At 51.4% G+C, this 57,671-nt stretch carries 44 protein-coding genes (2 of these 44 only partly in view); 16 read left to right on the top strand and 28 right to left on the bottom strand.

Annotated elements, in window-relative coordinates; all coding sequences use genetic code 11:
* From ACFQRK_RS09895 to ACFQRK_RS09840, 12 genes are all read right to left on the bottom strand, one after another.
* On the bottom strand, positions 1 to 1,991 hold the 5' portion of the coding sequence (locus ACFQRK_RS09895; protein WP_379006064.1) for a glycoside hydrolase family 88 protein. Its footprint begins 469 nt before the window's first position; the window shows 1,991 of its 2,460 coding nt (coding positions 1-1,991); its start codon is at positions 1,989 to 1,991; its stop codon lies beyond the left edge, outside the window.
* A 64-nt stretch (positions 1,992 to 2,055) separates the two neighbouring features.
* On the bottom strand, positions 2,056 to 3,189 hold the full coding sequence (locus ACFQRK_RS09890) for a glycoside hydrolase family 105 protein (RefSeq protein WP_379006062.1): 1,134 nt from the start codon (positions 3,187 to 3,189) through the stop codon (positions 2,056 to 2,058).
* 11 nt (positions 3,190 to 3,200) lie between these two features.
* A complete protein-coding gene (locus tag ACFQRK_RS09885) occupies positions 3,201 to 4,454 on the bottom strand; it encodes a DUF4998 domain-containing protein (protein WP_379006060.1) in 1,254 nt (417 codons plus the stop codon).
* 16 nt (positions 4,455 to 4,470) lie between these two features.
* Complete coding sequence (locus ACFQRK_RS09880) at positions 4,471 to 5,658, bottom strand: DUF5000 domain-containing lipoprotein (protein WP_379006058.1); 1,188 nt, start codon at positions 5,656 to 5,658, stop codon at positions 4,471 to 4,473.
* A 44-nt stretch (positions 5,659 to 5,702) separates the two neighbouring features.
* Positions 5,703 to 7,598 carry a RagB/SusD family nutrient uptake outer membrane protein gene (locus tag ACFQRK_RS09875; protein ID WP_379006056.1) on the bottom strand — a complete coding sequence of 632 codons (1,896 nt, stop codon included), beginning with the start codon at positions 7,596 to 7,598 and terminating at the stop codon, positions 5,703 to 5,705.
* Positions 7,599 to 7,611: 13 nt separating this feature from the next.
* Positions 7,612 to 11,010: a TonB-dependent receptor gene (locus ACFQRK_RS09870; RefSeq protein WP_379006055.1), complete on the bottom strand. Its 3,399-nt coding sequence runs from the start codon at positions 11,008 to 11,010 to the stop codon at positions 7,612 to 7,614.
* A 238-nt stretch (positions 11,011 to 11,248) separates the two neighbouring features.
* Positions 11,249 to 12,388, bottom strand: coding sequence for a FecR family protein (locus ACFQRK_RS09865; protein WP_379006052.1), 1,140 nt, complete (start codon positions 12,386 to 12,388; stop codon positions 11,249 to 11,251).
* A 66-nt stretch (positions 12,389 to 12,454) separates the two neighbouring features.
* Complete coding sequence (locus ACFQRK_RS09860) at positions 12,455 to 13,048, bottom strand: RNA polymerase sigma factor (RefSeq protein ID WP_379006051.1); 594 nt, start codon at positions 13,046 to 13,048, stop codon at positions 12,455 to 12,457.
* Positions 13,049 to 13,205: 157 nt separating this feature from the next.
* Positions 13,206 to 15,131 (bottom strand): ATP-binding protein, encoded by a 1,926-nt coding sequence (locus ACFQRK_RS09855; protein ID WP_379006049.1) that lies wholly within the window; start codon positions 15,129 to 15,131, stop codon positions 13,206 to 13,208.
* A 59-nt stretch (positions 15,132 to 15,190) separates the two neighbouring features.
* Complete coding sequence (locus tag ACFQRK_RS09850; protein ID WP_379006047.1) at positions 15,191 to 17,362, bottom strand: DUF4954 family protein; 2,172 nt, start codon at positions 17,360 to 17,362, stop codon at positions 15,191 to 15,193.
* A 7-nt stretch (positions 17,363 to 17,369) separates the two neighbouring features.
* The gene (glmS, locus tag ACFQRK_RS09845; protein WP_379006045.1) at positions 17,370 to 19,211 is read right to left on the bottom strand and encodes a glutamine--fructose-6-phosphate transaminase (isomerizing); all 1,842 of its coding nucleotides are present in this window, start codon (positions 19,209 to 19,211) and stop codon (positions 17,370 to 17,372) included.
* A 135-nt stretch (positions 19,212 to 19,346) separates the two neighbouring features.
* Positions 19,347 to 19,568 carry an AAA family ATPase gene (locus ACFQRK_RS09840; protein WP_379006976.1) on the bottom strand — a complete coding sequence of 74 codons (222 nt, stop codon included), beginning with the start codon at positions 19,566 to 19,568 and terminating at the stop codon, positions 19,347 to 19,349.
* Between the two features lie 110 nt (positions 19,569 to 19,678).
* Between ACFQRK_RS09840 and ACFQRK_RS09835 the strand changes: the two genes are divergently transcribed.
* The 3 genes from ACFQRK_RS09835 (at position 19,679) to ACFQRK_RS09825 (ending at position 21,120) form a co-directional block, all read left to right on the top strand.
* Positions 19,679 to 19,966 carry a hypothetical protein gene (locus tag ACFQRK_RS09835; RefSeq protein WP_379006044.1) on the top strand — a complete coding sequence of 96 codons (288 nt, stop codon included), beginning with the start codon at positions 19,679 to 19,681 and terminating at the stop codon, positions 19,964 to 19,966.
* Between the two features lie 125 nt (positions 19,967 to 20,091).
* Positions 20,092 to 20,277, top strand: a complete 186-nt coding sequence (locus tag ACFQRK_RS09830; RefSeq protein ID WP_379006043.1) for a hypothetical protein — start codon at positions 20,092 to 20,094, stop codon at positions 20,275 to 20,277.
* 66 nt (positions 20,278 to 20,343) lie between these two features.
* Positions 20,344 to 21,120: an OBAP family protein gene (locus ACFQRK_RS09825; protein WP_379006041.1), complete on the top strand. Its 777-nt coding sequence runs from the start codon at positions 20,344 to 20,346 to the stop codon at positions 21,118 to 21,120.
* An 11-nt stretch (positions 21,121 to 21,131) separates the two neighbouring features.
* Here the strand turns inward: ACFQRK_RS09825 and ACFQRK_RS09820 are convergent, their stop codons facing one another.
* From ACFQRK_RS09820 to ACFQRK_RS09800, 5 genes are all read right to left on the bottom strand, one after another.
* A complete protein-coding gene (locus tag ACFQRK_RS09820; protein WP_379006039.1) occupies positions 21,132 to 21,629 on the bottom strand; it encodes a hypothetical protein in 498 nt (165 codons plus the stop codon).
* An 18-nt stretch (positions 21,630 to 21,647) separates the two neighbouring features.
* Entirely contained in the window at positions 21,648 to 22,802 is a 1,155-nt protein-coding gene (locus tag ACFQRK_RS09815; RefSeq protein WP_379006037.1) for a zinc-dependent alcohol dehydrogenase, read from the bottom strand.
* Positions 22,803 to 22,933: 131 nt separating this feature from the next.
* Complete coding sequence (locus tag ACFQRK_RS09810) at positions 22,934 to 23,329, bottom strand: PleD family two-component system response regulator (protein ID WP_379006035.1); 396 nt, start codon at positions 23,327 to 23,329, stop codon at positions 22,934 to 22,936.
* Positions 23,330 to 23,338: 9 nt separating this feature from the next.
* Positions 23,339 to 28,171, bottom strand: coding sequence for a chemotaxis protein CheB (locus tag ACFQRK_RS09805; RefSeq protein WP_379006033.1), 4,833 nt, complete (start codon positions 28,169 to 28,171; stop codon positions 23,339 to 23,341).
* A 21-nt stretch (positions 28,172 to 28,192) separates the two neighbouring features.
* Positions 28,193 to 29,719, bottom strand: a complete 1,527-nt coding sequence (locus tag ACFQRK_RS09800) for a GAF domain-containing protein (protein WP_379006031.1) — start codon at positions 29,717 to 29,719, stop codon at positions 28,193 to 28,195.
* Positions 29,720 to 29,945: 226 nt separating this feature from the next.
* Here ACFQRK_RS09800 and ACFQRK_RS09795 point away from each other — a divergent pair, with 226 nt between their 5' ends.
* Positions 29,946 to 30,440, top strand: a complete 495-nt coding sequence (locus ACFQRK_RS09795; RefSeq protein ID WP_379006028.1) for a hypothetical protein — start codon at positions 29,946 to 29,948, stop codon at positions 30,438 to 30,440.
* Between the two features lie 28 nt (positions 30,441 to 30,468).
* Here the strand turns inward: ACFQRK_RS09795 and ACFQRK_RS09790 are convergent, their stop codons facing one another.
* From ACFQRK_RS09790 to ACFQRK_RS09760, 7 genes are all read right to left on the bottom strand, one after another.
* Entirely contained in the window at positions 30,469 to 31,320 is an 852-nt protein-coding gene (locus ACFQRK_RS09790) for a sterol desaturase family protein (protein WP_379006025.1), read from the bottom strand.
* Positions 31,313 to 32,386, bottom strand: coding sequence for an NAD(P)H-dependent oxidoreductase (locus ACFQRK_RS09785; RefSeq protein WP_379006023.1), 1,074 nt, complete (start codon positions 32,384 to 32,386; stop codon positions 31,313 to 31,315). Before ACFQRK_RS09785 ends, ACFQRK_RS09790 begins: the two co-directional genes overlap by 8 nt.
* 10 nt (positions 32,387 to 32,396) lie before the next feature.
* Positions 32,397 to 33,110: a TIGR04283 family arsenosugar biosynthesis glycosyltransferase gene (locus ACFQRK_RS09780; RefSeq protein ID WP_379006020.1), complete on the bottom strand. Its 714-nt coding sequence runs from the start codon at positions 33,108 to 33,110 to the stop codon at positions 32,397 to 32,399.
* Positions 33,103 to 33,708, bottom strand: coding sequence for a TIGR04282 family arsenosugar biosynthesis glycosyltransferase (locus ACFQRK_RS09775; RefSeq protein WP_379006017.1), 606 nt, complete (start codon positions 33,706 to 33,708; stop codon positions 33,103 to 33,105). The genes ACFQRK_RS09780 and ACFQRK_RS09775 overlap by 8 nt, the downstream gene beginning before the upstream one ends.
* A 15-nt stretch (positions 33,709 to 33,723) precedes the next feature.
* Complete coding sequence (gene arsS, locus ACFQRK_RS09770) at positions 33,724 to 34,773, bottom strand: arsenosugar biosynthesis radical SAM (seleno)protein ArsS (RefSeq protein ID WP_379006015.1); 1,050 nt, start codon at positions 34,771 to 34,773, stop codon at positions 33,724 to 33,726.
* Between the two features lie 3 nt (positions 34,774 to 34,776).
* Positions 34,777 to 35,112: an arsenosugar biosynthesis-associated peroxidase-like protein gene (locus ACFQRK_RS09765; RefSeq protein WP_379006012.1), complete on the bottom strand. Its 336-nt coding sequence runs from the start codon at positions 35,110 to 35,112 to the stop codon at positions 34,777 to 34,779.
* A 76-nt stretch (positions 35,113 to 35,188) separates the two neighbouring features.
* On the bottom strand, positions 35,189 to 36,379 hold the full coding sequence (locus ACFQRK_RS09760; RefSeq protein WP_379006011.1) for a PQQ-dependent sugar dehydrogenase: 1,191 nt from the start codon (positions 36,377 to 36,379) through the stop codon (positions 35,189 to 35,191).
* Positions 36,380 to 36,714: 335 nt separating this feature from the next.
* On the opposite strand from ACFQRK_RS09760, the gene ACFQRK_RS09755 reads away from it, so the two are divergent.
* Together ACFQRK_RS09755 and ACFQRK_RS09750 are read left to right on the top strand one after the other, a co-directional pair.
* Entirely contained in the window at positions 36,715 to 38,487 is a 1,773-nt protein-coding gene (locus tag ACFQRK_RS09755; RefSeq protein ID WP_379006008.1) for a thiamine pyrophosphate-requiring protein, read from the top strand.
* A 26-nt stretch (positions 38,488 to 38,513) separates the two neighbouring features.
* Positions 38,514 to 38,822, top strand: coding sequence for a hypothetical protein (locus ACFQRK_RS09750; protein WP_379006006.1), 309 nt, complete (start codon positions 38,514 to 38,516; stop codon positions 38,820 to 38,822).
* 26 nt (positions 38,823 to 38,848) lie between these two features.
* On the opposite strand, the gene ACFQRK_RS09745 is transcribed toward ACFQRK_RS09750, so the two are convergent.
* A complete protein-coding gene (locus tag ACFQRK_RS09745) occupies positions 38,849 to 42,226 on the bottom strand; it encodes a PAS domain S-box protein (RefSeq protein WP_379006005.1) in 3,378 nt (1,125 codons plus the stop codon).
* A 154-nt stretch (positions 42,227 to 42,380) separates the two neighbouring features.
* On the bottom strand, positions 42,381 to 42,569 hold the full coding sequence (locus tag ACFQRK_RS09740; protein ID WP_379006003.1) for a DUF3606 domain-containing protein: 189 nt from the start codon (positions 42,567 to 42,569) through the stop codon (positions 42,381 to 42,383).
* 337 nt (positions 42,570 to 42,906) lie between these two features.
* Between ACFQRK_RS09740 and ACFQRK_RS09735 the strand changes: the two genes are divergently transcribed.
* Positions 42,907 to 43,260: a response regulator transcription factor gene (locus ACFQRK_RS09735; RefSeq protein WP_379006001.1), complete on the top strand. Its 354-nt coding sequence runs from the start codon at positions 42,907 to 42,909 to the stop codon at positions 43,258 to 43,260.
* A 119-nt stretch (positions 43,261 to 43,379) separates the two neighbouring features.
* Entirely contained in the window at positions 43,380 to 44,186 is an 807-nt protein-coding gene (locus ACFQRK_RS09730; RefSeq protein ID WP_379006975.1) for a Na+/H+ antiporter NhaA, read from the top strand.
* 111 nt (positions 44,187 to 44,297) lie between these two features.
* Here ACFQRK_RS09730 and ACFQRK_RS09725 read toward each other — a convergent pair whose 3' ends face one another.
* A complete protein-coding gene (locus tag ACFQRK_RS09725) occupies positions 44,298 to 45,356 on the bottom strand; it encodes a Gfo/Idh/MocA family protein (protein WP_379006000.1) in 1,059 nt (352 codons plus the stop codon).
* A gap of 224 nt (positions 45,357 to 45,580) precedes the next feature.
* Here ACFQRK_RS09725 and ACFQRK_RS09720 point away from each other — a divergent pair, with 224 nt between their 5' ends.
* The 8 genes from ACFQRK_RS09720 (at position 45,581) to ACFQRK_RS09685 (ending at position 56,171) form a co-directional block, all read left to right on the top strand.
* Complete coding sequence (locus ACFQRK_RS09720) at positions 45,581 to 45,703, top strand: hypothetical protein (protein ID WP_379005999.1); 123 nt, start codon at positions 45,581 to 45,583, stop codon at positions 45,701 to 45,703.
* A gap of 228 nt (positions 45,704 to 45,931) precedes the next feature.
* Positions 45,932 to 46,477 carry a sigma-70 family RNA polymerase sigma factor gene (locus ACFQRK_RS09715; RefSeq protein ID WP_379005997.1) on the top strand — a complete coding sequence of 182 codons (546 nt, stop codon included), beginning with the start codon at positions 45,932 to 45,934 and terminating at the stop codon, positions 46,475 to 46,477.
* An 88-nt stretch (positions 46,478 to 46,565) separates the two neighbouring features.
* On the top strand, positions 46,566 to 47,537 hold the full coding sequence (locus ACFQRK_RS09710; RefSeq protein WP_379005995.1) for a FecR family protein: 972 nt from the start codon (positions 46,566 to 46,568) through the stop codon (positions 47,535 to 47,537).
* Positions 47,538 to 47,683: 146 nt separating this feature from the next.
* Positions 47,684 to 51,139, top strand: coding sequence for a SusC/RagA family TonB-linked outer membrane protein (locus ACFQRK_RS09705; RefSeq protein ID WP_379005994.1), 3,456 nt, complete (start codon positions 47,684 to 47,686; stop codon positions 51,137 to 51,139).
* A gap of 41 nt (positions 51,140 to 51,180) precedes the next feature.
* The gene (locus ACFQRK_RS09700) at positions 51,181 to 52,983 is read left to right on the top strand and encodes a RagB/SusD family nutrient uptake outer membrane protein (RefSeq protein WP_379005993.1); all 1,803 of its coding nucleotides are present in this window, start codon (positions 51,181 to 51,183) and stop codon (positions 52,981 to 52,983) included.
* Between the two features lie 19 nt (positions 52,984 to 53,002).
* Positions 53,003 to 53,971, top strand: a complete 969-nt coding sequence (locus tag ACFQRK_RS09695) for a metallophosphoesterase (protein WP_379005991.1) — start codon at positions 53,003 to 53,005, stop codon at positions 53,969 to 53,971.
* A gap of 165 nt (positions 53,972 to 54,136) precedes the next feature.
* The gene (locus ACFQRK_RS09690; protein WP_379005989.1) at positions 54,137 to 55,390 is read left to right on the top strand and encodes a putative DNA modification/repair radical SAM protein; all 1,254 of its coding nucleotides are present in this window, start codon (positions 54,137 to 54,139) and stop codon (positions 55,388 to 55,390) included.
* 1 nt (position 55,391) lies between these two features.
* Complete coding sequence (locus ACFQRK_RS09685; RefSeq protein WP_379005987.1) at positions 55,392 to 56,171, top strand: TIGR03915 family putative DNA repair protein; 780 nt, start codon at positions 55,392 to 55,394, stop codon at positions 56,169 to 56,171.
* On the opposite strand, the gene ACFQRK_RS09680 is transcribed toward ACFQRK_RS09685, so the two are convergent.
* Positions 56,137 to 57,671: the 3' portion of a PepSY-associated TM helix domain-containing protein gene (locus ACFQRK_RS09680; protein ID WP_379005986.1), read on the bottom strand. 106 nt of this gene lie beyond the right edge of the window; only the last 1,535 of its 1,641 coding nucleotides appear in the window; the start codon falls outside the window, past its right edge; the stop codon is at positions 56,137 to 56,139. The genes ACFQRK_RS09685 and ACFQRK_RS09680 overlap by 35 nt on opposite strands.

Here is a 57,671-nt window from a genome sequence, read left to right as displayed (position 1 = left end):
TTACGCTCCCGCGTTTCAAGAAATGACCCGTCCCGGAAATACAGGTGCTCATTCGGATCGTACAGGTAATCGGTGGTCTTCCACCACAATTTGTCGACCAGATCGAGATATGCTTGGTTTCCGGTTACCCGAGCCAGCATGGCCAAAGGCGGTGGCCCCATAAACAACGCGTCACACCAAGCCCATTCGCGGAGACCGATATGGTTTTTCCATTCGAGCGACTCGGTGTGCGGGCGCGCCAATAGCGTATCCGCTAGCACGCGTAAATCAGCAATCATACGAGGATCTCCGTACTTTTCGTATAGACGGGTATACAGCTGACCCACGCAGTAAAAATCGGCATGGAAACGGCGACGACCTTCTTCCAATTTCCAGTCGAACCGATCGCCCACTTCTTCTTTCATGAACGTATAATATGCTTGGTTACCCGTTGCTTCCGCCGCGGCCAGCAATCCGGCGTATAACGCGCCATTGGTCCAATCGCGCTGTGGATGTCGCCATCCGTTTGTACGGATACTATCCAGCTGCCAATCGGCCACCCGTTTTATCATGGCTGCTATCGAATCGCCGGCCGACCGATCTGAGCGTTCCCGTAACGGAACTTTCACCGGAGCTTTCTGTTCCGCTTGCATGTCATAAGGCAGTTTCCAGACGTTCCCTTTGCGGTCGCCAAAATACAGCTCGGACTGGCTGAATGCATCCGGATTGCCATCCGCCCAAAAATACAGGAATGGGTCACGCCCGTTTGCCACACGGCGGACATAATTGTGATTCCGGGCGCTGTGCCGCGTAATCTGCCGGGCGCGCCAAGTCTTACCCTGGTCGTTGCTTTCGTACGCCACAATTTCGCCACCTCCTCCCCAGGGCTGAGGCATATTCTCAAGTGGCGCAATGACCGTCCACTTCCGGCCCTTGATAAACAGGCTTCCCATGTCGTAATTGTGATCGGACGACGCAACCCGATGGTTTTCCCACGCCTTTCCATTCCAATGCATGACATACCATTCCCGCGGACTGTTTGCCGGCCCGGGCGCATGGCCCCCGCTTACCAAATAAAGAGCAATGGGGTTACCCTTGGTATCAAAACCGACATCCTTCACGTATACGTTTTTACCTTCGCTGAAATATTCCTTCACCAGTGCTGGCGAATTTACGTTGGCCACGGGCAATTCCAAAGGTGCTCCATCCACGGTCGTCCAAGTTTTACCGAAATCCGTAGTCTGGAGGTAATACAAATTGGTTCGCTGATCGACGTTCCCATTGGGGTGCCAATTGCAAAAAAAACCCACTTTATCTCCATATTGTCCGCTGATCTGGTAATGCCCGCCATGCTTATCACCGTCGCGACGCATCCCCACCAGTTTCTGATCTTCCGACCAATTGACCCCGTCAACGCTCGTCTCGAAATAAAGTTCCCGTACACCCGTGTATTTGGTGAATAAATGCAGGAATCCTTTGCCCGGTAAGTATTTGGGTTGCGGATAGGTCATCTCTTCCTGAGAAACCTGGTCGAAGGCTTCGACACTATAAGGCTGCTTGCTCCGGTATTTAAATCCGGGACGCCCGCGTCCCCTACCGCTCACAAACACCCAGACGTACCCGTCGTCGTCTAAGGCGATGCTGGGATTGTCGTGCGGATCGTTTACGCCCAGCTTATCATAAACCACAGTGGGTTTGGAAACCGTCCCCTTTCGATGGTCATATTCACCAATCATACAGAGCAGGTATCGTTGATCTTTACGAGTAGTTCCACCGTATACAAAAAACGTCTTTTTTGCTTTGGGTGCGTAAATCGCCAAGGGAATGTGTTTGGCGGTATACGTGCCCAGTCCACCCGAGTATTTATCGCCATATGCTGACTTTTGCCCGAGCTCGAACCAAATGCCACGGTAGCCGTCTATCTTTGTGTTATTGAGCAACTGTGCCTGCGCAGACACCGTGGAAAAAAGCAACAATAGTCCTACTCGAATAAAAGTGCGTATTCGTTTCATATGTTTGTAAATTAGCTATTTTTTTGTGTGTACTGTTTTTCTTTTGTTCCGGACGATCTTCCGGCTATCGTTTCAACTTAATAACCTCGCTTGCGGCCAGCAGAAATGCGCCTGTTCCATATACCTCCCAGCTATCCGGCCCGAAGTTTTTCTGCGGACTTCCGCCAATGGGTTGCACCCAACCCACCCGGCCTTCTTCACTGACACAGGCCGTGAGTGCCTTCCAGGTTTTTTCCACAACGGGTAAATAGGTTTGCTTATCCAACAGGTCGTTGTTAATGCCCCAGGCAAGTGCATAACAGAAAAAGCCCGATCCGCTTACTTCGCCCCCCGGATACGCTTCGGGATCCAGCAGGCTTGCACGCCACAACCCATCTTGGGGCTGTAAACGAGCGACCCGATCGGCCATTTCTTTGAAAAGAGTCTCATAGAACGGGCGCTCCGGATAATCCATCGGTAATTCTTGGAGGATACGCACCAAGCCTCCCATCACCCAACCATTTCCACGTGACCAGAATATCCGCTGTCCATTCGCTTCCTTCCGTCCCGATCCATCGGCCTTGATGACAAAGTTCAAATCACGGGCAAACAATCGCTCGTCCCGATTATATAGTAAATCGTAGGTTTCCCGAAAATACGTGTCACTTGCATCGAGGTATTGTCTATCCTTGGTGGCCATACCCAGTTTCACCAATGCCGGAGGCCCCATGAACAACGCATCGCACCACCACCATTTGATAACCTCAACCCCACCCCGGTCGGGATACGGCCGGGAAACGAATAGATTCAACGTATCACGGGTAGGTTGAATCATTTCCGGCCGCTTTTCCTTCCGGTATACATCAATGTAGGTTTGGGAGATAGCCACGTCGTCGGCATGATACCAACGTTTATGAGGTTGCCATTGTTGGGCATTTCCTGTATCCAGCAATGCCTGATAAATTGCCTTGGATTTTGTGGTCTCCCAAGCCGCAAAAACGCCAGCGTAGAAGGCACCATTCGTCCAGTCCTTTGGATCGTGCCTAGGGTTATTCAATTGCCAATCAACCACTTTGGGAATCAGCTTTTTGATATACTTCTTACCAAATACATCGCCGTTACCCGGCTGCGCAAAAGCCAGCTGCGCGCCGATTGAAAAGAACAACAGTACAACCATACCCCTTTTCGGTGTCCTAAGCAATTTTTCTATGATATACATGTTCATTTTAATTATCGATTACTGGTTATACCCCAAAAAGTAAGTTGTGCAATGTTTGTAAAACCCCGGCCTTGTTTATCCCAGTTTTCCAACGTTTTGAACCGGATATAACGAACGGCGGGGGCGTCGTCCGGGAAAGGGACTTTTTCGCCGGCCAATGCATAGGCGATATCTTCCGCCGTGGTGGCATCGGATCCAGATGGCTTCACGGATTCAAACGTGGCCAGCAACACCCAACTATCGTCCCAGCTGCCATCCGGATTGGGTTCGACCGAGCCCCAGATTTCGGCTTTCTTTACGTTCCCCCCGTCATACAGGCGGGTCGCATTGAGCCCCCGCTGGTTGATCTGCATTTCGGTAAGTCTGCTCACGGCACCGAGATCAAACGTAAACCATTGCGGCATCGGGGTTCCTACCTTGGATATAAAGGTGCCATTCTCTTTGTTATACACGCCATCCCAGATATTCGCCACACCCGAATTTGCCGCGTTCGGCTCGTACGTATCCGTTGGCAACATGACGAGTGCGAACTTCGATTTATCCAAGATCTCTGCCTCGGGTATAAAAATACCTGGATCTATCTCCACTTCCAACCGGGCGGTAGCAAAGGTATCAATGGCCAGCGAATCCGGCAGAAAGTAACTTCGGTAGCCAAATGTGCTGTGGGGTGCATAGTCGGCCAACCGCGTCATGTCCTCATCCACAGGAACCGCCTGAACCCGTATGTCCCCATTCGTAAGCGTATAAGTAATCGAATCCCGTACTGCCGTTTCTTCGGCTGGTGTCCAGGTGATGATTAAACTTCCGTCTTCACGGGCGAAAGAAATCTCCTGGATGGCCCGGTGCAACAACGACTCCCGGTATACATCCCCATACACTTCACCCAGCACTTCTGACCGGACCGATGTGTTGCCTTCTCCGTCCTTGGTATAGACTTCAAAGGTATATGACTTTTCTTCCAGGTTATCAATGATCACGCGTACGGTATCTGAACCGGCTTCATTGCCCAAGGACATCGCCGCTGAGTCCTGGCGGTTATTCCAATAGATGACGGCTGTGGTAACATTGGGATCGGCAGCGCGGAGCCATGAAAGCTGGATTCTCCCATCACCTGGGTGTGCGCGAAGCGAATCCGCCTTGCCGGGATAGAAGTACTCGCCGTCTTTCAGGAATTCACGGTAGGTTTCGTCCATTTTGCCACAGGATAACGCCATCGCTGCGACCAGAGCCAGCCCGGTCCAGACAAACTGTATTGTTCGTTTCATGTTCATCGTCATCTTTTTATTGAATCTGTCCATACACATCGATTTCCGTGATGTTGACGTGGCTCACATTTCCCCAATTTTCCAGCGTTTTCCACCGCAGGTAGCGCACCGGAGGTACATCCTCCGGAAAGAGAAACTCTTCTCCAGCCGCTGCATACGCCCTATCTTCCTCGGTATTCTCGCCCGCTGGCAGCCCGGAAGGCTTGATGGATTCGCATTCGCCAAGCAATACCCAACTGTCGTCAAAACTGCCATCCGGATTGGGATTATTTGACCCATAGATTTCCCATCGCTTTACGGCACCCGAGTTATAGAGGAAATTTGCAGACAGCCGCTTGAACAAGACGAGCCGAGACAGCTGGACGGTCGCTTTTAGGTCAAAGGTAAACCACTGCGGCAACCCATGCCCCGGCACCGTGACGAAATCATTTTCACTTTGGCTGTCATCCCATATCCGCTCCAGCACTGCGGTTCCATTATTGTGGGCCGCGGAGTAGTCGGTAGGCAGGTCAACTTTGGCAAAGGGCTTGGGAATGAACTCTTCAAACCACGGCGTAACCTCCTTAAACACCGTATCCGACCGGTTGCCCCAGTGGTCTTTCAGAACCACACCAAATGTCCGTGGTTCCGGGTCGAAACCGCGTACGGGCATCCGGGCATTTTTCATCTTTGTGTAAAAGGTCTCCGCAATGGCAAGGTTCCCAAAACTATCAGGCGTAACGACTTCCACTGTCAATTCCGCCTCGTATTGGTTCTCCATATATACGGTAGCGCCCCCCCAGTTTTCCTGAATATCCAAGGTGGTAAATGCTTGTTCCACCGGTGGGGTGGTCGGTTCCACCTCCACTTCGAAGGGTTGTGACTCTTCACCGTTCCGGCCAACGGCTATAAGTGTCACGGGATAGGTCCCCGCACGGCCAAAACCGTTCACTTCGACGCTGTTGGTATAAAAAGAAGATTTTGCCTCTTGTCCAACACCGGGCCGAATCTCGTATAAGGCCTTCACGTACAGCAAACTTTGGTCGTTCGGAACGTCATAACGAATACGCGCTCCCCCGGGCAGATTCTCAACCGTCGCGTGGGTAATGCCACGCGGCTTGCTCTTATCGCTGCCAATGGGCTGGTGGGTTTCTTCCTCACAGGTCTGTAGGCAAACCAGCAAAGCCAGCAATATTGTTCGATACTTTATGAATAGTTTCTTCATACTCATTCTTACTTATATTCAGATTGGTTAATCTATCTCAATCCTCACCAACCAGGGCTTTGCACCAGTTCTCTGTTTCGGATCAGACTGGATTCACTGATCGGCCAGAAATAATCGCGCATCTGAAAACTTTGGTTGAATAGCGTTCGCACGCGGTAATAATTTTCAGGAGCATCCTGATCGATGTCCCAACCCGTTATGGGGTTATTCAATTCAATATGTGCTCGCTTCCACCGCCTTAAGTCCCAGAACCGGTGTCCTTCAAAAGCCAGTTCATTCAACCGCTCCTGCTGGATGATGCTCCGCAGTCCGTCCTGGCTGGTGGGTTTATCCGGTTCACGGGCATACTGGTGCCACGCTTCCAAAACAGGTGGCAACCCCGCCCGTTCCCGCACTCGATCGAGGTATTCGTAAACGTCATCCCCCGGTCCGCTGAGCTCGTTCAGGCACTCCGCATAGAGCAAATAAAGATCGGCCAGTCGCATTACGGGAAACGGGTAGTACCGGATGGTATACGTGCTTCCCGTACCAATGGTATTCTGGTAATTGACCAATTTTTTTGGCCAATACCCCGTAATGGAATACCGATTACTCGATATTTTTTGTTGCGGTTGCCCCAATTTGGAGCGCACCGTCCACTGATCGTCGTCATCGCGCTTCCCCTGTCCGTACCATAGCGCTCCATCGAATGCCAGTGATGCGTAGAATCGAGGTTCCCGGTCGAAGTGGAGTCCCGCCGTTGTATACCCTTCCTGCAACCGGTATTTGTCCGCTCCGGTAGCTTCCCGAAGCTCATAGCGGCCCGCATAGTCATACGTTTTATCCTCATTGATCGGCACGCCATGGATGGAATAGAACTGTTCGGCAATTTTGATCGGTGGCGCCAGGTTACCCTTGGTATTCTGGTTTGATAAGTTAGCCGGATCCAACGGTGGTGTTGCCTCCCGTTGCAGCGCCACAGCAGTACTGTTGGTATTTCCCCAGATGATCTCGGAATTCCACCGTTCCGTGACCGCCTCCCGGATACTCATTTGGGTAACGGTTTCAGGCGACAGCTCAAATTGGCCGATTCCTTCCGAAAACCTGTGCAGGGAAAGGCCCACCTCATGGCACAGCTCGATCGCTTCACGGCAGGCCTCAGCCGCCATTCGCCACTTTTCCGCCGAATATTCGGTGTTGAACAGCAACTGACCATCTACATTTTTATAGCCTCCATACTCCCCATTCCCGTTAAACAGCGGACTTGCACCAGTCGCCAACACCAACGCCTTGGTAGACAGCGCAATGGTGCGCGTAATCCTTCCAAGTTCATTCTGTTCGTCTTCAATCGAGTTGGGCAGATCCGCAGCGGCTTCATCCAGTAGCTGAACGATGTAGGTCACGCAATCGTCTACCGGTTCGCGCCGCACCTTTACCTCTTCCACGCCTGCCGAAACGGGGAGATTCTCCCGGACCAGCGGGATAGGTCCGTACATTCGGAGCAACCAGAAATGGTAATAGGCTTTTAAGAATTTGGCTTCGGCCACCCAACGCCGCTTCTCGACTTCTTCCATGTCTGGCACCCGATGCATATTTTCCATCAGAATGTTGCAATCGCGTATTCCGTTAAAGGGTTGCGTTACCCCGTCCCAGTAATTCAGAATGGGTGTTACCACTCCCTGGTTGCCCCGGGCAATCTGCCACCCCGGTGCAGTAAACCCAATGAAGGGTGTATAAAACCAAAACTCATCGCCAGCCGTGAATGCCGGGTTGTTCGTTGCGTTTCCATGGGGTGGGAGATACCGATAACAGGTAAAAAGGTACTTTTCGGCCGTACTCCGCATGGAAAATGCATTGTCAATGGTCGCCACATTGTCGGGCACCACATCCAAATAGTTATCGCATGCAGCGAGCCCAAAAGAGGCCATTAGTATGAAATAAAAACGTCTCAATTTCATCATCACTTTGCTAAGTTTATAACTGAAGAAACAACCCAAGGTTAAACACGCGCTGCACAGGATAGCCCAATCCATTGGCGGCCATTTCAACGTCCCATAATTTGAATTTGCTCCACGATAGCAGGTTGGTCCCATTAGCGTAAATGCGCAGGCTTTTCACCCGTATCCGTTCGGCAAGAGCCATCGGCAGCGTATACCCCACCTCGGCCTGCTTCAACCGCAAGAAACTCCCGTTTCGCTGAAACCACGTACTCCGCTGGATGTTGTTTTCCACGCGGGTTGCGCTCAACCTAGGCCAGAGTGCATACAAGTTACGGTTTGCTTCCGACCAATGGTCGTCGGCATACACCTGCAACAGCGCGTTATTGGAAAGTACGCTTCCGTCGCCGTCGTTATCAATGAAGGGCGCCGTCTCGGCCACCCCGATCCGAAAGGATTCCCGGGCCAACCCCTGGAAGAATATGCTGAAATCAAAATTCTTGACTCCCGCCGACAGGCCGAATCCATACACAATTTCCGGTACCGTTGGGTAACCGATCGGCACCATATCCAACTCCGAAATCTGCCCATCGCGGTTCACGTCGCGGTATTTGATATCTCCCGCCATGTATTCCCCAAAATTCTGCCGGGGCGAGTTGGCTACTTCGTAGTCGTCCACAAACAGACGTTCGGCAAGGTATCCCCACTCCTGGTTGATGGAATACCCCAGACGGGATTTCCACCACTCGTTGTACTCCGGTTCCTCATACACCTCGAAGGCACTGGTAGCGTACGTAAAATTGGCGCGGCTCTGGAGCCAGAAGCCATTGCCCAAACTCTCGGAATAATCGGCCGATACATCGATACCTTTCGCACTTGCCTCCCCCACGTTGGCCCGAACGGGAGCCGACAGCCCCATTGTGGTTGGGATGAAATCCCGCGCCATGAGAATGTTATACCGATGTTCGGTAAAGTAATCGGCTTGTATCTGCAATTTATCGAAAAGACCCAGCTCCAAGGCGACATTCATCTTTTTGGCGTTCTCCCAGGTAATGTCTGGATTCGCATAACGGGTAACCATCACCCCGGTACGGCCATACCCATTGTCCCGTCCAAACACGGCCCCTTCGGCTTCCATATTGACATTGGAGAGGTAAAAGAAACGATCTTCCGGTCTTCCAATGGCATCGTTACCAACCAGCCCATAGGTAGCCCGTAGCCGCATATTGGATACCACGGATTTGAGCGGCCCGAAAAATTGCTCATTGGATAAACTCCACGCCAGCCCAGCAGACGGGAAAAAGCCGAACCGATGGTTCCTGTCAAACCGCTCCGAGCCGTTGTATCCGAAGTTAAATTCGGCAAAATACCGGTTATCGTAAGAATAGGTAGCCCGACCCGATAAGCCCATGTTCCGATACGGTAGTGACAGTTGTAAGCTTCCCGCATTTGCAGAAAGCCGCTGTTGCATGATGTATACCAGCATGCCGCTGATGCCATGCTTTTCCTGAAAGGTACGGTTGTAGCTCAGTGCAGACTCCAAGTAGAATACCGAGCTCACTTCTTTGGGGCCCTCTGAATAGTCAAGGTATTCCGTTCCCTCGTTTTCGTTAAGGATCTCTGTTTCGAACTCACCGGTTCGGCGGTTATAATTAAAGCCTCCGTAATAAAAGGGATTGTATGCCCGGGACACGTCAAAATACGACGTCCGGTTGGTATTCATCAACGCCCTGAAGGCCAACCCTTCGGTCAGGAAGGAAAAATCCTGCTTCAGTTCCAACTGTGCCAATACATAAGAACGGGAGTAGTCTTTATATCCCTTCACCATCTCCGCATACGGATTCCGGTAGGGCCCTTCTGCATCGTTCCCGAACATGATGTGATTCAGGTAGCTTCGATCGGGCGGAGTAGGGTAATACGCCGGAAACTTGACCGGGTTGGACTGCATAACCATGTTGTACATCTGCCTTCCACCCGAAATCGGCCCGGTATAGTCATCAAAATTACCGTTCATCCGGATGATCATTTCTGTCGACTTCGTGATGTTGACGTTGACATTGGATCGTAAGTTGTAGCTGGTTAACTTAATGTTATTGTTGAAGTTATTCCGTTGGTCCACCTTCAACACCCCATGATCCTGGGTCATCGCTCCGGCGACATAGTACCGTGCTACGCTCCCGCCTCCTGAAATATTGAGGTTATACCGCTGGTTCATCGTATACTTTTTAAAAAGCGTTTCGCGCCAGTTATTGGCGGGGTAGTAATACGCATCCACACCTGCCTGCGTACGGTCTATTTTCTCCTGTGAGTACGGTCGATTGCCCAGAGGATCGCGGGTACTTACGGCCTCGTTATGCAAAACCATGTAGGTAATAGGGTCTGCCAGCTCCACATTCGTTGTCGGCATGGAAAAACTATTTTCCACCCGGAAATTGATCTTGGCCGGACCCTCAACCCCTTGTTTTGTCGTGATCAGGATTACGCCGTTTGCGCCCCTCGCCCCGTATAGTGCAGTTGCCGTGGCATCTTTCATGATGGAAAAGTTGGCGATATCGTCCACCTGTATGCGGGCCAGCTCGGTGGCGGTAACCTCGATGTTGTCAATCAGGATTAGAGGATCTACCTTATATCCGAATGTAGTGACGCCGCGGATAAAGAAATCGGCATTGTCCATACCGGGCTCACCGCTCCGCTGATAAGCAATCATTCCAGCCACGCGGCCAGCTAATGCCGTTGTCAGGTTGCTCGAAGGGACCTTCAAGTCCTTTGGTGACACGGAGGTGATCGAGCCGATCATGTCCGTACGCTTCACCGCATTCCCAAAAGCAGTCACCACGACTTCGTCCACAGCGGCGGCCGATTCGGTCAACTTCACATTGATAACCTGCTCTTTGTCGATTTTGAATTCCTGGGGTTGGAAGCCCACCATGGAAAAAACCACGGTCGCGCCGTTCGGAACCGTCAGAATATACCGTCCATTGTTATCGGTAGCGGTACCGATGCTGCTTTTGTCCTTCACGGTAATGGACACACCGCTTAATGCTCTTCCGGTGGAATCGGTTACTAGTCCCCTGACCTCGATATCCTGCAACATCACCTGAACAGGTTTGATCTTATCCATTCGAGCGAGAATAGGTGATGCTTTGAGCATCACCACCTTATCCTCAATCTGAAAGGTAATTCCGCGGTCGGCTGTAAATATTTTTTTCAGCGCATCTTCTATGGTTGCATTTTCCACAGCAATATCGACAGAGCGAAGGCGTCTGAGGTCTTTCTTCTTATAGAAAAAAGTATACGCACTTTGCTTTTCGATCAGGTTGATCACGGCTTCGATGTCCGTGTTTTGCACATCAATTGTAATCTGTTGACCCTTAACGGTACCAGCCCAAGCAAGCTGTAGGCAGCCAATTATCAAAAAGAAGGTCGTCAAATTCATAATGACGAAGGTTTTTATCGGTACAGTGTCAAGTACACCATTGCATTGTCCTGCATTATGCATAATTTTGTTTTGGTTTTCGTTTATCTTGGTTATCTGGTTATTCAGGTATAGCATCCAATGTCAGATATACCAGGTTACTTACCCTAACAACCGATGGTGTTCCCAGCACTGTCGGTTTGTTGGTTTGTTCCCTTATGTTGTGCGTTGAAATTAGTTATCCATATTCCCTCCTTCGTTATTTCGATAAAACCAATTTGTTATCCATTAGCTGAAAGGACATACCTGATGTTCGTCCCACAATTCTGAGTGCACTTTTAAGCGAGGCATTCCGCGGAATTTTCCCCGTGAATAAATCTTCTGTCGGCTTTATGTTATCATCGATTTCAATGTCATACCACCGGGCGAGTTTCTTCAAAATGGAGTAGATGTCCGCATCATTAAACACGAAATACCCTTCTTTCCACGCGGTAAATTCTTCGATATCCACCTCGTGCACATGCAGGCCCGTCTGAGTCAGCCTTGCTTGCTGACCGGGACGAAGCTTGCTTACCTTTTCATTTGCCAGACTGACGATCTTCACTGAGCCCTCAACCAACGTCGTTGCGGTCTCGTTTTCATCCGGATAAGCGGAAATGTTAAAAGCCGTACCCAACACAACGACCTCCTGCCCGGCAGCAAGCACCTTGAAAGGTCGCTTTTTATCTTTCGCCACCGCAAAATATCCTTCGCCTTCAATCTTCACAATACGTTCATCCGTCCCGAATTGCGACGGGTATTTGAGTACCGAGCTTGCGTTTAGCCAGACGTGCGTTCCGTCCGGTAGCGTGACCTGGTAAGTACCTCCTTTGGGCGTTGTGAGGGTGAGTGAACGGGGCCTACCATGCCGTTGTTCCCTCGTCTTCCTATTCCCCAGCTCGCGGAACACTGGACTTCCGTCGACATATGTTATCCCATCGCCTACAATAATACCCTGTTGCGCTTCATTCAGGTTTACCGTTTGGCCATCAGCCAGCGTTAGCATCGCTTTATTTCCCCCCGGCTTTACGTCCATCGCCGCCAGATTGCCTTGCTCACGATCATTCCCTCCCCCCAGTTGCCAAATGATGAAGCCAATGGAAATCGAAACAAGCAAGACAGCCGCCGTCAGGTAAACGCGTCTTGTACGCAGCCGTTTCCGAAGCAGATCGTGTCGGATATGGTCAGCCAGCCGGCCCCGGACTCTTTCACCGGCGGTCTTGATTTGTTGCTCATCCGGCACCGTATCCTGAGCTCGCAGGTACAAAAGGAAGGTCTTTTCCAAAAGGGCTATCTCCTCCGGTGTACAGGTTCCATTTTTGTACTTTTGAAAAAGTTCTTTGATCAATTCAGGATTCATCTCCTTGGTCTTCTACCCATACAGTACGATGACTCCAACAATTGTCCCGAAAAAAAGAAACTTTTTTTATAATCCTTGGTGAAAGACCTCCAGGATAGCGAGCATATAGACGCTCCCTCTCAATTTTGCCCGGATGTGTTGATTTGCCAGGCTTAATTGGTTACGAACCGTTTTTTCATTCAGTCCCAACTCTTCGGCAATTTCTTGATTGGAAAACTGGTGGATGCGACTTTTGATGAAAATTTCTCCCATATTCCCCGGAAGCTGCCCGGCAAGCGTTTCGATTACGGACTGGAGGTCCTGATAGCACACGGCGGTATCCGCACCGGCTGTTAACGTATTAACCGCCTGTGCCAATTGATTGAAAAGGTCTCTTTTTAATTTATTGCTAGCAACCAATTTGAAGAATTGGTACCGTACTGCTTTAAATAGATAACCCGATATGGACTGCGTGATCTGGAGCCGATCCTTCCCATCCCAAAGCGAAGCAAAGATGTCCTGCAAGATATCTTCAACTTGCATTTCGTCAGCGGTTAACTTGAAAGCAACGGCGTAAAGTATGGAATAGTACCGGTCGTACAGCTCATTAAATGCACGCACGTCACCCTGTGCCAAGGCCACAGCTAATTGTTCATCGGTATACTCACTATAGTTTTTCACACCTGTGCAAACGTTAACACAAATTAGGACACGAAGAAAACGAAGAAACAAGAAGTTCGAACGCCTTACTCAGATTTATAATCCCGGTAAAAGTAGAAGTAAAAAATCACAAATGCAACCTGTACCGACCTGTTGGGTACTGCACACCGTAGAGGCCCTACCGTGCCGATAACACAGCGGTTTCGGTTCCTGTGTTCTCGATGGGGGGTGGCGAAATCGGCAGACTGTAGTAAAAACTCGCCCCACCCTCCGGATTGTTGGCAGCCCATATGCGGCCGTTCATTTTCTCGATCATCTCGTGGCAGATAATCAAGGCCAAGCCGGAGCCAGCGCTAGCCGTCTCCGACCGCTCTTTGTCAAAAAGGCGAAGAAGCACGTTCTCGGGAATGCCCCCACCGGAATCCATGATCCGTACAATCGCCTGCCCCCCCGCCTGGTCTACCCTTGCCGTGACAACAATCTGTCCTCCCTCCGGTGTATGGCGGACGGCGTTATTGATAATGTTGCGGTTTACGAAAAGCAGCATTTCACTCTGTGCCAATACTTCAATCGATTCGGAGACGAAATCTATGGTCGCGATGCTTTTTTTATCGGCAATCGTACGGTTGTAATCGAGGGCTCCCAACATGTTATCTCTGAGGTTCACCACCGAAGGCGTATAGGCCAACCCGATCGTATTCAATTTCATCCAATGCACCAGGCCGTCCATTGCCTGTAAGCTTGTCTTTGCACTCAGGCCGATCTGGTCCAACACATAGTGACGTTGGGCTTCACTCATGTGCTCCACCATCCCCTCCTCATTCAGCATCAGAATGGATGATAGCGGTTGCCGTATATCGTGAGACATAATTGAAATCAGCTTCTGATGGAAGGCATCGTTATCCTCAAGCTGTTTATTTTTTGCTTCAAGCTGGTCGTTGCTGTCTTTCAGATAGCGGCCCAAGCGGCGTTGTTTGCGGTACTGCTGCAATACCAGTACGGTACTGACGACCGCCAGCAAGCAAATCACCACCAAGGACCCTGCCAACAGTCGGCGTGATCGCAACTTACTCTGTTCAGCCGCTAGTTCTTGTTCCTTAAGGGCCAGTTGCAGGTAATCCATACCTGCTTTTTGGTTTTCCAATTCTTTTGCTCTCGAAAGTTCCAACAACCGGCGACTGTATTCGGCGGCTTGGGGAGGCACGGGCTGAATACGAGCCAGGGTTTCGTAGGCTTGTCCCATGGTCTGGAAATGCAGCCCTTCATAACCCGTGGCTTCGGCCAGATTGATGGCCAGATCGAAGTAGTGTAATGCGCTGTCGACAGAAACGGGTAGGTACATGTTAGCCAGCTCCATAGAGGCCAACGCAGTAAAATACTCGTATCCGTACTTTTTCGTCTCCTCGATAATAACGTACTGATCTGGAATAACCTGATCCGGAGGTGTGCCGCTGCGAAACCGCGTAACGTTTCGTGTCATCCGGGCAGCCATCAAAAAACGTCCATTGCCCTGTTTTTGGGCCAACTGTTCGGCTTCATTCAATAACGGTATTACATCGGGTGGGTCCGGAGTGAACGATTGGGCCATGGCCAGGTTGATAAGCACCAATGGCTTGATCGAGTCTTGCACCAGATTGGTACTGAGCTCGTATGCTTTTCGATATTGTGCCAGCGCCTGATCCAATTTGCCCTCGTAACTAAGCAGCACACCGATGTTCATCGTCACCTCGCAGATCTTTGGTCGGTTTTTCAATCGCTGAAAGAGCATCAGCGATTCATTTATATACTTATAGGCAAGGTAGGGGTTGGCCTTCTCTATGTAATAAAACGCCAGCACATTCAACGCTTCCGCTTGCCCGGCTTTGTCATTGATCCGCTTCGCAAGATCCAGAGCACGCGCGCCGAAATAGTAGCACGAATCGAGCGACCGATTGGTATATAGCATTCCGAGACGTGCATAAACCGCTACCCGCTCGGTGCTGTCACGAACCGCGGGAATGCGTGCTTTCAAATCCGTAATGTCTTTGATCTGCGCCGCTAAGGGCGCGATTCCGACTACGATCATAGGCACAATGTACACCAGCTTGCGTACGAGTTGGATCATTTCAACAACAAAAGTACACAATGCAAACGTCTAACCGAAACATCTGTTTTTCAGCAGCATCAACGCATGCATTCCGCGTACTGTTTGTGCGCTTCCTCTTGTTGCCGTATGAAGGAATTGTCTTCCAGCCGTCCAACCACCGCGTCCCGCTCTTCCTCATTTTCATACACCATCAGGCGAAACGGATTTTGATAATCCTTGGCACGTGTCTTATAGATTTCCCGGCAGATCCATTGCCTGGTGACCACACTTTCGGACACACAGCCGTCGAGGTAAGCCGGTGTGAGCGCCGATTTTTCCAGGTTGTTGATCTCCAAAAGGGTTGCAAGCGCATGTTCAAACTTATGCCTCGGATATTGGCTACTCAGCAGATGGTACTGTTGGTGGATGGCCTCCCATTCGGTAAGCTCTCCCAAACGGATGCGGTTCAGCAGGTCGTCCAAATCCGGCTTGCGGATAAGCTGGCCGCCTACATTTTCAAACGCTGCCCGCGCCAACGGACGGTCCGCGTTCAGGTAATCCGTTTGTAGCTCAGCAAACGAATGCGTATCGAAATATTCCTTAAGTTGGGTGGCAGCGTAATAAGCGATGATACGTCGGTAGGTTTCGTAGCCTTCCCGTACCTTGATAAGCACCACTTTCCGCTTGGAATTCTCCACATTATCCAAGAGGATTTCCTTATGGCGAAGGTCAATCGATGCATCCGCGAGGATGGCTTTGCCCTTGGCCGCCCATTCGGCCGTACCACCCATCTCCGGGTGATAGGCTTTCCCTACGGCGATCTCGATTTCGCGTAACGCCACAAAGGCCTCATTCACCGTGTCGGGCGCCAGCACATCATACTCAAAATGCTGGTTTTTCAACGAACGCCGGTCGCGGCTGATGAATTTGGCGTTGTTGCGCATGAGCGCATACATATTGTATAGAAACCAATAAGCAGGGAGAATCACGATGCGATCATTGGCCACATCGTGGCTCACCATGGTAAAAGGCATGCGGATGTCCAGTTCATGAAGGAAATCGCCTTTTACGATGAGCGTATATGATGCAAAGCGCGAGTTATGCTTGAGGCTCACGCAGAGCCCGGGCCAGAAGCCCCGGCCGGCAATGATTTCTCCGTCCGCACCACGCGAATTGTGGTTGGATCCTACCGTGGCCCCCGCGGCCATGTTGCTCTGTCCCATCACCAGCGATGCGCAGAGGAAGGAGTTGTTGTGGTGCTGTTCGTGTGCGGGAAAGATGAGTGAGTTGAGTACCTCACAGCAGGAGATCGTGCTGTTATCCGCCAGGAACGAGTTGATCAGCCGCGCGCCATATTTAAGCTGCGAAAACGCGCACAGGATAAAGCGCACTGCCTTTACGCCATAGAAAATGCGGCAGCCATGGCCAATAATTCCATTTACCAGTTCGCATCCCTCCCCGATCTGGGTATAAGCCTCTGCGATGGAATTGACCGTTACGTTCTTGAGCTTATTCACCCCCTTGATGTACGCATCGGTACCGATTTTGACATCTTTGATGGTATGTGAATTCTTGATAACCGTACGGTGGGATACCACGCTGTAATAGCCCCTGCGGGAATCGAACCGCCGGAACGTAATCTCGCGGAAGCGCGACTGCAGCAGTCGGTCGTGCCGTTGGCGTGTCCAGAGGTACACGTCGGAGGCCTGCATGCCTTCAAACGGCAGTACCGCACGGCCGCCGTTTTCGTTACAGAGTTCCAGCTGGATAAGGCTGCTTTCCGCATCGCCGTCTTTCAGGATACCATTGCCAAACTTGGCGTTGCTGCTCGTCTCCATCTCGTTGATATTGAACAGCATTACCTCATCCCCCAGAATGAAGTGCGCCATATAGCGTACATTGTGGATGGCGTTGTACCCGCCGACGTCGCTGCTTACGATGACACTGTTGTAGATCCCGATCGGCAGATGCAGATCGCGGAAATCGAGAAAACTTTCCTCCATATCGCCGATGCGTACCCGCCCATAGAATGTGGATTGCTGTACCTGGTCGGGCAGGAACCGGTCCGTTACCCATACTTCTCCCCAGTTGGGCGCATAGTTGCCGTTGCGGTTCAATATCACAATTTCATCTTCGCGGAGCTGCCGATACGCATACGCTGTCAATTGCTGTTGGTCTCTGAAATGATACTCATCGGCCCCTTTTGGGAGGTATTCCTCGGGAATGAAACCGTACCCCAGCGTATTCAGTGGTTTCCGTTTTGGCGTCATGGGCTCGCTACTCTACGGTTACCGATTTAGCCAGATTGCGGGGCTTATCTACATCGAGCCCGCGCTCCACGCCGATGTAATACGCCAGCAGTTGCAGCGGGACAACCGATAGTAGCGGAGCCACGATTTCGTGTGCCTGCGGCACCACCATCACCGCCTTTGCCAGATCGTTTACCGTTTCGTCACCTTCAGAAACGACCGCCACCACGTTGCCTTTCCGCGCGTTAATTTCCTGGATATTGCTCACGATCTTTTCGTGGTATACGTCTTTCGTGGCCACGAATACCACCGGAAGCTCTTCATCGACCAGTGCAATGGGCCCGTGTTTCATTTCAGCCGCCGGATAACCCTCAGCATGGATATAGGTAATTTCCTTGAGTTTCAGGGCACCTTCCAATGCGATGGGAAAGTTGTATCCGCGACCCAGATATAGGAAGTTATCTGCATCCCGGTACGCATGGGCAATGGCCTGGATGGCCTCCACCTGATTGTTAAGAATCCACTCCACCTTAGCGGGAATCGCCTCCAGTTCGTGCAGCAGGTGCTGAAAAAGCGTATCGTCGATGGTTCCCCGCATTTGAGCCAGCTTCAACGCAAATAGCTGCAACACGGCCACCTGTGCAGTGAACGCCTTGGTACTGGCTACGCCGATTTCCGGCCCAGCGTGGGTATAGGCCCCCGCATCCGTGATCCGCGCGATGGATGAACCTACCACGTTCACGATGCCAAAAATAGTTGCTCCCTGTTTCTTGGCATTTTCCAGGGCTACGAGCGTATCCGCCGTTTCGCCACTTTGGGATATCGCAATAATCACGTCCTGGGACGATATGATGGGGTTTCGATAGCGAAATTCAGACGCGTATTCCACCTCCACATTGAGACGGCACAGTTCTTCTATGAGGTATTCACCGATGAGTCCGGCATGCCAGCTGGTGCCGCATGCAACGATGACGATGCGGTGAGCGTTGCGGAGTTTGTCTTCGATTCTATCCAGTCCACTCAGCGTAATATAGCCCCGTTCAGCATTGAGCCGGCCGCGCAACGAATCAAGGATGGTCTTCGGCTGCTCGTAGATTTCCTTGAGCATGAAGTGTTCAAAGTTACCTTTCTCGATGGCCGCCAGTTCAAGGTCAAGCTTCTGCACGAAGGGCGTAATGCGCTCGTTGCCGAGATTTTTGAGGATAAGCTCGTCCGGCCTGACGATAGCCAGTTCGTAATCGTTGATATAAACCACTTCTTTCGTGTAGGCCAGCATGGGTGAAGCATCGGATCCCAGGAAATGTTCACCCTTGCCCACACCGATCACCAGCGGACTTCCTTTCCGCGCCGCAATGATCGTATCGGGGTACTCGGTATCGATCAGCAGGATCACGTAGGCGCCGGTGACCCGCTTGAGCGCCACGCGAACCGCTTCTTCCAACGAGCATTCGTTGTTCCGCTTGATGTCTTCGATGAAGTTAAGCAACACCTCCGAGTCGGTGTCGCTGTTGAATACATAGCCTTTGCCGGTCAGTTCGTCTTTGAGCTGGGCATAGTTTTCGATGATGCCGTTATGGATCATCGCAATCTCGCCCGATGCCGAGTAATGGGGGTGGGCATTGCGATCCGACGGCTCTCCATGGGTTGCCCATCGGGTATGGCCGATGCCCGTCGTCGCGGCAACCGGATGATCTCCCGCATAGGCCTCGAGCGCAGCCACCTTGCCCTGCTTTTTGTAAACAGCAAGGTGATTTCCCAAATGCAATGCAACCCCGGCGCTGTCATAGCCGCGGTATTCCAATTTTTTCAATCCGTCTATCAGTATCGGATACGCTTGTTTTTGGCCGGTATAACCTACAATTCCACACATAGTTTTTCGATATTAATTTCTGGTAGACGCCGACAAAAATAGCATTTTTAGCATTAATCAATCGATTGTTTTAATTTTTTTCAAGGTAGAGATACCGATCCGCCTGATCCGGCTTTTTCCTTTCGCGATGCCTGACTACATTAAAGCAAAAACTCTTCGATGTTTTGGGGAGTAAGTATGTGGGTTTCCGTGTCGGGGTAGGCGTCCAAAAGCAGAAGATCCAGTAGCGATGACTTTCACATCGGGAATCTGGTCCACAATGAGTTTGATACACAGACCGATATTCTCGATGCGTTGAGCTTCGTCGATTACCAAAGTTTTAGCTGCTCCGATATACCTCTTAAGTAAACTCCGCATCATCACCGTTCCACTCCAGAACCCGTTGCCTAAACTCAGGCGTTTAAGATTTCTTAGCGATCGCCCAAAATGACTGGACCGCTGATTTTCCCACGATTGATTTGCCCTATTTGAAACGGGTCTATGGTTTGTACGACCGAAGGGATTTGGTGCAAAACATACACCTTCCTGACGAAGGGCACGACTACAGCCCCACTAAACGTCAAGCCCTATATGCCTTTGTCGCCGAACATTTTTCATTGGAAACCAAATCCTTGAAAGACCCCACGGGCCGCTTTTCGGAGGCAAGCTGTGTGGTGGAAGACGAAGCGAAGCTGTATACATTTGGGATGGACCGCCACAAACTGCCTGCTAACGCCCTGAACGGCTTCATCCAGCTGCAACAAGCGCTTCGTTGAAGGTGCAGTGATTGTTTTGATTCAGTTCGCGGCCTGGGTATACTTGGGAAAGGTTTCACGAACGTGTCAGATAGGCACAGATATTGCGTCGGATATCTTAGTAACTTACGTTAAACACCAAGCATATGAATGTAAAACGGATATTTGGCACCATCCTTACCATTCTGGGGATTGGCGGATTGATTTATACCGGCGCCATGGTCATGCAGCAAAGCGGACAAACACGTGATTTAATCGTCGTTGGCATTATCGGCCTGATATTCTTTATATCGGGAATCTCACTCATTCGCAACACAAAAGACAAAGAATAGACCGGAAAAAACAATCCGGCAAACGCTATGTTAGCACTTGGAAGAGATTTACTTAATCGATACGTCATGGCTAAACATAGCGGTATCCTGTGGATATTATTCGTTGCCGTAATCGGGTCGGCCGCCTGCGGTGGCCGGAATACCGACTCAAACGTAGAAGCGCCCGGCGACGAAAAACCAGCGAAAGACAAGCTCTTGGAAACCGGAGCAGACCTGTTACAGGATAAATCCCCGCTTAGGCATTTCAACGCCTACCTAAACGGCTTCCATTTTTACAACGGGAATATCCGGGCACAGATGGAGGCCCATCATTACGTCCACCAACTCAATGAAGACGTGTACCAGGCCATTATCTTCGACGGCAACGGGCCGGACGCCAAACTCATGGGCGTGGAATACATCATTACGGAACGGCTGTTCAAAACCCTTCCCGAAGAAGAAAAAAAACTTTGGCATTCGCACCATTACGAAGTGAAGTCCGGCTCGCTCATTGCGCCGGGTATCCCGGACATCGCCGAACACGAATTAATGGAGAAGCTGGTGTCTACCTACGGAAAAACCATTCATACATGGCATACCGACCAGCAGCGCACCCTGCCGCTCGGATCGCCCATGATTATGATGGGCTTTACCAAAGACGGGCAAATCCATCCCCAGCTCCTGACAGAACGGGACAAGCGGTTCAACGTCTCTACCGAAGAAAACAAGAAGGAACGGGAAGACATCCCCATGCCCACGGTTGATCCGATGGCCAATGCCTGGGAACGCGGCGAGCTACGGCAGTTTATTATTACGGAAAGAGTGGACAGTGCCCTGCATAAGCATCAGGGACCGGTCCATTAAGGCCATAGACGTCATCGCGAACCACGCTTTCTTATTATCAGGGCAGCTAAAACGCCTGCAACCAGTGCCGTGCCTACGACCATCCGGGTGACTACGCCTTTACGGTCGTGTTTCCATGCCGCCTTTCCGCCTTTTTCTGCGAAAACATTGGGTATATGCCCGCGACTAAGATCCGCCAAAACACCTTCGATCACATTGATCCGGTCGGCCAACAGCAACGGCAACCAATGGTTAAAACTCGACTCACTGTATTTGAATGCCCGCCGGCGTATGGCTCCGCTTAGCCCCGAGGGAGGAAGCGGTGTACCAAAAACGGCCGAAACCGAAGGTCGCTCATTGGAGTGGAGTATTTCCACGTTTTCCGGTTGTTTTGGCGGCCGCACCCAGTCAAGCCGGCGGTGATCATCGCCCGTATAATGCTTCATCGGGTACGTCGGTTCATTTTTTGGGTCGGCGTCGACGCCCCATCCTTTTATATGCGAATATGCATTTGATGCGTTAGGTTCCATAACGATGCGTTTACGATGTTAACTCCTTGCACTTGGTGGAATGAGTACAGTTTTAATGCAGTTGTCTAGCTTCGAGGAGAAGATGCGGTATGCATCGGCAACCTCCTCCAGTGGCATGCGGTGGGTGATCAACCCTTTGGGGTCAATGTAACCCTCCTGAACATGGCGGATCAGCCGGGGAAGCAGACGTTTGACCGACGCCTGGTTTGCGCGGATAGTAATGCCTTTGTTGACAACATTACCAATCGGCACGAGGTTCCCTGTCGGCCCATATACCCCCACAATGGACAGGATACCCCCCTTTTTTACCGAATTGATTGCCCAATGGAGTGCCGTAGCTGCCCCGGCTTGCAGCATCAATTTCTTCCCCGTGATTGTATGCAAGGCGCTTCCCGCCGCATCGGCCCCAACGGCGTCAATGCATACGTCGGCCCCCAGCCATCCGGTTTCTTTCTTCAAGAACAGCACCGGATCCTCCAGTGAGCGGAAGTTATACGCCTCGCACGGCGCATACTGGCGGGCAAACTCCAGCCGGTACTCGAGGTGGTCGATGACGATGACGCGCCCGGCGCCAAAAAGCCAGGCACACCTCGCCGCCATAATGCCTACGGGTCCGGCACCGAAAACCACGACCGTGTCACCGGTTTTGATACCTCCCATCTCGGCCGCCTGATACCCAGTGGGTACGACATCAGTGAGCATTACCGCATCATCCGGATCCATCTCGGCCGGGATCACCGTAGGCCCTACGTCTGCATACGGCACTCGCACATATTCCGCCTGCCCGCCGTCATACCCGCCCGCAGTGTGTGAATACCCGAATATCCCGCCCACGGCAGTCGCCTCCGGATTGGATTCATGGCAATTGCCATACAATTCTTGTTTACAGAATGCACACGTACCACACGCGATATTAAAGGGCACGATCACGTGATCACCCTTTTTAAGGCTGCGCACCGAGGGCCCCGTTTCTTCAACCACGCCGATAAACTCATGGCCAAACGTCGTCCCCACACGCGTGTCGGGAACCATTCCATGGTACAGATGCAAGTCCGAACCGCAAATGCAGGAGCGCGTCACGCGCACGATGGCATCATTGGGATGCAGGATTTCGGGATAGGGTTTGTGATCCACACGGACGCGGCGCGGACCGCGGTAATTCATTGCCAGCATAACCAGTTATTTAATGTCCAAATTCCAACCCAGGTCAACACCTCCACGAAGATGACAGACAGCTGTCCAAATTGTTGGCATAATTTGGAAATTAAATTCATGCTGCGACCGTCGGTTTCGGCAGCTACGAACTATTCCTGGGGCCGACCGCAGAACTTTGTCACGGTTTCATCTACAATCTGCTTCAATACCTCCACGTCAAAGGGTTTAGCAAGGAAAGTCTCCGCACCCGCCTTTTCGGCCAGTTGCTTAACATCACGGTTGGCCGAGAAATAAATGACCGGAATCCGCTTGAATGCGGAAGCTTTGAGTTGCTGTGTGGCTTCGATCCCTCCGACACTGGGAATCCAGTTGTCCATGATGATGATGTCCGGATTGAAAGCTTTTACCGTATCAACCACGTTGTCGCATTCCACAAAGGTGCGCACTTCCCAGCCGTCTTCGCTGAGTACGTAGTCACAGATGGCCAAAATATCCTCGTCATCGTCGAAAATGGCAATCTTTTTTGAGGGTGTTTCTGCTGTCAAAATATCTCCTTACTTTATGTGTTTTGTTCGATCATCCAACGGGAGCGAAAACCAAAAGGTGGACCCTTCGCCTTCTCGGCTTTCGAACCCGACCTCGCCCCCATGCCGCCGCACGATCTCGGCCGAAATGTACAGCCCAAGACCTAGCCCAGTGAAATACGAGGAGGTATCATGCACCCGGTAAAAACGGCCGAATAAGTGCTTTTTCTTATCTTCTGCAATGCCGATGCCGAAATCCTGTACCGAAATCCGCACATCGCGATCGGTTAACAAACAGGTGACATTTACTTCGTTGGCATCCGGCGAATATTTAATCGCATTGGAGAGGAAATTATGCACCACTTGCTCCAATCGCGAGCGGTCTCCCCAAGCAGGTATTGCTCGATCGCATGTAAAATTAATTTGATGCGTGTTGCACTGCAATTGAACTTCATTGACACTCTCCCGCAACATCTCATGCAGATCGAAGGCTGCGTAGTTCAACAGCATTTTGCCGGCTTGGATACGGGTTACATCCAGCAGTTCCTCAACCAGCGCAATGAGCTTGTCGGTTTGCTTGTTAGCTCGGTCAATAAAGGGTATGATTTTTTTCGATCCGTCGTCCGTGGGTTTAAGTTTTGAAAGAATCTGCAGGGATCCTTTTAGGCTCGTGATGGGTGTTTTTAATTCATGGCTGGCAATACTCATAAATTCGTCCTTGTTTGCCAGCAGTTCTTCTGTGGCCTGCCGGGCCTTCACCAAATCGGTCACGTCAAATCCAAACGACGCAACCCCGACCACGTGATCGTTATGATGGATCGGCGTATACACGATGTCAAACCAATAATCGCGCTCTTCGCCGGAATCGGGATTTCGATGCCGGAGATGCTGCGAGCTTAATGCCCGTTCCTTGCCCGTTTCAAAAACCTCAAGAGCTATTTTCGTGAGATACTCGAATTCTCCGTTTTGATATACCTCGGCGGTCGACTTGCCCAGGTAATCGCCTTGACCATGAAAATCCTTGAAAGCGCGGTTTACAAATTCATAAACCAAATCGGGTCCGCGCCGGATGGATATGATGGCAGGTGCATTGAGGAAAATCCCGTGAAACTCATCCTTCTGCATTTCGATGAGCGCTTGCAACTCGGTACGCCGCTTCTCGGCGGCTTTCTGCTTTGAGATATCGATGATGTAGGACACGTAGTTTTTGTCCTCCCCTTCCGTCAGGAGCGCCGAACCCATCAGCACGGAAATCGAATCGCCGTTTGCTTTTAAAAACTCGTTCTCGAAAGGTGGAACAATCCCTTGCTTATTAAGCGAGTCGATCGCTTTATCGCAACTGGTTCGAAAGGCATCGGTAGCCAGCTCATTCCATTTGATCCGGCCGGGCACGAAATCGTTCGGTGAAAAGTCTAACATGGTCAAAAAAGCCTGATTGGCTTCCGTGATCCGGCATTCGGTGTCCGAAAAGAACATGCCGATCATATTGGACTCAAACACCTTTGAAAATTTATTCTCGGTCGTATTCAATCGGCTTTCCGTTTCATTTAACCGCGTAATGTCAATGACCGAGCCTACCATGCGGTAGGGGGTGCCGAATTCGTCCATAAGGATATTGCCACGATCTAAAATAATGGCATACGTACCGTCGGCCTTTCGAAAACGATACTCCTGCGACCACTGCTTGGCGTAGTTGTTGATCGCTTCGTTGACGCTGTCTTCCACCCGCTGCCGATCGTCCGGATGGATATGTTCAAACCAAAACGAAATATCCCTACTCGCTTCAGTAAGATCATAGCCAAACATCGCCGCAAAATTGTCACTCCGCCACATGGTATTGCTAACGAGATTCCAATCCCAGATGGTGTCATTGGTAGCTTTTGCAACCAGGTTAAACCGCTCTTCGCTTTGCGCCAACGTATGGGTTCGTTCCATTACCTTCGCTTCGAGTTCCCGGTTTAACGCTCTTAACTGCTCACGGGTATCGATCAGCTCGTTGTAATTTTTCCGCAGCTTTTGCTCAGCAACTTTACGGGCCGTGACATCGTTAAAGCTGACTATAAAACCTTCCTGCATGCGAACCATATTGACCTGATACCACTTATTCCGGATAGAAAGCTCGCTCTGCAGCGGACGGCCATCCCGGATTACCCTTGCATAAACCTCATCGGTGGCAAGTGATGCAAGATCGGGAAAATCCGCGATAGATGGATGCGAACTCAGCTCGTCGGAAGATTGATTGACGAGCGCTGAGGCTGCCTTGTTGAAAGCGACACACCTGAAATCAGTTTTATACCCAGGTCCCGTGGCCGATCGGAAGGCCAAAATCGCAGAAGCGGTTGCATCGAAGACACCGGAAATCATGCTGTTAAGTTCCGTAATTACCGAAATATCGATAAATGAAATTACCACGCCATCGTGGATGCCACTCTTTTTTCTGTACGGCATGATGCGCATCAGGATGTGCGTTCCATTTTTTAACTGCACTTCCCTCTCGACAACCTGTCCATCGGCAAGCACGCTATGGATGCATTCGATCAGCGTGCTGTCCTGAATATTGCTGGATATGTGATTGATGGGCCTTCCGATATCCGAATCAATGAGATTGACCAGGGTAGTGGCCGCCGGATTGAATTTTCGAATGCGTAGGTTGCCGTCTACGAAAATCTGGCCGATATCTGTGCTTCTGAAGTAATTATCCAGATCGTCATTGAGTTCTTGCAGCTCGCGTATTTTCGCTTGGTGTTCAGCATTTAAGGTATGGAGTTCCTCGTTGAGCGACTGCAGTTCTTCGTTGCTGGATTGCAATTCTTCGTTGGCCGATAGCAGTTCTTCATTGCTGGATTGAAGTTCCTCGTTGATAGTCTCCATTTCTTCCATCACCGTTTGCAGGTTTGCCTTGGTCTCCGTCAGCTCCGCTTCGATTTCCATCACATATAATTGTTGGTTTTCGTCGAAGTCCTGATTCGAAAGGTTAGGCCCCTCCCGTGGTAGCTCCTCGTTGGTCAGTTCGCTGATCATCACCAGCGTGTAGCCATGCGTCGAGCCAACGGTAGGTGGGCGCACTGCCAATCGCACCAGCCATTCCGTTTGTTCTTTCACCAACTTTACCCGATGAAGATGCACGGTCTTGTCTGTCCGCCAAGCCTTTCGGATGGCCGTGCCCAATAAAATGGAAACGTCGCTGCTCACCATGTGAAGAATATTCAGCTCCGGTTTCTTTTCGGGAAGCTGCAGGTACCGCCTGAAATTACCGAGCGTTTCTTTGATTACGAAATCCTTGTCGATGAATAGACCGACGGCGCCGAACTCCTCGATCAGCAGTGTGGACAGCTCGTCAGCGATGGCTCGGCCGGGTCTCTCAGGCGCCAGCGTCCGGGCGGTCGCCCGGCCCGGTGCAGTGACGGCTGCGTAAGTATGCAAGACACCGTAGTTAATGACTGCCTTTTTCTGGTAGATACGCCACTTGGTACTGATTTCGCTCACACCGGCCTTGATGGAATTGGCATTCTCGCTGGGGCCCAGAAAAAGATAGCCGCCCATGTTCAACGAATAGTGGAAAGTAGCCAATACTTTCTGCTGCAGCAAGCTGTTCATGTATATCAGCATGTTGCGGCAGACTATCAGGTCATTTTTGATAAACGGCGGCGACTTAATCACGTCATGCCTCGCGAAAACAATCTGTTTGCGTATGCGCGCAATCACCGAATAGTGGTCGCGCTCTTTAAAGAAATACTTTCTAAGCAGATCTGCCGGCACCTCTTTGGCGATAGACAGGGGGTACCTATTCTGACCCGCAATGTCAATGCTTCCCTCGTCAACATCCGTGGCAAAGAGTTTCACCTGTAGCTTCCTGCCCGTTTTTTCAAGCAAATCGTCAATCAAAATGGCAATCGAGTAAGCCTCCTCCCCCGTGCTGCACGCACATATCCAAACCTTAAACGGATCACCATCACGCTTCTGGCCAATTGCCCGGCCAATGGCCTCGCTGGTCAGCACTTTAAAGGCCGGCCAATCCCGGAAAAATTTTGTCACACCGATGAGGAAATCCTTTGCCAACAGACCGATCTCTGTCGGCTTCTTTTGCAGGTATTCGACATAATCTTCCAAGGTGGTGATCGACTCGGCCGCCATTCGGCGGTAAATCCTACGCAGCAAGGTAGGAGTTTTGTATAAATTGAAGTCCAGGCCGCCGTGCTTTAACACCAGGCCAAACAATTGGTTCAGGGTATCGCCCTGCTGGCCTTCCGGCTGAAGCCGCGGTAACTGGATCTGTACAACGTAATTGGTTACTTCGCGAGGCATTTTAGCCGGCGGCAGGATCAAATCGGCGTTGCCGGAGGTAATCGCACTTTTGGGCATTCCATCAAATTTAGCGGTTTCCGGATCCTGTACAATCACCATTCCGCCGCCCTCTTTAATGGCTTCCGCGCCTTTTGTTCCATCGGTTCCTGTGCCCGATAGAATGATACCAATGGCTTTTTCACGCTTTTCGCGCGCCAGAGTAAACAGAAACGTATCGATGGCCGTGTTAGGCAGTTTGTCCTTCACCTTGTCGGCCAGCTTGAGCTTGTTGCCCTTTATGGTCATGAGTTTTTTGTTCGGGATGATGTATACCCGATCACGGAACAGTTCGAGGTCATGCGTGGCCTCTAAGACCTGCATATTCGTATGCTTGCCTACCAGTTCAACCAGCAGGCTTTTATGGTCGGGCGAGAGGTGCTGGATGACTACGAATGTAAAGCCGGTATTAGCCGGCATATGGTCGAAAAACTCATGGATAGCTTCCAGTCCGCCGGCCGATGCACCGATGGCGATGATAAAACGTGCTGGCAAGGGTTCTTTGTTATGCTTATTTTCCACGCTAAACTCCGTTATACCGTACTAAGATAGGGAATGAGGTGAATTTTTAACCCGAAATTCATTGATGAGATTCCGCAGGTTCGCTGCCAGTTCCAATTGTTCCTCCTGCCAGGGAATAGCCGTTTGACGTACGGTCTGAAGCCACAGGCCAAAAGAATGGCGGGGATGATACGTTTTTCCGTCCGCCTCGAACTGAATGGCCTCGTTAGGGTTTCCGACCCATTTGACGGTTTCTATCCGTTCAGGACGGAAGCAAATAAGAAACTCGCCATTTTCCGAGTTAATGGGAATCGCTAATATTCCACTGGCTGTTTCGGCATATGCGTCCGCTTCGTCAAATTCCCCGGCAAGATTATTAGTGTGATAAACCTGATTTGATACCCGGTTCTGCAGCCATAAGGTAAGGTCTTCGATAAAATGATGCGCCGGCACTTGGCCCAACGTCCGCTGCTGGCCGTTTAAAACGACGGCTGCTCCTTGCGCGCCGAATAGGTCGAGCACATGGGTGTTTTCTTGGTCAAGCAATATACTTGCGAGGTTTCCTTGCCTATAAAGCCGCTCGGTGAGCGTCGTAAATTTAAGGTGAAGTGCCGCTTTCAGCTCATAGGTATTTTGGTGAAGAACCGCCGCGATTTTGTTGGATATCACGGAAGAAAGCAATTCCAGCACGGAACACAATTCAAAGCTAACGTAATGAGGGCTGCGGTGATGACAGGCAATAAGCCCCCAAAGCTGATGTTCCCGGAGTATCCGGATGGACATCGACGCTTGCACATTCATGTTTTTCAAGTATTCCAGGTGAACGGCTGCAACACCACGTAAGTTGCAGTCGGAAAGATCAATAAACGCTTTGGTAACTGGATTGATGATCGGATAAAGCCGTACGGGCTTGTAATCCCGGTCCGGAATCAGTCGGTATGGGTTATTCAAATAAAGATTCCGGGCTTGCTTTGGGATGTCTGAAGCCGGAAACTTGTGACCCAGATAACTGTCCATTCCGGCTGCCTTTTCTTCGGCAATGACCGTTCCGTTCCAGTCGGCATCAAACTGATACATCATTACGCCATCAAAGCCCGACACCTTTTTTATTTCTTCTACGGTAAGCTGCGCAACTTCTTCCAGGGTCTTGGCTGACTCTACCGAAGCGATTATGTACTTAATCTCTTCGAATACGTCACTAAACGACCGTTCACCGTTTCCGTGGAGTTGTTCGAGCTCCAATAAATAATAAGCGGATTTGAGGTGCGTAATTGCGCGCATGCTATACCCGCCGATAGTGAGCTTTTGTGGAAGCTTGCTCGCATGCCGCACCTCGAACCGGTTAACCAGTTTTTCGACATCCTCGTCCGAGACATACCGCGAAAGCGGCTGGTTAACCACCTTGTTCACCGGTTGACCCAAGAGCTGCGCCACGTTTTCGCTGGCCTGGACAATGGTGAGATCCTGCTTATCGAGCACCAGTATATACCCGTAAGATTGAATAACATTAATTTGATTTAAAGGAACGCTGCCACAAAAATCTGAGTCGTAAGTCTTTCTTTTATCCATATTGTTTGATAATGCCGGAAAATAGGCAAACGTTTCTCCGGCAGCAATAACGGTTCGGTCGATGTCTGAGAGTTCCACGATGACTTGAAACGGTCTTCTCCTTCTGCACTTCCGATAACATATTGCCAAATATAACAATTTGCGCGCCACTTGGTTTTTGGATCAAACAATTCAGTTGCCACCCCTGTTGTTCTTGATACACTACGCACGAAAACAAATCAGTAACATGCAAGAAGCAATACGCAAGCAAATTGAGGTACATTTATCCAGTGAACAAGCATTTAAGGCATTTGTCAATGAACTGGCCTTGTGGTGGCCTAAGGAATACACATGGTCAAAAGACAAATTAGTTGAAATCAGTATCGACCCCGTACCGGGAGGGCACTGCACGGAAAAAGGTCCAAACGATTTCCGATGCGACTGGGGTACGGTTTCCGATGTAAAGCACGGCGAGTTTATCGCCATAAAATGGCAGATCAGCTCCATGCGTGTGCCCGAGCCGGACCCCGGCAAGGCGAGCCAAGTGTATATCAGCTTTCAGGTGGTCGGCGATGAACGGACGGCTATCCAACTCCGACACGACCACTTTGAAAACCATGGAGACGGCCATGAAACGTATCGCCAAGCGATGGACAGTGAAAAAGGCTGGGACTATCTTCTGGCATGCTTTACCAAACATGCGCGAAGCGGAAGCGGCCTTGCCGCTGAGGTGAAATCGTAAGAGCAACCACTGGTCGGCTCAACACACATCACCTTTTCAATCGATCTCTGTCTTCCTCCCGCGAAGAACCGTTGCCCGTATTTGGCCACGGGCGAATCTTCGTAAAGGGCAGCTTGAAGAGCCTGCCAATAGTCAGTTCATGCGCATCGGCATAAGAAGGCACTCCCGTTATGATCCGATCCTGATGCACATTCAAGCGGACCGTGCGATGTATTCGGTCCCAAATCGAAAAAATAATCGCGTAATTGCTGTCGGTTTCCCGCTTCACCATCGAATGGTGGATACCATGCATACGTGGGGTAACAACAAAGAAATTCAACATCCTTTCGAATTGGAACGGCATTTTTAAATTGCTGTGGTGAAATTGCGTAGCCGCCTCAAAGGCAATCTCATAAATCAATACCACTAACGGACCAGCGCCGATTAACACCACGGCTGCACCACGGAAAATAACCGATCCCACCAACTCGCCGAAATGAAACCGGAATGCCGTGGTGATATCCAGGTCGAGGTCGCAGTGATGTACCAGATGGAAGCGCCAAAGAACAGGCAGCTTATGGAGTAAAATGTGCCAGAGGTAATTGCTGTAGTCCAGCAGCAGAAAGGCGATGGCGCCTTCCGCAACGGGCGCTATAGTATACAGATAATTCAGTCCGAACTGCCACGATTGGTTTTTTACAGCCAGCCACACCATTACCGGAATCAGCATCAGCCGCAGCAGTAAAAATGCCGGTACCGACACAACAAAATTAATGATCACCCGCTTCCACCGGCCCTGTACCCTTTTGCGCAGCTGATACTTGCTTTCGAGTACAAAAAGCAGCCCGAAAAAGAGCGCCAACAAGGGCGCGCCGTAAGCATCGAAAATGGAGTTAATCATGGTGCCTTAGTTTCTCTCCCTCTCCTTTTTTGGTATGCCACGTGGCATCGTTGTTCAATCCGAGCGCGTGCTGTTTGCGAGGTGATGAGCCTTTCGGCGCTTTGCCCACCATCATGCGGACATACCGCAACCCGTCCTTTACATTTGCCCAGAAATGCCTCGGCGGCTTATAACCGAACGCCCTGTACGTATTGGGTGGCACTTTGCCCTTCTGCCAAACAAACTGTTCAAAGTCTCGTACCCAAGCGATGAATGATGTCATAAACTCGCTTTCGTGAATCATGTGCTCCGCCTGGTTGTCGCTGTATTTCTTCCCTTGGCCAGTGGTGCCGTATTTCCAGAGCTGATCGGGCACTTCTACACCGCCGTACCGGCATTGCCACACCAAGGGCGCATAAGCGTCGCGTTCGTTTGCATAAGGTTCCGCAGCCGGATCGAAATAGGCCTTGTGCTCCAGGATTTTCGGGCGTCCCGCTTCGTCCAGTTCGTCACCGCCTTCATCACCATAGCAAAAGAAGGCCGCCGTTCGCCCTTCCAGGTGATTCAGGCTCATGGCCTTCCACTGCGCGGTGTGCTCCAGCGCCATGGCTTTTTCCGGATTTTTGTGGTCAATGCTTTTTTCATCGGGATTGCCGCCATTCATGCACACCAATCGATCGAACATCAGTTTCAAGTTACTGCTGCAGCCGTACCAGTTGACCGGGCCGATAATGGCCCAGGCGTCGGCCATGTCCAACCGCGCATACAGATCCAGATCCCACATCAGGTCAGGCTCCTTGCGACTACCCTTCTGATAACAATTGCAGGGCCATACACACAACGCCATGGCCGTCGATACACAAGCATTGCAACTTTGTATCCTTGCTCTTGCATAGACGTTGCCCAGATCTTCGTAATCGATCTCCCATTCCTGGGGCAACATTTCCGCCATCTTCAGCATCAGCGCCCTGCTTTTGCTATCAACACCGGGGCAATTATATTGCCTTCTTTGCGAACCCGCTATAATCAACACGCGGAAAGGCCGCTGTGCGGTCGGTATTTTTGCATTTTTGTCGTTTGGCTTCATCGTTAGCAGATTAGCGAGTGTCCCGCAACCATTTCCTATGCAGCTTTAGCAAACGGGCCTGTGAAAACCCGAGGTAGTAGAATATCCACATGACGAAAAAAACACCTTGCAGCCGGTATATTCCAGTATCCAGGTATTTCCGCGCAGACGTGACAACACGGTCATTCAGCACGGCAAATCTTCCCTGTTTCTTTAAGCGGTGTATGATCTCCTGGTCTTCCATGATGTACAAATCTTCCCTGAATCTGCCTGCCTTTTCAAACACCGCCTTGGTTACAAACAGACTCTGATCGCCGAAGCGGAAGGCATTTAAATTAAACCGGGTAAACCAGGCATTCGCGTGCAGAAACCAATGGTCATGGTCAAAAGCAAGCCTGTAGCATCCACAGGTAACCCCTCGCAAATACGCCTCGCGGATTTTACGTGCGAAATCGACAGGAGGAACACTATCTGCATGAAGAAAGTAAAGCATTTCACCCGTTGCGCGGGCAGCACCCTGATTCATTTGGACTGCTCTGCCCTTCCGTTCGCTGTATACCACTATCGCGCCTGCGGCCGCTGCCAGGGCAGCCGTACCGTCCGTACTCCCGCCGTCTGCCACAATGATTTCCATAGCATGCTGCCCACCTGCCGCATGGAGGCAGCTGATGGTACGCACGATTCGGTCGGCTTCATTGAACGTCGGGATAATCACACTAACGATTGTAGATTGCCGATTATCCATGTTGGTTCATTTTTGCCAGCTGTGGCAAATCCTTCTTTTTATCCACATCATGCAACGTCGGCAAAAGCAGGTAACGGAGCCCATTGCCCCTGCAAATCGTCACGGTCTCTTCAAAAACGGCGGGAGTACTCCACGGAATATTATCGAACAACCCATGGTGTACCTGCTTCATTCCCAGCAGATAGTAACCGCCGTCATAGGCCGGACCAATAACCACGTCGTGTTGATGAAGCGCCTCGAATGCCGCCGTCAGTGTACGTTCGCCCACGGCCGGGCAGTCCGTGCCGATCATAACCGCCTTTTCATAGCCCTGGCCAAACACGTTCGCAAATGCATTTTTCATTCGCGCTCCCAAATCACCCTCACATTGCGTAGCCCTTGCGAAACCCAACCCTATTTCGTCATCAGACGCAGGCTCGTCGGAATAAAAGATGACTTTATCGGACGAAACCTTCCCCGCCACATCCAACGTATGCCGCAACAGACGTCGGTAAATTTCCAGCGCCGCCGCGGCACCGATAGCAGCTGCCAAACGTGTTTTCACCTTGCCATAAACCGGAGTTTTGGCTAATACGATCAAAATATCCGTCCGCATCATACCTGTAACAATGTGTTAAGCAATGGTCCCGCCACAGCTTGAACCCGATCCGGCCGTGCATCCGTAGCAATGGTTGTCCACTACGATTTCTCTTTCCATTAGCGCCCGATCGTTAAATTCACGGATGTGCCGGCTGCGTGAATTTACTTTCAATTCCAGCATCTGATTAAAATCGCAATCATACAGATAGCCATCCCACCCTACCGAAATCGTATCCCGGCACATGACGTTCGCCGCTGCCGCCGGATTATACGCTTGAATAAGCTTTTCCATATAGTTATCATAATTTCCACTCATCAGTAAGTAATCCAGGAAACGGCTGATGGGCATGTTCGTAATGACAAACAGGTCGTTGAATTCAATGGAAAATTGCTGCCTGAGTACGTCCCGATAGCTTTTTTCCAAGGCCGTTTGGCCGGATGGCAGAAAGGCGCCCGAAGGGTTGTAAACCAGGTTAAGTTTCAGCCCCGACCCCTCTTTTCCATAACCTATTTGGTTGAGTAGTCGAAGTGCGCGGATGCTGGCGTCAAATACCCCATCTCCCCGTTGCCTGTCGGTCCGATCCTGTGCATAAAACGGAAGGGACGAAACCACCTCAACACGGTGCTTTTTATAGAAATCCGGCAGGTCGGCATATTTTTTATTTGCCAAGAGGATGGTGAGGTTACATCGCACGATCACCTGCTTACCCAGTTCAGTCAATTGCTCAACAAACCAGCGGAAGTTGGGATTCATTTCCGGGGCTCCGCCCGTAATGTCGACGACATTCAACTGCTCCCGCTTCCGAAGTACATCAAGGCACTGGTGCATGGTCTCGGCGGTCATGATCTCTTTCCGGTCCGGACCGGCATCCACATGGCAGTGCTTGCACGTCTGGTTGCACATTTTGCCAACATTCACCTGCAACGTCCTAATTTGCCTAGGTTTTAGGGGATACAGGTTGGATTGCGCCAGTTTATCGCCGAACGGAATCCGAACTGCGCCACTGTTTTGGCCATGCGCGATGATCGCAAGTTGCGCTCCGGCATCGGCAAGCGCATGATGTTGTGCTTTTAAAGACTTCATCGTTTACATGGCGATTTTCTTTACCTTGTTCATCATCTGCACACCGTGCACCAACGAAGCGCCTCCCCGGATCGCGGCAGCCACATGAACCGCTTCCATGAGTTGTGCCTCGCTCCACCCTTTCTCATAGGCATCCGTACTGTACGCATCAATGCAGTACGGACATTGTACGGCGTGTGCCACGGCTAGCGCAATCAAGGATTTCTCCCGCGCTGACAATTCGCTATCCTTGAATACCTCGCCGTAATAAGCGAAAAAGCGATCGCCCAGCTCTTTTTGGAATTCGCCGATGCTACTAAACTTGGCTAAATCTTTTTCATCATAATAGTATTCGCTCATAATGCTGTTTTTTGGGTCAAGACTCGCTATTGATTCCCTATGATAACAGCCTAAACCCTTCAATGTTTCGATCGGCTTATTCGCCCTGTTGGTAGCTTACCCGGTAGACCACACCATTGGCGTCATCCGTTATTAAAAGCGAACCATCGGTATATTGGGCCAATCCGCAAACCCGGCCAAACTGTCCGTTATCCGCTGTTAGAAATCCGGTAATAAAATCTTCGAAGGCCGTCGGCTTACCGTCTTCATATTTAACCCGCACCACTTTATAACCAGATGGCTCGGCTTTGTTCCAAGAGCCATGCATCGTAACAAAAGCATCCCCATCATATTCATCCGGAAATTGATCTCCAGTATAAAACAGCAACGCCATCGGCGCAGAATGAGCTTCATACAACAAAGTCGGTTTCACCGATTTAGCGGCATACGCTTCGTGACTCATGTTTTTTGGGCTGTGGTGTACGTCAAATTTTCCATCGGCATAAACATATGGCCATCCGTAATCGCTTCCTGCTTCAATTTTGTTAAGTTCTTCTTTCTGCTCGTCTTCGCCAAGCCAGTCGATTCCGTGATCAAACCCCCACAGCTCTCCCGTCTCGGGGTGCCAGTCAAACCCAATGGTGTTTCTCAAACCCGTGGCGAAAACGGTCCGGTCCGAGCCATCCAGGCTCATTTTCAATAGCGTAGCATGTTCTGGATTGGTTTCCGCACACGAATTACAGGTACTGCCGATTGAAATGTATAGTGCACCGTCCTTGCCAATCCGCATCGTCCGATTACCGTGTTGCCCGCCGTCGGGTAGATCGTTTACGATCAATTGCAAGCTATCAACGCTTCCGTCTGGTTGAATGGTTGTCTTATACAGCTCTTTTACGGTTGCCAGGTAAAGTTCATTACCTTGAATTGCAATCCCATGCAATTTCTCTTTTTTGGCCACAACCCTCGCTATCTCTGCCTGGCCATCCCGGTTTTCGTCTTTCAGCAACGTCAATGTTCCGTTGTCCCGATCCGTCACATATACGAAGTGGTTATCCGTTACGGCCAGCATACGGGATTTTCCCAGCTTGTCGGCAAACGTAGTAATGGTGAAACCGGGCGGGAGATCCAACGTGCTGATAAGCGCCGGAGTGGGTGTAAGTTGTTTGGGACGAAGTATACTACCGGTAACCTTTTTTGCGATAATTTCTTTATTGCCGTCTTGACCGAAGGTTGGTGAAAAAAAAGGAAGAACTGTCACCAACGTTGCAAATAATCGTTTCTTATTCATATGCATTGTTTTGTAAGCCCTGCGTCTCGTGTTTTGCTATCCTAGTGCAGGCAAACTTCAAACCAGCTATGCAGCGCATTTCTTCGTATCGTTTCGGGAAGATCAAAATCGTTTGGATTTCACTTTTTTGGACGGCAAGCACCAAATTTAGTACACATATGATAGTACACACAGGCTTGGTTTCCAGCGAATGCCTCACCACTTTCCGAAAGTTATTCCAAACCGAGAGCGCCCCATCTGGTTAGTAATAACAAGACGTAACCGTTACGGCTACCGCATCGGTCTGACGGGCGGCGTGTGCGTCACGTGTGCATCAATAGATAAACAAACGAAATATGAATGTAAGTGATTTTTTGATTAACCGACTCCTGACATGGGGTATCAAGCGCATCTTCGGCTATCCGGGCGACGGTATAAACGGGTTGCTGGGCGCACTCAATCGCAACCGCGACCTTGTGTTCATCCAAACCCGCCATGAAGAAATGTCGGCGTTCATGGCTTGCGCGCACGCCAAGTTCACCCAGACGGTCGGTGTTTGCCTAGCCACGTCCGGGCCTGGTGCCATTCATTTGCTCAATGGGCTGTACGACGCCAAATTGGATCACCAGCCCGTCGTCGCCATCATTGGTCAGCAACGGCGTACCGCCCTGGGGGGCAACTACCAGCAGGAGGTCGATCTGATGTCGCTTTTTAAAGACGTCGCCGGCGATTATGTGCAGATGCTCACCCATCCGGCCCAGGTCAGACAGGTGGTTGATCGGGCGATACGGATTGCCGTTGCCAAACGGACGGTAACCGCGGTGATCATTCCCAGCGACCTGCAAGAAGAGTCGGCCATTCAGGAACCGCCCCGCGAACACGGCTATATGGTTACCGGTACCGGCTTCCCCCATTCCCGGCTCATTCCACAACAGGCAGAACTGATGAAGGCTGCCGACATCCTCAATGCCGGCAAACGGGTAGCGATATTAGTAGGCGCCGGGGCCATGGGAGCGGCAGCGGAAATCGAAGCGTTAGCCGAAAAATTGGGTGCTGGGGTAGCTAAAGCACTGTTAGGAAAATCGGTTTTGCCGGACGATCTGCCCTATGTAACCGGGTCTATCGGCATGCTGGGCACCAAACCGAGCTGGGAGCTGATGGACAACTGCGATACGTTGCTTATGATTGGCAGTGGGTTTCCCTATGCCGAATACCTGCCCGAACCGGGCAAAGCCCGCGGTGTACAGATCGATGTCGACGGAAGCATGCTCAGCCTGCGCTATCCGATGGAAGTGAATCTTTTGGGAGATAGCCAGGCCACTCTTCAGGAACTGCTGCCTCTCATCGAATATAAGGAAGATCGCTGTTGGCTTGAACAGATCACGACCAGTGTAGCGTCCTGGTGGGAAACCATCGAAAAGCGCTCCGAGCAAGAAGCCGAGCCCATCAATCCACAGCAGGTCATTCAGAAACTATCGCCCAGATTGCCGGACTACGCGGTCATAACCGCTGACTCCGGCACGGCGGCCTTTTGGTACGCCCGAAACCTCCGGATACGGCGAGGCATGCTGGCCTCGTTATCGGGTAATCTGGCTACAATGTGTCCGGCCGTACCTTATGCGATTGCCGCTAAATTTGCTTATCCAAACCGCATGGCCGTGGCCATTTCCGGAGACGGCGCCATGCAGATGTTGGGCATGAATGAGCTCATCACCATCGCCAAGTATTGGCAATCTTGGGAAGATCCGCGGCTGCTGGTAATCGTGCTGAATAACCGTGACCTGAACATGGTCACCTGGGAGCAACGCATGCTCTCCGGCGAGCCGAAGTTTGAAGCCTCGCAAGATATTCCAGACGTCAACTACGCCGCGTTTGCAAATCTGATCGGCCTCAAGGGCATTCGGGTAGACAAGCCGGAGTATGTCGACGCCGCCCTTGATGAACTTATTAACGCCAACATTCCCGCGGTGCTGGATGTCGTAGTTGACCCCAATGTGCCCATCATACCCTCACACATTGATTTCAAGACCTGGCGGAAATTCAGCCAGGCACTGATCAAAGGTGACCCCGAACAATCGGGTATCATTCGCCAAATCATTAAAGAAGCGATGCAAGGAGGTGTTTTTTAACAATTGCGAATTCTTTAGGTTTTCAGATGAAACTGATTCAAGTATTTATTCCATTGACAGACAACACGGGTAATCATTTTCCGGAAAGCTACTTTACCCAGCTTAAATCGGCCTTCAGTGAAAAATACGGCGGGGTAACTGTATACAAACAAATGCCCATAGAAGGGTTTTGGAAAGAAACCAAAGCGACGGCCGAAAAAGACGTATTGGTCATTTTTGAAGTCCTGACGGATACGCTGGATATCTCCTATTGGAAAGACCTGAAAACGCAGCTCGAAACCACATTCCGGCAAAAGGACCTGCTCATCCGGTATTGGGAAATAACCGTCGTTTAAAATAGCCGAAAACCAACACGCGAAGACTACCCTTCTGTTGGCAACGGAAGCGTAAACCAGAAGGTACTTCCCTTTCCCACCTCGCTTTCAGCCCAAATCCGGCCGCCAAGCCGATCGATGATCTCATTGGACAAGTAAAGACCGATACCGAGACCAGATATATTAAAACCGCTATCTTCTATCCGGTAAAACCTCGTGAACACATGGTGGAGTTTGTCGGCCGGGATGCCCCGCCCAAAATCTTGCACACCCACAGTAACCTCGGTTTCCGTACACACCAAGCTTACCCGTACATCGTTTGTGCCGGGGGAATACTTGATTGCGTTGGTCAACAAGTTGATGAGCACCTGTTCGAGACGCTGGGAATCACTGTATACTTTACAGGATTCGACGGTCGTCTCCAACGTAATCTGGTATTTCTCGTTCGTATGGGCGACCAGTTCAATCGTCTCCTCCATCAACTGTTTCAAATCGAACGCCGACATGTTCAGTTGAAGTTTTCCCGCTTCGATCTTCGAGATATCCAACAGGTCGCCGACCAGCATGGCCAACTTTTTCATCTGGCGCAACGCTTTTTGGATGAACAGCTTACTCTTCCCATCTGTGGGTAATTTTGCCAATATCTGCAAGTACGCGTAGACGCTGGTTAACGGCGTTTTCAACTCGTGGCTCGCCAGGCCGATGAATTCATCCTTTTTGTCATTCAGCGCTTTTACTTCGGCATACAGTTTGGCATTATCCAAGCCGATGGCCGCCTGGGCGGCGATAGAAACGACAAGCTGCTCGTGGTCTTCGGTAAATTTGCCCGCTTCCGGATGGCTGAAAAAAAGCCCCCCGATAACCTCTCCTGAACGAGACGTTACCGGTACAGCCAGGTAACTGACCACCGGCAGGTGTCCATCCGGCATTCCATAATACGGTGCATTTTTTCCGAAGCGGGGGTCTTTGGTAACGTCATCTATGCGAACCGCACTTTGACCGGAAAACGTAGGGTGCAACAACACCGTATCACGCGGCATCGCGAAATTTTCAAACGCTTCGCGCGGTGCGCCAGACAACGCATGCAAGATGTTCGATTGGCCCTTCTCGTCGATTTGATTATAAAAGAAAGCACCGAATTTTGCACCCGTCAACGTTGTTGTACTATCCGTAACCTTTTGCAATATGTTGTTCAGGTCGAGATCTTCCGATATGCTCTCTACCATCGAATTGATAATCTCCAACCGCTCCGTGTAACGGCGGGCGGCTTCCTGGGCAGCCACCTGGGCACTGATGTCGCGCGCAATTTTCGAGGCACCGATAATACGGCCCTCGTCGTCGATAATGGGCGATACCGTAAGGGAAATCTGTATCTCGCGGCCATCTTTCCTCACCCGGACCGTATCGAAATGATCCACCTTGTTACCGGCGCGGATTTCGCCGATGATATAATCCTCCTCCTTTAGGCGCGAAGGCGGGATGATCAGCGAAATATGTTTGCCAATGGCCTCCTCAGCGGTATAGCCGAACATGCGTTGAGCGGCCTTATTCCAACTGGTAATGACACCTTGCAGGGTTTTGCTGACGATCGTGTCGTCTGAAGACTCCACGATGGCTGCCAGCCTCGCTTTCCGTTCGGCACTTTCACGGAGCTTCTCTTCGTTGAGCTTCTGTTCGGTAATGTCCATCACCGAACCAATAAATCGCAACGGGTTTCCTACGTTGTCAAAATGCACCTTTCCCTTGGCCCGTATCCAACGCAATTGGCCGTCGGCTATCCCCACAGTGCGGTACTCAACGTCGTAATTTCCGCCTGTTTTTGCTTGGTCAAGTGCGTCATTCGCGGCCGTGATCACCTCCCTGCGGTCGTCCGGATGCACGCCGCCGATAAAATCCTTTTCGTACGACACCGGTTCGTCGTGGTATACGCCAAACAACGCCCTGCAGCGCTCGTCCCATTCCAACTTCCCGCTTCTCACATCCAGGTCGAACATACCGAGCTGAGCCGCTTCCTTCGAAAGCTGCGATTGCTCATATGCCCGCTCTATCTCAACCTTGGCTTTTACCTGGGCCGATACGTCGTTGCTTATGGCAATTACGCCGATAATCTCACCACTGTCGTTACGATAGGCTTGGTAGACAAAATCCTGATAAACGGTGTCGATCTTTCCATTGCGCAATAACGAAACCGGTTGTTCATGGGCCCGGTAGGTCTCTCCCGTGCGGAAAACGTGAGCGATCAATGACTCCAGCCCCTGTCCTCCGGCATCCGGCAGCCCCTCGAAAATCGGTTTGTGGAGCACCTCGTGTGCCGATCTTCCCCATAACTCCATCATCATCGAATTGGCAACTTCCACTACGTGATCGGGGCCGCTCATAAAACACATTGCCATCGGTGCCTGATGAATGATGTTATAGAGCATTTGCTGGCTGTGTTCCACGCGTTGCTTGGCCAGTACCACGTCCGTCACATCCGCCGCGGTGTTCATCACTCCATAAATTCTTCCGGAACGATCTTTCAACGGCGTAAAACCGTAATTGAAGTAAAACGTCCTTCGCTCGCCGTGGATATTTAGATCGATCCGCTCATTACGGGTATGGAAAGGCACGCCGGTCGTAAACACCGCATCGAGCTTTTCAAAGATCTGCTGGTCTCCCAACTCAGGCAACACTTCGGCGTACCGCTTTCCGACGACGTCGTTTCCCTTGCCCCAAACGTCCATGATTGCTTGGTTTGCCTCTACGATGCGCATTTCGCGACCCATGTACACCGCTATTGGAAAGGGGGCATTTTCGATGATGCTCCGTGTTCGGAATTCGCTTTCAGCGAGGTCTTCATTGGTCACCCGCAACTCCTCGTTCGTTGCGGTCAGCTCCTCGTTGATGGCAGCCAATTCCTCGTTGGCGGCGGTCAGTTCCTCGTTCATTGCGTGCATCAGCATTTCGCTTTGCGCAAGCGCCTCGATGCCTGAACGGATCTTGGTTTCCAGCTCTGCGTTTCGCACCGTAAGATCGTGCTGCACCTGATCGGCCTCTGTGGGTGCGGAGGCCGGTAAATCGACATTGATGCACGAGCCGACAAACCCGACATAGGTACCATTTTCTGAATATCGAGGGGTGCCGCTTTCTGACACCCATTGGTAGACGCCATCATGCCTGCGCAACCGATAGGCCATTCGGAAGGGTCGACGGCCATCTACGGCCGTGGTATATATTTCCAAACGCGAATGGTCGTCGGGGTGTACACCTTCGGTCCATCCATCCCCCTGTTCCTGTTCCAGCGTTCGGCCGGTAAAACTTAACCATGCTGCATTGAAGGCGGTTCGTTGTCTGTCAGTAGACGCGACCCACATCATTGCCGGCGCGTTATCGGCCATGATTTTATAGGGGTCGTCCACCGGGTTACCGGGCATATTTTTTTTCATATGCAAGTATAGTAAATCGATGTGATTTAGACATTACGCGATTTTCATGTATTTCGGTTACATTGCCTGGTGGTGATACCGCTTTCTCACGCAGTTCAACTGGTTGGTTCTCATACGAAGGGGGGTATCACCGTGATACCAGGGGCATGAACCGTTAATTTTTGTCATTTGTGGAGAGGTATTCCTCCACTTTTGTACGGTCATTGCCAACCGCTCGGATGGCCCGTCTTACCGTTTCGGCGCTTACGCCAAGTTTTTCTGATAGGAAGCTTACTTCGTAGTCCTGGTTGCCCGCCACCCGTTCGCGGTCACGTCCGTCTTTTTTATTTTTATCGTCTGCCATGATTACTGTTTTTTTGCCTAACAACCGAGCGCCCGAATTGTTGCCCTCACCGCGGGAAATCGAGGCGAACCCCTCAATATTCCGGACCCCACGCGGCTTTTCCTTAAAAAAAAGATCTGCTTCATGGGCTTCTCGCAACCGAAAAGCACTGATTGCTAATAACTAACACACCCATGAAAAAGTGTGGCATGTGAATATCACGTAATATCCTAACAAAACGGCACTGCCTTTGTTAAGACCAAAAGAAATTCCTGTCTTACTAAAAACGAGCGGGAAGCAGCGTTGAGAAACCAGATAGTTGAGAAGCCAGATAATTATTACATAAAACAACACAGCTGTGAAGAAACAAATAGTGGTCGTAGAAGACAACCCCAGTATCCGAGAAATGATCGAATACATATTGGAAGATCACCAAATAGAAGTCATCTCCTTCGCGACTGCCGGGGATTTCCGGGATGCGATGGCCGATATCAGCCCTGATCTGTATTTATTGGACATCATGCTTCCGGATGGCAACGGAACCGATCTTTGCCGGGAATTGAAAGCTGAGCCCGCGAGCCGGGAAACCCCCGTGATCATGATGTCCGCCCATTTTGGTCAAGGCCAGATCGAATGCGGAGCCGAAGATTTTATTGAAAAACCTTTTGATATAGACGATCTCATTTCGCGTATTCAACATCAAATCGCTTGATCGCTGAAATTTCTTTTCCACGTTCCCGCGTAACGTAGGATGCCAAACACGAATCACCCATCTAGAAAACCTTGATTTCCTGGGATGATCCCGTTGTCAAGTAACTCGAAGACGAGCGGATTAGCGCATCGCATTTTTTACGCCGTGGAAAAAGGTTACTGTTCAATGCCGGAACGGAGACCAGCCAAGGCTGGGGAATACCCATGGCCACCGATATCGCGTTCGCCATCGGTATCCTTTCCCTACTGGGCAAACGCGTTCCCGTCGCACTGAAGATATTTGTGACGGCCCTTGCCACCTATCTCTTATACGCACTCGGTATATTTGTACTTCTTATGTTCGTCAACCGTTTGGGAATCAAGTCAATTTGGTTGTACCTGATTCCCGGTCTGTTCATTTGGTACTTCATTCATCACTCGGGGGTACATGCCACGATTGCCGGTGTACTTACGGCTTTCGCGATCCCGATCCAAGGGAAAAACGGCCATTCGCCGATACAGCGCGTCGAGCATGCCATCAGCACACCCGTAAATTTTATCATCATGCCACTGTTTGCACTGGCCAACACCAACATCCGGTTTGAAGCCGGCATGGTGGATGGCTTAGCCAGCCCGCTCGGCTTAGGTATCATCGCCGGCCTATTTATCGGCAAACCTTTGGGTATTGCGCTGTTATCATGGATCGCCGTAAAGTCTGGCTTAAGCGAGTTGCCAAAAGGAACAAACTGGCCACAGGTTATTGCGATCGGCTTGATGGGCGGTATCGGGTTTACCATGTCCATATTCATTGCCTTGCTTTCGTTCGCCGAACCTGCGCATCAAATCGAAGCTAAATTTGCGATCTTAATCGCTTCGGCGCTCTCCGGTATCATCGGTTATCTAATTCTCAAAAAATTGGGCCGCAATCCAAACGTTAAAAATGAATAACCGTAAAAAAAAGAAACCCGTCATCTTAAAGACAACGGGAATCCGCCCCAATGGGATTAGGGGCTATCAACCTAAACCTATTGCAAAGGTAAGAAATATTTTTCAAAATATTTACTTCATGTGCAAATCCACTCGATTGCCTGAGCGCGCGCTTTCATAAATGGCCCTTACGATTTCAACGGACTTGCGTCCCTCCTCCCCGTCAATCAACGGTTCCCCGCCGGTCTCGATGGAATGAATCAGGTCTTCCAGCTGCCGTTGATGCCCCACAAAGCTGATATCCGCCGGATTGGAAGCGCCTCCCGCCGCAGCGGTTACGTCCTTCATTGCATTCCTGATCTGCACATCCAAGTCGCTTTCCTGTTGAAACTGCCAGGCTATGAAATGGTCTTCTTCCAGGATTGCGGTTCCTTCAGATCCCATGATTTCTATGCGCTTCAGGGTGCCCGGATACACGGCCGTCGAGCATTCCAGGGTACCCAATGCACCGTTTTTAAAGTGCAAGGTAGCGACGATGGTATCTTCCACCTCAATATTCTTGTGCTGTCTATTGGCGGCCACCGCCTGTACGGATGCCACAGGCCCCATATACCATTGCAAGAGGTCGACCGAATGGATACCCTGGTTCATGAGTGCCCCGCCGCCATCATACTCCCAGGTTCCGCGCCAGCGCCCCGATGCGTAATAGGCCTCACTTCTGTGCCACTTAACGTACGCACTTCCCAACACCAGGTTGCCGAACCTGCTTTCGTCGAGCGAGGCCTTTAATTGACGGCTGGCCTCATAAAAGCGCGACGGGAAAATAACACCTACTTTCACACCGGCATCGCGGGCTGCTGCGATGATGCGGTCGCATCGTTCAACCGTTATTTCAAGGGGCTTTTCAATCACGCAATGTTTACCGGCTTCGATACTTTTCAATGCAGGCTCGAGGTGTATCCCCGAAGGTGTGCAGATGCAAACGATATCTATTTCGGGAACCGCCAATAGGTGTTCCAACGTCTCGTACGCCGTGCAGTGGTGCTGATCGGCAAACTCGTCCGCCTTGGGCCTGTTGACACTGTATACCCCGATCAAACGGGCATTCGCTATTTCAGCAATCGCTTTGGCGTGAAAATGGGCGATCATTCCTGCACCCACGATACCAAAACCGAAATGTTTTTTTTCCATAATTACGATCCGACTTGTCATTTTTCCGACGATGCCCGTTGGCTTAGCAACCGATAAAAGGCATCCGCCCCTAAACTAAGACAAATAAAACTGAAATACAAAATCAGGCTTGCTCGGACGTGGGCGCGTTCTACCCGGGAGTGACGCGAAACATTGCAGGATTATGAAACATTGCATAGCTTATTTTGTTATAAAGCTGTTAATGTTTCAAAATAGGAGCGGCTATGAACAAACTATTCAGGGCACTGATTGCCGGATGGGGAGCGAAAAAACTCGGGTTGGGATGCGTCGGAACGATCATCGTATTCATTATTCTTTACTACCTCCTGGGTTACGTATTCGGATAAGCCAATGCTAGAAAAATCGCCTCCTGCGGCAGCCTAAAAAAAATCCCTAAAAGACCAATAAAATTTACCTAAGTTTACACCCATAATCAATTATATCGACGCCATGCATATGGCGCCAATTGTCATACGTCAGCATATGCCACAACGAATGCGTCCAGCTAACATAAACATAACATTACAGAAACATTCTTTCTTTTAAGTTTGACCACCGAAAACGGAGGTGTAGCATTGAAACCAATAGACAAACGACAGCGTATTATCGTTATCTATACAAAGTTCTGGAAGGAACTTTATGTCACCGCCTTTCGCAGGCTGCAGAGCGAAGAGAATACAGAGGACATCCTGCAGGATCTTTTCCTTTCTCTTCTTGAGAAAGACGTTGTTCTCGAAAATGAACAATCCGTCCGCGCTTTTCTCCATACCCGGCTAAAGAGTCGCATCATCGATTTCTACCGTAAAGAAACGCTGCGAACGACCTATAAAGCGCAGCAAACCCAAGTACCTGAATCCGACGTTGCGTATACGGACACCCGGTTACTGACGCGTGAACTGGAGACCGTGGTGCAGCGGCAAATCGATAAGCTACCCACCAAAATGCGGGAAATATTCCGGCTGAGCCGGGAGGAAAGCCTCTCCAATGACGAGATTGCCTCCCGGTTGGACATTTCGGGCAAGACCGTAAGGAACCAGCTCAGCACGGCACTTAAAAAAATCAGGACGACCGTCCATGAGTACAGCGCGGTAATCATCGTCCTGTCGACTGTTTTGCCATAAAATAATTTTCATCAAAATAATTTTCATCGCCCACTGGGACAAATCGACTTCCCGTTCGGTTGTATCGTTAAACGGGCAGTCGAAGCTAATGGACGAGAAGGAGCTATACCAATTATTAGATAAATACCAAAAAGGGTCTCTCACACCTCAGGAGCAAGCCAAGCTTAACCAGTGGTATGCCGACTTTGACATCACTGCCAAAGACCACAGCGTATTTGCAGACGACCTGCATGAGCAAGAAGTGCGCCGGCGGTTGCTGGAAAAGATATTGGATAAGGTTCCCGACACACCGAAGCGCATGGCCTTGCGGATCGGCAAACCCCTCCAATGGGCAGCAGCGGTATTGCTGTTAATCGGGGGCATCGCGTTCTTCTACCACAACCGGCTTGCCGGCGGCAGGGGGCTATCATTACCGGAAAATCACCAAACGACCACCGCCCAAACGGGAAAGCTCGTGAAGCTTCGCCTGGAAGATGGATCGGAAATCATCCTCAATGCCGGATCGACCGTCTCCTACCCCAAGCAATTCAAGGCCGACGTCCGCGAGGTCTATCTGGAAGGGGAGGCGTTCTTTGACGTTGCACCCGATGCGGAGAAACCCTTTATCGTCAAAACCGGAAAGATGGATATCCGCGTACTCGGCACCTCGTTTAACGTGCGCGCACACCCGGATGTGAACCAAGCAAAAGTTACCGTCGCTTCCGGGAAAGTAAGCGTGGAGGCCGACGGAAAGACCTTAGGCCTGCTTAACCCGAACCAGGAGATGAATTACGATAAGCAAACTGCCAAGTTCGAAGTCGCTACTACCGATGCAAAGCTGGCCACTTCGTGGCAAAGCGGTGAAATACGGTTGGACGGGGTGTCCTTTCAGGAATTGGCCATCGTCATCAAAAACACGTGGGGTCTAACGCTCGAAACCCGCAGTGAAAGGCTGAAAACCGCAAATTATAAGACGACATTCCATGCGACAAATCCCATCGACGACGTCATGCAAGTGATCGGAAAAATTACGAATGCGAATTATGAAATCACGGACCAAAAAATCAGACTGTATGAATAAATAAACCGAGACAAAAACGAAAAACGGAAGTTGCTACGAACAACTCCCGTTAAAAGTAATCAGACGCTGCTAACGTGCCGTGGAAAGTGTGTTAGCGCGTCCAGTGATCAATGGCATGGTATAACCATTAAACAACATTCAAATTTATGAAAAAAGTCAAGACGATTATGAGAATCACCTCAATAATAATCGCAGTAATCGTAGGGTGCAGCAACCTGGTCTTTAGCACGGACGGCCGTGCACAAAATCTGAATAAAATCCGCATCACCATCCGAATCGATAATGAAAGCATGGCCGATGTGCTGGGCAAAATAGAAACCGCGTCGGGCGTGCCGTTCTCGTACGAGAAAAACCTGCTCAGCAAAATTCCGGCGCCGTCACAATCCTTCCGGAAAGAAGCGCTATCGACGGTGTTGGACCGGCTGCTGACCAAAATAGGCTACGATTATGAGCTCATCAACCATAACGTGGTCGTTGCCCCGAAATTCACCGGGACGGCAACGAATCCTGCGCTGGAAAGTAACGACCCCAGTGGTCGATCGCGGGCTGGCTGGGTACCATCCGTGCAACTGCCAATCACGAACCGCGTCGAACCCACGCATACCGAAACACGGCAGCGCCAGGTCGTTAGCGGGCACGTGGCGGATGAGCAAGGGAAACCGCTGGGAGGCGTATCCATCGCGGTCAAGGGCAGCAACCGTACCGAGGTGACCGATGCGGACGGGAACTTCAGCATCGCCGCCGACGTCGGTGAAGTCCTCGTCTTTTCGTTCGTCGGCTTCCAGACACAGGAAATCACGGTTTCCGCGACGACGCCGTTGGATGTCGTTTTGACCGCCGACATGCAAAACCTCAACGAGGTTGTCGTTGTGGGCTACGGTACGCAGAAACGTGTCAACCTTGCCGGGTCGGTGGCTTCCATAACAGGCGATGAAATTACCAAAACCCCGGTCGCCTCCGTGTCAAACACCTTGGCGGGGCGTCTTCCGGGATTGATCACCTTACAGTCTACCGGTCTGCCCGGTTCTGACAACGCAACTCTCAAGATCCGTGGCTTTGACGGACCGCTGGTGTTGATCGACGGCTCGGAAGGCAACATCAACGCCATGGATCCCAACGAAATTGAATCTATCTCCGTATTGAAGGATGCTTCGGCGTCCATCTTCGGCGCGCGTGCCGGCAACGGAGTGATCCTGATCACCACAAAAAGGGGGCAGACAGGAAAACCGACGCTCACGCTCAATACGTCCACCACGTGGCAGGGGATTACCAACATGCCGCGCATGGCCTCGTCGGGTCAGCTAGCGGAAATGCGGCGGGAAGGCCACATCCAAGGCGGCCAACCGGAAGCAACGGCACCTTATACGCTGGAAGAGATCCAGAAATTTTATGAGGGCGGCGACCCGCAATACCCCAATACCGACTGGTATGGCCTGCTGATCCGGACCTGGTCGCCTCAACAGCAGCACAACCTCTCCGTACGGGGTGGCAGCGAAAAAATCAAATACTACGGCATTCTGGGTTACCTCAAACAGGAAACCTTCTTCAAGCGGAGCGATGCCGGGTTCCAGCGCTACAACCTCCGTTCCAACATCGATGCCACCATTACCGAGGGGCTGACCGCACGGATGGACCTTTCTACCTCGATCAGCATGCGTGAATATACCACCCGGAATCTGGACGACAATATCTGGGGCGACTTCTGGAACACCCAACCCATGTATCCGGCCGAGTTTCCCGATAAGGATAAGATACCGTATGCCGAAGGCGGCGGTACGGGCGGTGCGCACATCACAACCGACCGGGAGCTATCCGGTTACAGCGACCGCCGGAGCCAAGACCTCCGTGCCGTCTTCGAACTTGCTTACGACTTCCGCCCCCTGCCTGGCTTAAAGGCGAAGGCGCTGGTCGACTATAAGCAGAATTACTCATCGACCAAGAACTTCTCGAAACCGGTTCCGTTCTACCGGTATGATTTCGCGGCCGATGTATATACCCACGCGGGTGCATTCGGCAGCACGGCGAACCTCTCCTACAACCTGCCCAGCGGGCGGCAAATCCTTTCGCAAGGTTCCCTCGCGTACGACCGGGTGTTCAATGAAGTACACGACCTGAGCGTACTGGCACTGTTCGAGTCGACCGATTATTACGACGACTTCGTGGCAGCTGCCCGTTCAAACTTCATCACGCCGGAAATCGACCAGATGCTCGCCGGAAGCACCGAAGGGATGACCAATAACGCGGGCACCGTTGAGATGGGACGGATGAGCTGGGTAGGGCGTCTGAACTATTCGTTCGACAACCGCTACATCCTAGAAGCCACCCTGCGCGCCGATGCTTCGGCCAAATTCCCGCCGGCTACGCGGTGGGGTTACTTTCCGGGCATCTCCCTCGCCTGGCGGTTGGAGCAAGAAGCCTTCCTCAGCGACTTTGCCGCCCTGGATGCCCTGAAGCTGCGTGCCAGCTACGGTGCCTCCGGCAATGACAACGTCGGGAACTTCGCCTACATCACCGGATACGACATCAGCGGCTCTGCTACGGGAGGCTCCTACATCTGGGGCAGCAACCGGTATCCCGGTATCCTTTCCAAGGGATTGCCCAACCCGCTCCTGACGTGGGAAAAGCTAAAGATATACAACCTGGGAACGGACTTTTCGTTTTGGAAAGGGCAGTTCTACGGCTCGCTGGACGCGTTCTACCGCGAGCGGACGGGCATTCCGGCTAACCGGCTCATTACCCTGCCCTCCACCTTCGGGGCCTCCCTGCCTGCTGAAAACCTTAACAGTACCGATACACGCGGCTTTGAGTTGATGCTGGCAACCCGCGGCGGGGCATCCGACCTGCGCTGGGACATCCGCGGCAACATCTCCTGGGCCCGTTCGAAATGGCTCGATTACGAAGAACCGGAATACGTGGATGCCGACCAGGAGCGGATTAACAAAAAATCCGGTCAATGGACGGACCGTACGTTTGGCTACTTGTCGGATGGCCTGTTTACCAGCCAGGAAGAAATCGACAACCTGCCGTACGATCAGGATCTGCGGGACAATGCCACCCTTCGCCCCGGCGATGTCAAATACCTGGATTCCAATGGCGATGGTGTCATCGATTGGAAAGATCAGGTCGAAATCGGCCAAGGCACCGTGCCGACCTGGATTGTCGGGCTGAACCCTACGTTCCAGTACAAAGGTTTCGACCTGGACTTCCTGTTGCAAGGCGCGCTTGGGTTCCATGTGGTGGCTTCCATCAACGGCAATTCGGAAGAGTTTTACCACAACCGCTGGACGGCCGAGACCAACAACCGGAATGCCATCATCCCACGGCTGGGCGGCGCCTCATCCAATGGATGGCTATCGGATTACCGGCTGATGAAAGGCGACTATTTGCGCCTGAAATCCGTCAACATTGGCTATACGTTCAAGAAAGGGTCGTTCGGATCGCTGGGCATCCAAAGCCTCCGCCTCTTCGCGTCGGGTGTAAACCTCTTCACGTTCAGCGCGCTCAACAAATATGCCCTCGACCCCGAAATGCCCTCCGGCAGGGGCTCCCTGTACTATCCGCAGCAGCGCAACCTGTCGTTCGGACTGACACTCATCCTTTAGGACAAGATTTGAAAACGTAACATTCAATTAACAACATGACTATGTCAGCTAATCACAACATAAAACGTTTCGGCCGGGCTGTTATCCCGAGCCTCCTGATACTCTTTTCCGCCTGCAATGTGCTGGACAAAGAGCCGCTGGACGTTATTCCCGAAACCATCGTGTGGAATGACGAAAAGCTGGTGGATGCCTATCTGACCGGCGCCTACCTGAATACCACCGTGCTACAGAACGAGGCTGACGACGTACACAACTCGGGCAAGCCTTTTTTCTCGATCTTCTACGTCAATAACGTCAGCGACGAGTCGAAGTCGACTTCCAACTTTTCGGGCAACGCTTACCAGTTCAAGGTGAATGGGCTCAAGATCAACGGCGGACTGCTGGAGTACTGGGAAAGGCCCTACCAGGTCATTCGCACCTTGAACGAGATCATCGAAAAGCTGCCGTCATCCACGGTAAGCGAAACCTTCAAGACCCAAAAGGTTGCCGAAGCGCGATTCCTCCGGGCCTTCAATTATTTCTACATGGTGAAGCGCTATGGCGGACTGCCGTTGATCCTGAAGGTGCAGCAAGATACCGACCCACGGGAAGAATTATATCCGAAGCGCAACACCGAGCAGGAGGTATATGATTTCATCATTGCCGAAGGCATGGCCATCCTGGACGACCTTCCGGAAATCGACGATACCAACTGGGGCCGTCCCTCCCGGTACGCGGCACTCGCCCTCGTTTCGCGTGCGGCACTTTACGCCGGCAGCATTGCCGAGCACGGTGAAGTGGAGCTGGGTGGTGTGATCGGGATTGAGCGCGGGCAAGCGACGCGGTATTACGAAGCCTCCCTGGAAGCCTCTGCGCAGATCATCAACGACGGAGAGTTTCAATTGTATGACGCCAATCCTGACAAGACCCTCAATTTCAGGGAGCTTTTCCTCACCAAGCGCAACGCTGAAGTGATCTTCGCCGTGCAGCACGACGGAAGCGACAAGGACTATGCCGGCGCGGGCTGGGCCTATGATTACTTCCAATGCCCATTTCCCAATGGCTGGGCCAATGGCATCCATGATGCCCCGTACCTGGAGTTTGCCGAGGCATTTGAATATATAGACGGCAGGCCGGGCACAATCAATTTTGACGACCTGCAGGGAAAACTGATTACCACGACGGAATTGTGGGCCGGTAAGGATCCACGCTTTTTGGCCACCGTGTACACGCAGGACACGAAATGGCAAGGTCGTAACCTGGATTTCTACAACGGTATCCGACAGGAAGACGGTACGGTATTGACTACCGGTTCCTATAAAGGCGTGCTCGCCAATGGCGACCAGAAAGTTACCCAAACGGGCTTCGGCGTACTGAAATACCTGGATGAGAAGAAAGACAATGGCAACAGCTCGACCGCCGGTATATTCGGGTCCACGCAAGACTTCATTGTCTTCCGTTACGCGGAAATATTGCTCAACTACGCCGAGGCGGCCTACGCCCTGGGCAGGCACGAAGAGGCGCTGGACGCGCTGAATCAGGTACGTGAGCGGGCGGGCATTTCGCGATTGGCTTCCTTGACGTTGGCGCGTATTCAAAACGAGCGCCGGGTCGAACTCGCATTCGAAGGCCACCGCTATTGGGACCTCCGGCGCTGGCGCATTGCGGAAGACTACCTCTCCCGTAACCAGAGCGGCATTCGCTATATCCTGGATTACACCACCCGCAAATTTTTGGTGGAGAAGCGACTAAAGCTCGATGGGGCTGTCAACCCACCCATCTTCGAGAAGCAGCATTATTATTTTCCGATCACCCTGGCACGTACGGCCAACAATCCCAACCTGGTTGAAAATCCGGGTTATTAACGGTTAAAAAATAAACGAGATGAATCTACATTTTCTCCGCAACTCGCTTGTCCTGATCCTCCTGCTGGGGGGATCCATCCCCACGCGGGCCCAGCAATTTACGGTACCGGTATTTCCGGATTCACAGAGCGAAATCGACGGAAACTACCGCATGTTTGAAAGTCAGTTTGACTGGATACTGGCCAACAAGGACTCCCTCAACATCCCCTTCGTCATGCACGTTGGGGATGTGGTCAATTTTGACAACCTTTCCCAGTGGGAAACCGCCAGTTTGCAGTTTGACCGGTTGGACCGGGCGGGCATCCCCTACGCAATCGCCCTGGGGAACCACGATACCGAGGCCGTCGGTGAATACAACGGCAGCGCCGCACCGGGAAATGTGAATCAGAACCTGCGCAAAACCGCCAAGTTCAATGCCTATTTCCCGCCCTCGCGGTTTATTGCCCAGCGGGGCCGGTACGAGGAGGGCAAAAGCGATAACGCGTATTACACTTTCCAGACCGGAGGCGTCAACTGGCTGGTCATCTCCCTGGAATTTTGCCCTCGCCAGGGACCCATCAATTGGGCGGGCGATGTCATCCGGGCTCACCACGAATACAACGTCATCATCCTGACCCACTATCACCTTACGGGCAAAGGCGAGATTGACGACCGGAATGCGGGATATGGCGATTTCAGTCCGCAATTCGTGCACGATCGGCTGGTGAAGCTATACCCAAATGTCCGTCTCGTATTGAGCGGGCATGTGATGAGTTCGGCGCTGAAAGTCGGCAAAGGCGACCATGGAAACACGTACTATCAGATCCTCCAAAACTACCAGAACGAGGATTTCGGCGGCGGATACCTCCGTCTTTTACACTTCGACCTGGAGGCAGGGACGGTCACGGCAGAAATGTATTCCCCTCACTACCACGACACAAAGGCAGACAGCTCGACATACCAACTAGCGGATTTCGAGGTAGTGCGCCCCAAGATCCCGCGTCAATAGACAACGTATGAACCAACGGTTGCCGTGCATTCCGGCAACCGTTTTAACCTTCACAGTGGCACCTTGGCCAGTGCGGTCGACAGGTCTGCCGGCCGGAACGGTTTATTCAAAATCTGCTGATTTGTCCCAGTATTTTACTAATTTTGTTGGCAAAACAAGGGTGATTTGATTCCAAGAATTCAAGAAAAACTTAGCATTTTAGCTGACGCCGCCAAATATGACGTTTCGTGTGCATCAAGCGGTGGCACCCGCAAAAACGTGGGCAAGGGCTTGGGAGACAGCCACACATCCGGCATATGCCACAGCTATACCGAAGACGGGCGCTGTGTCTCGCTGCTTAAGATTTTGCTTACCAACCACTGCATCTTTGACTGTGCCTTCTGCGTTTCGCGCCGGAGCAACGACATTAAGCGGGCCGCCTTTACCGTGCAGGAGGTCGTGGATCTTACCATCAGCTTCTACCGCCGCAATTACATCGAGGGGCTTTTTCTGAGCTCAGGGATTTTCAAGAATGCCGACTACACGATGGAACGCTTGCTTGCGATCGTTAAAAAACTGCGTACCGAGGAACGTTTCAATGGGTACATTCACCTGAAAACGATCCCCGGCGCAAGTGACGAATTGATCAGCCAGGCGGGTTTCTATGCAGACCGCATGAGCATCAATCTGGAGCTGCCTACCGAAGCAGGCTTAAAAACGCTGGCGCCCGAAAAATCGCACGATTTGGTCAAGAAACCGCTCAAATTGGTAAACACGTCTATGCAGGCTTACCGGGACGAAGGGAAGCGGATCAAGCATGTCCCCACGTTTGTGCCAGCGGGCCAAAGCACACAGATGGTGGTAGGGGCGACCGCGGAGACCGATAAGGACATCATGCACATAGCCGACTCCTTCTACAAAAACTATGGGCTCAGGCGAGTGTACTATTCAGGGTATATTCCCATCAGCAACGATCATCGCCTTCCCATGCTGGGAAGCCTGCCGCCGCTGCTGCGCGAAAACCGCCTGTATCAAACCGACTGGCTGATGCGCTTTTATGGATTTCACGTTACCGAATTGCTCAATGACGACCATCCGTTCCTCGACACGGAGATCGATCCGAAGCTGAGCTGGGCACTCCGGAATCTTCACCTCTTTCCGGTTGACATCAACACCGCTGCTTATGAGCTGATCCTTCGCGTACCGGGCATCGGCGTAACCTCGGCAAGGAAAATCGTGCAGTCGCGCCGTTTTGGCAAGCTGCGGTCTGACCAACTCCGGAAAATCGGCGTGGCGATGAACCGCGCGATGCATTTCATCTGGTGCGCCGACCGTATCCCGAGCCTTGGCAGCCCTTCGGCGATGGAAATCCGCCAGCATATCCTCTCGGCGGGGTCCCGCAAAAACACCCCTTCTTCCCAGCAGCTAACCCTTTTCTGACATGGATGCATACGTGTTTGACGGAACTTTTCCCGGATTGCTTACGGCGGTGTTCGAAAGTTACGAGCGCCAATCCTTGGATGTCATTCTGTATAGCGTTGATGATTACCAACCCCTATTGCTGGGCGATACGGTTACGGTGACCACCGTGGAAGAGAAGGCCCGCCGTGTGTGGAACGGGCTAGCCAAACGCCTTGAGCGCGAATGGATGGCTCGCCTGTATGCCGCTTTCCTGGCCGAACAGCCGTCGGGGTATCAGCACGTTTTTTCACTGGTCCGGTTGGTTTTTGATCACGGGGGCGCCTTGGTAGGCGATTACCGGAATCCGCATGTGCTAGGAGTCTCCCAGCTGGATCGCAAAGTACACCGGGAAAAGCACCGCATGGAGGCCTTTGTACGGTTTCAGCAGCTTGTTGACGGCCTTTATTATGCCACCGTGGATCCGGACTTCAACGTGCTGCCTTTGATTGCCCGTCATTTCCAGAACCGGTATGCTGATCAACGTTGGGTAATTTATGATGTAAAGCGCCGTTACGGAATGTACTACGACGGCGACCAAGTCGACGAAGTTACATTTTCAGAGACGCCCACAGGGCAAGGCAGTGCTCCCCAAGCAGACCCTCTCACCGCATCGGAACTTCTCTACCAGCAGCTGTGGCGGGCTTACTTCGATCACGCCGGCATTCCATCGCGCAAAAACACCAAGTTACACATCCAGCATGTTCCGAAACGCTATTGGAAATACCTTACCGAAAAGCAACCGGTTCCCTTTCAACGGTAGCTTTTTGCTTCGGTTTTTCCGTGTTCTTGCCGTCCAATCGGATGCGGTAGCAGGCGATCAGGCTCACCACACCGATGGCCAGCCACAGGAAATCGACCAAGAAAATGTCCATCGCCCCGGTGCGTTGGGCATTCCACAACCAGTTGCCGGTTACGACGCCATTGACGACCGGTATGCAGAGTGCCAGCAGCCCGCCTACCAGCAGCGTCTCCCGGTTAGTGACGCGCAGGTTGCGACGCGCGACGTAAACTACGGATAGTGCCAGCCAACTGTAGAAATACACCCGGTAGATGAATGCCTGGTCTGCGGCCGGATGGAGCTTGATAGCGATAAAGGTAAGCGCTGTGACAGGTAACATGGTCAGGCATATGGCCAGGAACACGTTGGCTGCCCAAAAGTTAAACTTGCGCTTGTGCGCGGGTATATTTTTCTTATCGCGTGCAACAAGCCAAATCAGAATGCCGGAGATAATGACCAGACATCCCATGATGCCCAGCACAAAAAACGTGACTTTAACCGGATAACCGCCGAAATCCCCAAAATGCAGTCGGTAGACCAGGGCTTTGACGTGGTCGACGTACGAAGCGGAACCTACCGGCGATTTCTCGTAGACAATCGACTGCGTGGCGGGGTGGAACACGATCTTCCCTACGCCGGCAAAATTGCTACTAAAATTGGGGGTTGCCTCGATGGCGATGTGCATGCTCTCGTCGCCGTAGTTCTTCACGTATATGCGGCTCAGGTGGCTATCCGGCCAACGGTCGGCCACTTGTTTGAGATAAGGATTCAGCGCGATGCGACCCGGCAGCGGTTGGTAGCGGTATTCATAGGTCGTTCCGTCGTTATAGCCAAGTTCCGTATAGAGCTTCTGGCTGTCACCATCGTAGAGAAATTTACTGAACGGCAGGATTAACACCGTGTTTATGATGAGTACCACACCGGTCACGGCATACATGAGCTGGAAGGGAAAACCGATCACACCCAACGCGGTATGCATATCGGTCCATACGGTTTTCCACTTGTTCCAGGGCCGGAAGGTAAAGAAATTGGACACGATTTTATCCCAATGCAGGAGCAAGCCGGTAATGAGTGCAAACAGAAACAGGAAGGAAACGATACCCGCCACCAGGTAGCCGAACGGGGTTCCGATGCGGATGGGTACCTGGTTAAGCTGCGCGAGGAAGTGCAGCCGATAAAGAAACTCGCCCATATCATAGGATTCCGCATAGGAGGCCGGTTGTTTACGCTGGAAATCGTACTGAAAATAGGTGTTGTTGCGTGGCGGCTGTGCGGCCGCTTTTTTCTTGACCGTGGTATCCTGGGAAGCGCCCATGTTTACATACGCCTGCACGTCGTTATCCTGGATGTAGAACGTAAGGTCCCTGCCCATCAGGTTATGCGCGGTATGAAGCGAATCCAAGAGGAAATCGTAGTCATTGGCAGCCGCTGGATGGGTGTAGGCCGAGCGGTTTTTCTGCCAGGCAGATATTTCGTCTTTGA

This window comes from Parapedobacter sp. GCM10030251 (genome assembly GCF_042666505.1).
Taxonomy (GTDB): domain Bacteria; phylum Bacteroidota; class Bacteroidia; order Sphingobacteriales; family Sphingobacteriaceae; genus Parapedobacter.
Note: the sequence above shows the minus strand (reverse complement) of the source record. Positions and strands in the feature narration are given on the sequence as shown.

What these genes read in the sequence shown, in the direction of transcription:
- ACFQRK_RS09890 (WP_379006062.1), bottom strand. Translation starts at nt 3,189, where the DNA reads ATGTATATCATAGAAAAATTGCTTAGGACACCGAAAAGGGGTATGGTT.
- ACFQRK_RS09885 (WP_379006060.1), bottom strand. Translation starts at nt 4,454, where the DNA reads ATGAAACGAACAATACAGTTTGTCTGGACCGGGCTGGCTCTGGTCGCA.
- ACFQRK_RS09880 (WP_379006058.1), bottom strand. Translation starts at nt 5,658, where the DNA reads ATGAAGAAACTATTCATAAAGTATCGAACAATATTGCTGGCTTTGCTG.
- ACFQRK_RS09875 (WP_379006056.1), bottom strand. Translation starts at nt 7,598, where the DNA reads ATGATGAAATTGAGACGTTTTTATTTCATACTAATGGCCTCTTTTGGG.
- ACFQRK_RS09870 (WP_379006055.1), bottom strand. Translation starts at nt 11,010, where the DNA reads ATGAATTTGACGACCTTCTTTTTGATAATTGGCTGCCTACAGCTTGCT.
- ACFQRK_RS09865 (WP_379006052.1), bottom strand. Translation starts at nt 12,388, where the DNA reads ATGAATCCTGAATTGATCAAAGAACTTTTTCAAAAGTACAAAAATGGA.
- ACFQRK_RS09855 (WP_379006049.1), bottom strand. Translation starts at nt 15,131, where the DNA reads ATGATCCAACTCGTACGCAAGCTGGTGTACATTGTGCCTATGATCGTA.
- ACFQRK_RS09850 (WP_379006047.1), bottom strand. Translation starts at nt 17,362, where the DNA reads ATGACGCCAAAACGGAAACCACTGAATACGCTGGGGTACGGTTTCATT.
- glmS (WP_379006045.1), bottom strand. Translation starts at nt 19,211, where the DNA reads ATGTGTGGAATTGTAGGTTATACCGGCCAAAAACAAGCGTATCCGATA.
- ACFQRK_RS09840 (WP_379006976.1), bottom strand. Translation starts at nt 19,568, where the DNA reads ATGCGGAGTTTACTTAAGAGGTATATCGGAGCAGCTAAAACTTTGGTA.
- ACFQRK_RS09830 (WP_379006043.1), top strand. Translation starts at nt 20,092, where the DNA reads ATGAATGTAAAACGGATATTTGGCACCATCCTTACCATTCTGGGGATT.
- ACFQRK_RS09825 (WP_379006041.1), top strand. Translation starts at nt 20,344, where the DNA reads ATGGCTAAACATAGCGGTATCCTGTGGATATTATTCGTTGCCGTAATC.
- ACFQRK_RS09820 (WP_379006039.1), bottom strand. Translation starts at nt 21,629, where the DNA reads ATGGAACCTAACGCATCAAATGCATATTCGCATATAAAAGGATGGGGC.
- ACFQRK_RS09815 (WP_379006037.1), bottom strand. Translation starts at nt 22,802, where the DNA reads ATGCTGGCAATGAATTACCGCGGTCCGCGCCGCGTCCGTGTGGATCAC.
- ACFQRK_RS09800 (WP_379006031.1), bottom strand. Translation starts at nt 29,719, where the DNA reads ATGGATAAAAGAAAGACTTACGACTCAGATTTTTGTGGCAGCGTTCCT.
- ACFQRK_RS09795 (WP_379006028.1), top strand. Translation starts at nt 29,946, where the DNA reads ATGCAAGAAGCAATACGCAAGCAAATTGAGGTACATTTATCCAGTGAA.
- ACFQRK_RS09790 (WP_379006025.1), bottom strand. Translation starts at nt 31,320, where the DNA reads ATGATTAACTCCATTTTCGATGCTTACGGCGCGCCCTTGTTGGCGCTC.
- ACFQRK_RS09785 (WP_379006023.1), bottom strand. Translation starts at nt 32,386, where the DNA reads ATGAAGCCAAACGACAAAAATGCAAAAATACCGACCGCACAGCGGCCT.
- ACFQRK_RS09780 (WP_379006020.1), bottom strand. Translation starts at nt 33,110, where the DNA reads ATGGATAATCGGCAATCTACAATCGTTAGTGTGATTATCCCGACGTTC.
- ACFQRK_RS09775 (WP_379006017.1), bottom strand. Translation starts at nt 33,708, where the DNA reads ATGATGCGGACGGATATTTTGATCGTATTAGCCAAAACTCCGGTTTAT.
- arsS (WP_379006015.1), bottom strand. Translation starts at nt 34,773, where the DNA reads ATGAAGTCTTTAAAAGCACAACATCATGCGCTTGCCGATGCCGGAGCG.
- ACFQRK_RS09765 (WP_379006012.1), bottom strand. Translation starts at nt 35,112, where the DNA reads ATGAGCGAATACTATTATGATGAAAAAGATTTAGCCAAGTTTAGTAGC.
- ACFQRK_RS09760 (WP_379006011.1), bottom strand. Translation starts at nt 36,379, where the DNA reads ATGAATAAGAAACGATTATTTGCAACGTTGGTGACAGTTCTTCCTTTT.
- ACFQRK_RS09755 (WP_379006008.1), top strand. Translation starts at nt 36,715, where the DNA reads ATGAATGTAAGTGATTTTTTGATTAACCGACTCCTGACATGGGGTATC.
- ACFQRK_RS09750 (WP_379006006.1), top strand. Translation starts at nt 38,514, where the DNA reads ATGAAACTGATTCAAGTATTTATTCCATTGACAGACAACACGGGTAAT.
- ACFQRK_RS09745 (WP_379006005.1), bottom strand. Translation starts at nt 42,226, where the DNA reads ATGAAAAAAAATATGCCCGGTAACCCGGTGGACGACCCCTATAAAATC.
- ACFQRK_RS09740 (WP_379006003.1), bottom strand. Translation starts at nt 42,569, where the DNA reads ATGGCAGACGATAAAAATAAAAAAGACGGACGTGACCGCGAACGGGTG.
- ACFQRK_RS09725 (WP_379006000.1), bottom strand. Translation starts at nt 45,356, where the DNA reads ATGGAAAAAAAACATTTCGGTTTTGGTATCGTGGGTGCAGGAATGATC.
- ACFQRK_RS09720 (WP_379005999.1), top strand. Translation starts at nt 45,581, where the DNA reads ATGAACAAACTATTCAGGGCACTGATTGCCGGATGGGGAGCGAAAAAA.
- ACFQRK_RS09710 (WP_379005995.1), top strand. Translation starts at nt 46,566, where the DNA reads ATGGACGAGAAGGAGCTATACCAATTATTAGATAAATACCAAAAAGGG.
- ACFQRK_RS09705 (WP_379005994.1), top strand. Translation starts at nt 47,684, where the DNA reads ATGAAAAAAGTCAAGACGATTATGAGAATCACCTCAATAATAATCGCA.
- ACFQRK_RS09700 (WP_379005993.1), top strand. Translation starts at nt 51,181, where the DNA reads ATGTCAGCTAATCACAACATAAAACGTTTCGGCCGGGCTGTTATCCCG.
- ACFQRK_RS09695 (WP_379005991.1), top strand. Translation starts at nt 53,003, where the DNA reads ATGAATCTACATTTTCTCCGCAACTCGCTTGTCCTGATCCTCCTGCTG.
- ACFQRK_RS09685 (WP_379005987.1), top strand. Translation starts at nt 55,392, where the DNA reads ATGGATGCATACGTGTTTGACGGAACTTTTCCCGGATTGCTTACGGCG.